Annotated in this window: 51 protein-coding genes (2 of these 51 cut by a window edge); 35 read left to right on the forward strand and 16 right to left on the reverse strand. The window is 36.2% G+C overall.

All coding sequences use genetic code 11. The features are described from left to right. Positions 1 to 924, forward strand: the 3' portion of a protein-coding gene (abc-f, locus tag NSA47_RS08200) for a ribosomal protection-like ABC-F family protein (protein ID WP_257530817.1). The gene continues 723 nt to the left of window position 1, outside the view; only the last 924 of its 1,647 coding nucleotides appear in the window; the start codon falls outside the window, past its left edge; the stop codon is at positions 922 to 924. A 114-nt stretch (positions 925 to 1,038) separates the two neighbouring features. Then, positions 1,039 to 2,214, forward strand: coding sequence for an MFS transporter (locus tag NSA47_RS08205; protein ID WP_257530819.1), 1,176 nt, complete (start codon positions 1,039 to 1,041; stop codon positions 2,212 to 2,214). A gap of 451 nt (positions 2,215 to 2,665) precedes the next feature. On the opposite strand, the gene NSA47_RS08210 is transcribed toward NSA47_RS08205, so the two are convergent. Beyond that, positions 2,666 to 4,600 carry an oxidoreductase gene (locus tag NSA47_RS08210; protein ID WP_257530821.1) on the reverse strand — a complete coding sequence of 645 codons (1,935 nt, stop codon included), beginning with the start codon at positions 4,598 to 4,600 and terminating at the stop codon, positions 2,666 to 2,668. Positions 4,601 to 4,880: 280 nt separating this feature from the next. Between NSA47_RS08210 and NSA47_RS08215 the strand changes: the two genes are divergently transcribed. Continuing rightward, positions 4,881 to 6,113: a PucR family transcriptional regulator gene (locus tag NSA47_RS08215; protein ID WP_257530823.1), complete on the forward strand. Its 1,233-nt coding sequence runs from the start codon at positions 4,881 to 4,883 to the stop codon at positions 6,111 to 6,113. A gap of 185 nt (positions 6,114 to 6,298) precedes the next feature. After that, positions 6,299 to 6,697, forward strand: coding sequence for a hypothetical protein (locus tag NSA47_RS08220; RefSeq protein WP_257530824.1), 399 nt, complete (start codon positions 6,299 to 6,301; stop codon positions 6,695 to 6,697). A 127-nt stretch (positions 6,698 to 6,824) separates the two neighbouring features. On the opposite strand, the gene NSA47_RS08225 is transcribed toward NSA47_RS08220, so the two are convergent. After that, positions 6,825 to 7,223, reverse strand: a complete 399-nt coding sequence (locus NSA47_RS08225; protein ID WP_257530826.1) for a hypothetical protein — start codon at positions 7,221 to 7,223, stop codon at positions 6,825 to 6,827. 239 nt (positions 7,224 to 7,462) lie between these two features. Beyond that, positions 7,463 to 8,692, reverse strand: coding sequence for a tyrosine--tRNA ligase (gene tyrS / locus NSA47_RS08230; RefSeq protein ID WP_257530828.1), 1,230 nt, complete (start codon positions 8,690 to 8,692; stop codon positions 7,463 to 7,465). Positions 8,693 to 9,009: 317 nt separating this feature from the next. Here tyrS and malQ point away from each other — a divergent pair, with 317 nt between their 5' ends. From malQ to tkt, 10 genes are all read left to right on the forward strand, one after another. Then, on the forward strand, positions 9,010 to 10,488 hold the full coding sequence (malQ, locus tag NSA47_RS08235; RefSeq protein ID WP_257530830.1) for a 4-alpha-glucanotransferase: 1,479 nt from the start codon (positions 9,010 to 9,012) through the stop codon (positions 10,486 to 10,488). A gap of 9 nt (positions 10,489 to 10,497) precedes the next feature. Next, positions 10,498 to 12,870, forward strand: a complete 2,373-nt coding sequence (locus tag NSA47_RS08240) for a glycogen/starch/alpha-glucan phosphorylase (protein WP_257530832.1) — start codon at positions 10,498 to 10,500, stop codon at positions 12,868 to 12,870. A 244-nt stretch (positions 12,871 to 13,114) separates the two neighbouring features. Continuing rightward, positions 13,115 to 15,079 carry a 1,4-alpha-glucan branching protein GlgB gene (gene glgB / locus NSA47_RS08245; RefSeq protein ID WP_257530834.1) on the forward strand — a complete coding sequence of 655 codons (1,965 nt, stop codon included), beginning with the start codon at positions 13,115 to 13,117 and terminating at the stop codon, positions 15,077 to 15,079. Next, positions 15,021 to 16,139, forward strand: a complete 1,119-nt coding sequence (locus tag NSA47_RS08250) for a glucose-1-phosphate adenylyltransferase (RefSeq protein ID WP_257530836.1) — start codon at positions 15,021 to 15,023, stop codon at positions 16,137 to 16,139. Before glgB ends, NSA47_RS08250 begins: the two co-directional genes overlap by 59 nt. A 39-nt stretch (positions 16,140 to 16,178) precedes the next feature. After that, positions 16,179 to 17,306, forward strand: coding sequence for a glucose-1-phosphate adenylyltransferase subunit GlgD (gene glgD / locus NSA47_RS08255; RefSeq protein ID WP_257530838.1), 1,128 nt, complete (start codon positions 16,179 to 16,181; stop codon positions 17,304 to 17,306). A gap of 15 nt (positions 17,307 to 17,321) precedes the next feature. After that, the gene (gene glgA / locus NSA47_RS08260) at positions 17,322 to 18,770 is read left to right on the forward strand and encodes a glycogen synthase GlgA (protein WP_257530840.1); all 1,449 of its coding nucleotides are present in this window, start codon (positions 17,322 to 17,324) and stop codon (positions 18,768 to 18,770) included. A gap of 24 nt (positions 18,771 to 18,794) precedes the next feature. Then, entirely contained in the window at positions 18,795 to 20,684 is a 1,890-nt protein-coding gene (gene pulA / locus NSA47_RS08265) for a type I pullulanase (protein WP_257530842.1), read from the forward strand. Positions 20,685 to 20,779: 95 nt separating this feature from the next. Beyond that, positions 20,780 to 21,940: a THUMP domain-containing class I SAM-dependent RNA methyltransferase gene (locus tag NSA47_RS08270; RefSeq protein ID WP_257530844.1), complete on the forward strand. Its 1,161-nt coding sequence runs from the start codon at positions 20,780 to 20,782 to the stop codon at positions 21,938 to 21,940. Between the two features lie 82 nt (positions 21,941 to 22,022). Beyond that, complete coding sequence (locus tag NSA47_RS08275) at positions 22,023 to 23,453, forward strand: L,D-transpeptidase family protein (protein ID WP_257530846.1); 1,431 nt, start codon at positions 22,023 to 22,025, stop codon at positions 23,451 to 23,453. A gap of 311 nt (positions 23,454 to 23,764) precedes the next feature. Beyond that, a complete protein-coding gene (tkt, locus tag NSA47_RS08280) occupies positions 23,765 to 25,759 on the forward strand; it encodes a transketolase (RefSeq protein ID WP_257530848.1) in 1,995 nt (664 codons plus the stop codon). A 39-nt stretch (positions 25,760 to 25,798) separates the two neighbouring features. Here the strand turns inward: tkt and lspA are convergent, their stop codons facing one another. Then, positions 25,799 to 26,257: a signal peptidase II gene (gene lspA, locus NSA47_RS08285; protein WP_257530850.1), complete on the reverse strand. Its 459-nt coding sequence runs from the start codon at positions 26,255 to 26,257 to the stop codon at positions 25,799 to 25,801. Positions 26,258 to 26,455: 198 nt separating this feature from the next. On the opposite strand from lspA, the gene NSA47_RS08290 reads away from it, so the two are divergent. From NSA47_RS08290 to NSA47_RS08340, 11 genes are all read left to right on the forward strand, one after another. Further along, a complete protein-coding gene (locus NSA47_RS08290) occupies positions 26,456 to 27,406 on the forward strand; it encodes an ROK family protein (protein WP_257530852.1) in 951 nt (316 codons plus the stop codon). A 348-nt stretch (positions 27,407 to 27,754) separates the two neighbouring features. Next, positions 27,755 to 28,396: a beta/alpha barrel domain-containing protein gene (locus tag NSA47_RS08295; RefSeq protein WP_257530854.1), complete on the forward strand. Its 642-nt coding sequence runs from the start codon at positions 27,755 to 27,757 to the stop codon at positions 28,394 to 28,396. A gap of 214 nt (positions 28,397 to 28,610) precedes the next feature. After that, positions 28,611 to 29,093, forward strand: a complete 483-nt coding sequence (locus NSA47_RS08300; protein WP_257530856.1) for a PTS sugar transporter subunit IIB — start codon at positions 28,611 to 28,613, stop codon at positions 29,091 to 29,093. A 19-nt stretch (positions 29,094 to 29,112) separates the two neighbouring features. Further along, positions 29,113 to 29,859 carry a PTS mannose/fructose/sorbose/N-acetylgalactosamine transporter subunit IIC gene (locus NSA47_RS08305; protein WP_257530858.1) on the forward strand — a complete coding sequence of 249 codons (747 nt, stop codon included), beginning with the start codon at positions 29,113 to 29,115 and terminating at the stop codon, positions 29,857 to 29,859. Beyond that, positions 29,856 to 30,716: a PTS system mannose/fructose/sorbose family transporter subunit IID gene (locus NSA47_RS08310; protein WP_257530860.1), complete on the forward strand. Its 861-nt coding sequence runs from the start codon at positions 29,856 to 29,858 to the stop codon at positions 30,714 to 30,716. Before NSA47_RS08305 ends, NSA47_RS08310 begins: the two co-directional genes overlap by 4 nt. A 93-nt stretch (positions 30,717 to 30,809) precedes the next feature. Next, positions 30,810 to 31,739, forward strand: a complete 930-nt coding sequence (locus tag NSA47_RS08315; RefSeq protein WP_257530862.1) for a phosphoglycerate dehydrogenase — start codon at positions 30,810 to 30,812, stop codon at positions 31,737 to 31,739. 14 nt (positions 31,740 to 31,753) lie between these two features. Then, a complete protein-coding gene (locus NSA47_RS08320; protein WP_257530864.1) occupies positions 31,754 to 32,359 on the forward strand; it encodes an SIS domain-containing protein in 606 nt (201 codons plus the stop codon). 8 nt (positions 32,360 to 32,367) lie between these two features. Continuing rightward, a complete protein-coding gene (locus NSA47_RS08325; protein WP_257530866.1) occupies positions 32,368 to 32,772 on the forward strand; it encodes a PTS sugar transporter subunit IIA in 405 nt (134 codons plus the stop codon). A 99-nt stretch (positions 32,773 to 32,871) separates the two neighbouring features. Further along, positions 32,872 to 33,759 carry a 4-hydroxy-tetrahydrodipicolinate synthase gene (dapA, locus tag NSA47_RS08330; protein ID WP_257530868.1) on the forward strand — a complete coding sequence of 296 codons (888 nt, stop codon included), beginning with the start codon at positions 32,872 to 32,874 and terminating at the stop codon, positions 33,757 to 33,759. Between the two features lie 449 nt (positions 33,760 to 34,208). Continuing rightward, on the forward strand, positions 34,209 to 35,285 hold the full coding sequence (locus NSA47_RS08335; RefSeq protein WP_257530870.1) for a PucR family transcriptional regulator: 1,077 nt from the start codon (positions 34,209 to 34,211) through the stop codon (positions 35,283 to 35,285). Between the two features lies 1 nt (position 35,286). Further along, positions 35,287 to 35,766: a PTS sugar transporter subunit IIB gene (locus NSA47_RS08340; RefSeq protein ID WP_257530872.1), complete on the forward strand. Its 480-nt coding sequence runs from the start codon at positions 35,287 to 35,289 to the stop codon at positions 35,764 to 35,766. Positions 35,767 to 35,945: 179 nt separating this feature from the next. On the opposite strand, the gene NSA47_RS08345 is transcribed toward NSA47_RS08340, so the two are convergent. The 4 genes from NSA47_RS08345 to NSA47_RS08360 form a co-directional block, all read right to left on the reverse strand. After that, on the reverse strand, positions 35,946 to 36,437 hold the full coding sequence (locus NSA47_RS08345) for a MogA/MoaB family molybdenum cofactor biosynthesis protein (protein WP_257530873.1): 492 nt from the start codon (positions 36,435 to 36,437) through the stop codon (positions 35,946 to 35,948). Positions 36,438 to 36,576: 139 nt separating this feature from the next. Continuing rightward, positions 36,577 to 37,398 carry a GerMN domain-containing protein gene (locus NSA47_RS08350; RefSeq protein ID WP_257530875.1) on the reverse strand — a complete coding sequence of 274 codons (822 nt, stop codon included), beginning with the start codon at positions 37,396 to 37,398 and terminating at the stop codon, positions 36,577 to 36,579. A gap of 165 nt (positions 37,399 to 37,563) precedes the next feature. Next, the gene (locus NSA47_RS08355; RefSeq protein WP_257530877.1) at positions 37,564 to 38,955 is read right to left on the reverse strand and encodes a sensor histidine kinase; all 1,392 of its coding nucleotides are present in this window, start codon (positions 38,953 to 38,955) and stop codon (positions 37,564 to 37,566) included. 53 nt (positions 38,956 to 39,008) lie between these two features. After that, complete coding sequence (locus tag NSA47_RS08360) at positions 39,009 to 39,692, reverse strand: response regulator transcription factor (protein WP_257530879.1); 684 nt, start codon at positions 39,690 to 39,692, stop codon at positions 39,009 to 39,011. Between the two features lie 201 nt (positions 39,693 to 39,893). Between NSA47_RS08360 and NSA47_RS08365 the strand changes: the two genes are divergently transcribed. The 3 genes from NSA47_RS08365 (at position 39,894) to cls (ending at position 43,525) form a co-directional block, all read left to right on the forward strand. Continuing rightward, on the forward strand, positions 39,894 to 40,538 hold the full coding sequence (locus NSA47_RS08365; RefSeq protein ID WP_257530881.1) for a DedA family protein: 645 nt from the start codon (positions 39,894 to 39,896) through the stop codon (positions 40,536 to 40,538). 110 nt (positions 40,539 to 40,648) lie between these two features. Continuing rightward, positions 40,649 to 41,839: an AI-2E family transporter gene (locus NSA47_RS08370; RefSeq protein WP_257530883.1), complete on the forward strand. Its 1,191-nt coding sequence runs from the start codon at positions 40,649 to 40,651 to the stop codon at positions 41,837 to 41,839. 135 nt (positions 41,840 to 41,974) lie between these two features. Continuing rightward, entirely contained in the window at positions 41,975 to 43,525 is a 1,551-nt protein-coding gene (gene cls, locus NSA47_RS08375) for a cardiolipin synthase (protein ID WP_257531038.1), read from the forward strand. Between the two features lie 143 nt (positions 43,526 to 43,668). Here cls and NSA47_RS08380 read toward each other — a convergent pair whose 3' ends face one another. From NSA47_RS08380 to NSA47_RS08390, 3 genes are all read right to left on the reverse strand, one after another. Then, on the reverse strand, positions 43,669 to 45,036 hold the full coding sequence (locus tag NSA47_RS08380; RefSeq protein ID WP_257530884.1) for an IS1182 family transposase: 1,368 nt from the start codon (positions 45,034 to 45,036) through the stop codon (positions 43,669 to 43,671). A 106-nt stretch (positions 45,037 to 45,142) separates the two neighbouring features. Continuing rightward, a complete protein-coding gene (locus NSA47_RS08385; RefSeq protein ID WP_257530886.1) occupies positions 45,143 to 46,006 on the reverse strand; it encodes a DMT family transporter in 864 nt (287 codons plus the stop codon). A 79-nt stretch (positions 46,007 to 46,085) separates the two neighbouring features. After that, a complete protein-coding gene (locus NSA47_RS08390) occupies positions 46,086 to 46,511 on the reverse strand; it encodes a YaaR family protein (protein ID WP_257530888.1) in 426 nt (141 codons plus the stop codon). 162 nt (positions 46,512 to 46,673) lie between these two features. Between NSA47_RS08390 and tpx the strand changes: the two genes are divergently transcribed. The 3 genes from tpx (at position 46,674) to NSA47_RS08405 (ending at position 48,535) form a co-directional block, all read left to right on the forward strand. After that, positions 46,674 to 47,183, forward strand: a complete 510-nt coding sequence (gene tpx / locus NSA47_RS08395) for a thiol peroxidase (protein WP_257530890.1) — start codon at positions 46,674 to 46,676, stop codon at positions 47,181 to 47,183. 170 nt (positions 47,184 to 47,353) lie between these two features. Further along, the gene (locus NSA47_RS08400) at positions 47,354 to 47,818 is read left to right on the forward strand and encodes a QueT transporter family protein (RefSeq protein ID WP_257530892.1); all 465 of its coding nucleotides are present in this window, start codon (positions 47,354 to 47,356) and stop codon (positions 47,816 to 47,818) included. Between the two features lie 213 nt (positions 47,819 to 48,031). Beyond that, complete coding sequence (locus tag NSA47_RS08405; RefSeq protein WP_257530893.1) at positions 48,032 to 48,535, forward strand: hypothetical protein; 504 nt, start codon at positions 48,032 to 48,034, stop codon at positions 48,533 to 48,535. Positions 48,536 to 48,725: 190 nt separating this feature from the next. On the opposite strand, the gene NSA47_RS08410 is transcribed toward NSA47_RS08405, so the two are convergent. The 5 genes from NSA47_RS08410 to murC all read right to left on the reverse strand — a co-directional run bounded on the left by NSA47_RS08410 (position 48,726) and on the right by murC (position 54,343). Continuing rightward, a complete protein-coding gene (locus NSA47_RS08410) occupies positions 48,726 to 48,911 on the reverse strand; it encodes a hypothetical protein (protein WP_257530896.1) in 186 nt (61 codons plus the stop codon). Between the two features lie 181 nt (positions 48,912 to 49,092). Further along, the gene (locus tag NSA47_RS08415; protein ID WP_257530898.1) at positions 49,093 to 49,575 is read right to left on the reverse strand and encodes a (2Fe-2S)-binding protein; all 483 of its coding nucleotides are present in this window, start codon (positions 49,573 to 49,575) and stop codon (positions 49,093 to 49,095) included. After that, positions 49,572 to 50,411 carry an FAD binding domain-containing protein gene (locus NSA47_RS08420; protein ID WP_257530900.1) on the reverse strand — a complete coding sequence of 280 codons (840 nt, stop codon included), beginning with the start codon at positions 50,409 to 50,411 and terminating at the stop codon, positions 49,572 to 49,574. The genes NSA47_RS08415 and NSA47_RS08420 overlap by 4 nt, the downstream gene beginning before the upstream one ends. Beyond that, the gene (locus NSA47_RS08425; protein WP_257530902.1) at positions 50,411 to 52,738 is read right to left on the reverse strand and encodes a xanthine dehydrogenase family protein molybdopterin-binding subunit; all 2,328 of its coding nucleotides are present in this window, start codon (positions 52,736 to 52,738) and stop codon (positions 50,411 to 50,413) included. Before NSA47_RS08425 ends, NSA47_RS08420 begins: the two co-directional genes overlap by 1 nt. 213 nt (positions 52,739 to 52,951) lie before the next feature. Next, a complete protein-coding gene (gene murC, locus NSA47_RS08430) occupies positions 52,952 to 54,343 on the reverse strand; it encodes a UDP-N-acetylmuramate--L-alanine ligase (RefSeq protein WP_257530904.1) in 1,392 nt (463 codons plus the stop codon). A gap of 260 nt (positions 54,344 to 54,603) precedes the next feature. Between murC and purR the strand changes: the two genes are divergently transcribed. The 4 genes from purR to NSA47_RS08450 all read left to right on the forward strand — a co-directional run. After that, on the forward strand, positions 54,604 to 55,431 hold the full coding sequence (gene purR, locus NSA47_RS08435; protein ID WP_257530906.1) for a pur operon repressor: 828 nt from the start codon (positions 54,604 to 54,606) through the stop codon (positions 55,429 to 55,431). Between the two features lie 171 nt (positions 55,432 to 55,602). Continuing rightward, entirely contained in the window at positions 55,603 to 55,884 is a 282-nt protein-coding gene (gene spoVG, locus NSA47_RS08440) for a septation regulator SpoVG (protein WP_257530908.1), read from the forward strand. A 245-nt stretch (positions 55,885 to 56,129) separates the two neighbouring features. Beyond that, positions 56,130 to 57,515: a bifunctional UDP-N-acetylglucosamine diphosphorylase/glucosamine-1-phosphate N-acetyltransferase GlmU gene (gene glmU / locus NSA47_RS08445; RefSeq protein ID WP_257530910.1), complete on the forward strand. Its 1,386-nt coding sequence runs from the start codon at positions 56,130 to 56,132 to the stop codon at positions 57,513 to 57,515. Between the two features lie 14 nt (positions 57,516 to 57,529). Next, positions 57,530 to 57,671: the 5' end (the start) of a ribose-phosphate diphosphokinase gene (locus tag NSA47_RS08450; protein WP_257530912.1), read on the forward strand. 806 nt of this gene lie beyond the right edge of the window; only the first 142 of its 948 coding nucleotides appear in the window; it begins with the start codon at positions 57,530 to 57,532; the stop codon falls past the right edge of the window.

The following is a 57,671-nucleotide window of genomic DNA, read 5'->3' on the forward strand; positions in this document are numbered from 1 at the left end:
AAGGCTAAGGCGACCTTGGATAGAGCAGCTAAAAATATTGAAAAACGAATAGAGCATTTAGAAAGCAAAGAAAAACCTAAAGAATTAGAGGCAATCAAGCTAGACATAGTCAATCAAGATAGGCTTTATAGCAAAATCCTTATAGAGGGAAAAAATATTCATAAAACCTTTGGAGAAAAAACCATCTTGAAAGATAGCGATTTTAAAATAAATAATGGTGCCAAAGTGGCTTTTATCGGTCCCAATGGATGCGGAAAAAGTACCCTAGTCAAAATGATCATAAACGGAGAGGAGTCCATAAAAATAGCTAAAAGAGCCAAGATAGGCTACTTTGATCAAAATATGAATATTTTAAAGGAAAATCTAAGCATCATAGAAAATGTTATGGAAAGTAGCATCTATGATGAAACCTTTGCAAGAATACTATTGGCCCGTCTATTATTTAAGGGAGAAGATGTCTACAAAAAAGTAGAGGTACTAAGTGGAGGAGAACGGGTGAAGGTTTCCTTTGCCAAAATATTATTACAGGATATGAATTTATTGATATTAGATGAGCCTACCAATTATATGGACATCAACTCTATAGAGGTCATGGAAGAAGTTCTTAAGGAATATCAAGGGACATTGTTACTGGTTTCCCATGATAGAAGCTTTGTAAGTACTATTGCAGATCATATTATGACCATAAACAACCATAAAATAGAAATGTTTAGGGGCACTTATCAGGAATATTTAGAGAAAAGGAATACCCCATTGGATGATACGAAGGAAGAAGTAGAGAAGAGAATATTTGTCTTGCAAAATCGTATGGCAGAAGTGATAGGAAAATTATCTATGCCTTCAAAAGATGATGATATAGAAGCATTGGATGAAGAATATCATGAGATATTAAAGGAGATAAAAAAACTGAAATCCATACATTAACTATAATAAAAGGAGAGCTATCTATGAATTGTCCAATTTAAAAACCATATCATATTTTCTTAGCCTATTCCAATAGGTTATTTATTGTGCAAAAAATGATATGGAGGTTTTAAATTGGAAGATAATAAAAAGAATATCTATTTGCTCTATGGTATTGCTTTATTACAGGGTATGGTGTTTTATGGACCCATAGCGACCCTTTATCGTCAGTCCCAGGGAATTTCTGTTTTTGAGATCACTCTTATAGAAAGCATTTCTCTAGTGGTGATGATTGCCTGTGAAATCCCTTGGGGATATATAGCGGATAGGATAGGGTATAAAAAAACGATTCTTATATGTAATATTCTCTACTTTATATCCAAGATTATATTTTGGAAAGCCGATAGTTTTATATGGTTTCTGGCGGAAAGACTTATATTATCTATAGTTCTATCAGGATTATCGGGTTGTGATTCGGCTTATTTATACCTGTCCGCGGGAAAAAAAGATAATCAAAAGATCTTCGGCATCTATAATGCTATGAGTAATGGGGGATTGGTGATTGCCTCTATGATATTTTCTCTAGTGATCAAAGATAATTATAGACAGGCAGCTTTTTTTACTATGCTGTCCTACGGGCTAGCCATGATCCTTTCCTTCATGCTCAGTGGGGTTCACCATAAGTCAGATGTAAGGATCCCATTGGGTAAACCATTAAAAACACTTGCAGTTTCTATTGGAGAAAATAAGAAATTTATTCTCTTTTTGATTTCCTCAGCTTTACTTATGGAAAGTCATCAGACCATTACGGTTTTTCTTAGCCAAATACAATATGTACGTTCAGGGATATTAACGCAATATATGGGATACATTTATATTGCTGTTACTTTATCTGGTATGCTATCTGCTTATTCTTCCAAACTTACCACTTGGCTAGGTGAAAGTATGGTCATAAAGTTTTTGTTTTGTATAGCAGCAGTATCTTGCATCCTCATGGCAGTACTACCTCATTTCATGATTTCTATATTGGGAATAGTCATTTTAAGGGTGGCAACCTCTTTGTTCATCCCTGTAAGCATGGATATTCAAAATCGTCAAATAAAAGCATCTAACCGTGCCACCATTTTATCTATTTATTCATCTATGATGAACATGATCGCTGTTTGTACAAATTTAATCTTTGGGAAAATAGCCGATGTTGGGATTGAGTATGCTATGATTACTGGAGGAGTGTTTTGTTTCGTGGGATTAATCCTTTATACACTTTGGCAAGGAGAGGCTTTAAATCCTAAGTACCATCCCAGAGTCTAGTTAATAGGGGAAAATCCTAGAGTTTTATTTTAAATATACTATATATGAAAAAATTAGGTTAAATCATAGTTGTATAAAACCATTCTCTAACATAGGAGGAATTTAAGTTTGTTTTACTTTAAATATTTCATGGTATTTGTAATGATTATTGAGTTAATGATGGGTTATACGATAATAAGTGCAGCTTATGAGGGATATAAACAAAAACGAGTTAATTTTAGTAAGGTTATTTTATGCTCTATTTTAATGATTGTAATTCTTATAATTACTTTCGCTATAACAGTTTTTGTTTAGATAAATTAATACACAATTTTTGTAAATTTCATAGAATAATTTAGAGCAACATAACTTAAAAGGAATCAGGCTTAGGTTATTTTGGAGTTTATGGGACAGTTCATTAATAAAAGTAAAGGGCTGAAATCTGGTGAACAGATCAGCCCTTTTTATTTTCTTAGTGGAGACTCCATCCAGCAAAGAAACCATTTCTTACCGCACCACCGATTTGTGCTACTTCATTACAGTCACCAATAATGGCTGTAGTTGGATACTTATAAGCAATTTCTTCTGCAAGCTTGTGACGAGCCTTCATGCCGAAAGCGCTAATAACAGTATCGGCAGGAAAGAATACTTCTTTTCCATCGCCATCAATAGCTTTTACTTCTTTAGAAGTGATTTCGGTAATTTTATGTCCAGCATATTGTTTTACATTGTGATCTTCTAATCGGAAAAGTAGGGGATTTCTATTATCTAAAAGCATATTTGGTGCAATCTCAGGTGCCATTTCTACAATAGAAACTTCTTTACCTTCCATAGCGAGTTCAAGGGCACAATCACAACCAGAGGCCCCACCACCAGCTACCACGATTTTGTTTCCTTTGACTTTTTCAGGATTTAAATGAGCTTCTAGCACATTGACTGTATTTTCTATGCCGGATATAGGTGGGTTAAAGACTTCAGCTCCAATAGCAACAATAATGCGATCAGCATCTTCAAGTTCAGGCGAGTCTGCATGGATTTCTTTGTTTAGTACTATGACTACACCAGCTTTTTGGATTTGAAGTTTTTGCCAGTCTACAAATAAACGTAGTCTTCTTTTAAAGGGGGGTTGGAAAGCTGCAATTAATTGACCACCTAAGGCATCACTTTTTTCGTATAAAGTAACTTGGTGTCCTTGGAGGGCGGCTACCCGTGCTGCTTCCATTCCTCCAGGTCCTCCACCTACCACGACAACTTTTCTTGGACGATTGGTTTTTACTAGAGGATATTCTTTTTCAAATACCGCCTGTGGATTTATAGCACAGGAGATAACTCTATTTTCATAAAGTCTTCCAACACATACCTCATTACAATACAGGCATGGTCTTACATCTTCTTCCATACCATCAAGCAGCTTATTAGGCATATCTGGATCGGCAATTAATTGACGTCCAAACATGACCACATCACATTTTCCATCTGTTAAAGCTTCTTCGGCAGTTTCTGGAGTAAATGTACCAGCTGCTAGCACTGGAACACTTACAGCCTCTTTTATTTTAGCAGCATAATCAACCATACATGCATCACCAGAATAAATAGAAGGGACTATCCATTGTTTTCGTTCGTAGCATCCCATATCAATATCAAAGGCATCAATACCTAATTCTTCTAAATATTTGGCAATTTCGATACTTTCTTCTAAGGTTCTTCCACCAGGGAAATCATGATCAGCCGCCATACGTATTAGAATAGGATAATCAGGACCTACTTCATCACGGATTGCTTCATAGATTTCTTTGACAATTCGCATACGATTTTCAAAGCTACCGCCATACTCATCAGTACGTTTATTCCAAGCTGGAGTCATGAATTGATCTAACATATATCCAGCATGGGCGTGAATCTGTACTGCATCTGCTTCAGCCGTACTAGCATTTCTAGCAGCAATTCGATAATGTTCTACGATATCATGAATTTCTTCGATGGTCAGTGCACGACAATTTTGCTCTGGATGATAAAAGGAGGGGACTTCTGAAGCGGAAACCATTTGCTCATCACTAAAAGGAAAAGCATTTCTTCCTAAACCACAACTTAATTGTAGACAAATTTTAGCACCTTCTGCATGGCATGCTTCTGCAAGAAGAGCCCATCCCTTCATTTGCTCATCTGTTCCAGCGGTAGTGACATAATCAATCCAAGGATCAGTTTTATTTGTAACATACTGTCCTTCTAATAAAATCATTCCAACTCCGCCACGAGCTCTAGCTCTATAGTATTCAATTTGCTTTTCATTTGGAAAACCATTACGAGCTTCTGAGAAAGTTCCCATTGGAGCCATTACAATACGATTTTTAAGATCCATACCGTTGATCCTAAATCTTGAAAAAAGATGTGGATAGTTTTTATTCATAATACTGTTTTCCTCCTTTAATTGAATGTAAATGGGTTTATTTCAAAAATCAAAATCCTATCTACATTCAGTATATTTGTTTGTTAATTAACACACAATGTGCAGATGCCTAAACTTTGAAATGGATTTTGGAGGTTTTGTACAAATCGATTGATTAACTTCTTGGGACATAAAGGTCCTTAGTGAGCATTGACAAGTGATCATCCTCAAAAGTATACTTAGTGCAACGAAGTAAATTATTTTAGATTTTTAATGCTAATCTTAATGGAGGTTATGTATTATGGATTTAAAAGAAATATATGTTAGAATGTTTAACGGGATTAAATCAGGAGGAGTTGAATCTGTATTGCAAGCAGCTTATGAAGTATTTAATATGCCTGTAGCTGTGTGTGATGCCTCTTTTGAAATGTTGGCTAAAAATTACCCACCTACCCCTCAGGATGATGCTTGCTGGGATATCCCTTTAGAAGAGCAAAAGGTACCATTGGAAATTGTGCAGATCTTTCAACAACATAACCTTATAGATATTGTGAATAAATCTCCTGGCAAGTCTATTCATTTGAATTGGGGATGGTTTAAGGATCATCCACGTCTAACAACCTCTATCCTTATTGACAATAATATAATAGGATATCTGGCGGTTTTATGTCCAATGGAAAAATATGAGTCTTGGCATGATGATGCGCTGCAGATTGTTGCTGATTCCATGGGAATTGTTCTAGAAAAGCAAGGGATTCTTAACAAAGGATCCAATATTATACTGCAATCCTTTGCCCGGGATTTAATCATGGGCAATATAAAAACTCAATTGGATTTTAAAAAATGGTTGACCCTTGCAGAATTAAACATAAAAGAAAGCTATGTCATACTGGCCATAGCTCCCTCTAGTATGGATAGGGAAGATTCATTTGCTTATTTTGAAAGGCAGTTGAAGTACAAAGAATCCTCCCTTTTGACCTATGCATCTAATGGTATTTTATATGTTTTTTTATATAACTTAAGTAATCATGGAGTTTCAGAGAGCACTTTGAAGAATATTTCAGAATTGATAAAATCCTTAGATCTCATTTGCGGAATGAGTTACACTTTTTCCGATATAAAGAATATTTTCTTATATCGGGAACAAGCATTGGCTGCCCTTCAAACAGGGAGAAAGATTGACCCTCAAAAGAATATTTATCATTATAGCTATTACGCCTTAAAAGCTATTTTACTTTCCTCATTTGACAAAATCCAACCACAAAATTGTATTCATCCAGCATTATATTTGTTGAAAGACTATGACAAAGAAAATAATACTACCTATTTTGAAACCCTAAGAATTTATATGATTAATCAACAAAGTGCCAGTATTGTTTGTGATAAATTGCATATTCATCGCAATACACTTAGGTATAGACTAAAAAAAGTAGAAGAGATCACTAATATTAATATTCAGGATAATTCTATTTACTCATACTTGCTTGTAAGCTTTCAGGTATTGGATCTTATAGAAAAATTGGAACAAAATTAATAAGAGTAAGTTATAGAGTTGTAGGTAAAAATGTCTTAACAAACGGCTAATACAGAGATGTAGAACTTTACCATATGACATGAAACAACCGACCCCATGTGTTCTCTTGGCAAAAGTAAGTTTAGTTTAAGTCATAGTTATAGAACTATATGACTATTGAATAGTTAATTATGGGGGAATGAATAATGAGAAAACTTAGGAAGAAAATATTAGTTATATCAGCGTTATTCATAGTGTTATTACTCACAGGCTGTAATAATGAAGTTGCCTACTCTGAAAATTTTGAAGGAATTCCAATTTATCCTGGAATGCAGTTATTAGAGATGTTGGATTCAGAAGAAATGGTAAGCGAGAAATATATAGATTTTGATTTTAAGGGTAATCTTGACAAAGTCAAAACATATTTTCATAAGAATATCAACCAAGAAATATGGGAGATTGTTGAAGCAAAGGAAGTTGTCCATAATTCTACAATCGACAAACAATACAACTATCAATTAGAAAATGACAATGAAAAGGCAAGTGTTATGTTCATTAAGGGAAAAGATAAAACGCTTATTATAGACTTAATAAAAGGTAAATAACATTTATCAATATCTAAGCCTCCAACTTATATAAGTTGGAGGCTTAAATGTTTTTGCTTTAGCTTTAGGTAGGGGAGAGTTTTCATCTAAAGTCTTAATGTTCAATTTTAACTGGAGGAGTTCATTATTATATCTTCTTTAACCTTGCAATTTCATTCCAGTTACTACTGGTTATAATCTCAACATTGGTTAAATTTTTTCTTAGGTCCTCAATAGATTCTTTTAACTCTAAATGTCTATTGGCATTTTTGGGATCCATATCCTCAACTAAAGCTTTTATCTGCCTTTGTCCAGATTCTAGATGGTCAAAACGATTATTGGCTTCTTTTCTAAAAATTTTCAACTCATTTTCTGTACCCTGGAACCTATCCTCCAATCTTTGGAACTTATTGTCCAATCCTTGGAACCTATTCTCCAAACCTTGGAACTTATCCTCCAATCCCTGGAAACTATCTTCCATTTTGTCGAATTTAGAATTCATTTGATTCATCAAGTTTTCTAAAAACTCTTTTGTTTCTTTATCCATTTTCCAACCCCCCATAAAATGATTATTCCCCATGTATCTCATTTCTTTACAATAAAATTCTAGATTTAGTCTCTATATATTATCTTAAATCAATAGTAAATCATTTGAAATAGCCATTTTTATATATCATTTAACTTAGCTTTATTATATATCAACAGATATATTAACTCAATGCTAAAGGAATAATTGCACCCCTTCCATACTTATTCCTATGCCCTCTGGCTTATCTCTATATTTATCTATCCCAATTTTATTTGATGATACACTTTTTTCCCCTTACGGATCATGAGGGTGTCTTCTGAAAAGTCCTCTAGGGTGATATTCTGGTCAATATCCTTTACCCTTTCGTCATTGACATATACTCCACCCTGTTGGATGAGTCTTCGGGCTTCTCCTCTGGAGGAAACTAAACTTGCTCTTTGAAGAAGAGAGATAATATCTAATCCTTCTACAAAGTCATCTTTTGAAATTTCGGTGGAGGGAAGGTCGGTAGCATTTGCTTCATGGCCGAATAAGGATTTGGCAGCTTGGTCAGCTTTCCTGGCTTCCTCTTCTCCATGAACTAATTTGGTCACTTCAAAGGCCAATACTTCCTTGGCTTTATTAATTTCTGCTCCTTCTAAGGAACCTAAACGCTTTACCTCTTCCATAGGCAAGAAGGTTAGAAGAGCCAAACATTTTTCTACATCTGCATCATCTACATTTCTCCAGTATTGGTAGAACTCATAGGGAGTGGTTTTATTGGCATCCAACCAAATAGCCCCAGATTGGGTTTTACCCATTTTTTTGCCTTCGCTGGTGGTCAGTAGGGAGAAAGTCATTCCATAGACTTGGGCAGATTCGACCCGTCTCACTAAATCCACTCCACTGATGATGTTGGACCACTGGTCATTACCGCCTAATTGTAATTTGCAATTTTCCCTTCTATATAACTCCAAAAAATCATAGGATTGCATAAGCATATAGTTAAATTCAATAAAGGATAGGCCCTTTTCCATTCTACTTTTGAAGCATTCTGCAGTCAGCATTCTATTGACAGAGAAATGCACCCCGACGTCCCTTAAAAAGGGAATGTAGGTTAAATCCATTAACCAGTCAGCGTTGTTGACCATAATAGCCTTATCTTCAGAGGAGAAGTCTACTAATCGAGAAAATTGATCTTTAAAAGCATCTCCATTTTTCTTGATTTGCTCGGGAGTGAGCATTTGTCTCATATCAGTACGGCCAGAGGGATCTCCTACCATGGCTGTACCTCCGCCGATTAATGCGATAGGACGATGCCCTGCTTTTTGCATATGGGCCATGACCATGAGTTGTACAAAGTGACCGACATGTAGGCTATCTCCGGTAGGGTCAAAACCCACATAGAAAGTGATAGATTCCTTTCCTAATAGTTCTCTTATCTCTTCTTCATGGGTTGATTGTTCTATATAACCCCTTTCAGAAAGAGTATCGAATACATTTTTCATAATCAAATACCTCCTAAATTTATTCAAATAAAAAGGCCACCTCTATCCATAAGGACGAGATCGCCGTGGTACCACCTTAATTTACATCTAAAATATCTAGATGTCTTTATCCATGTAACGAATGGGGGTCGGGAAAAATCCATACTCCAGAGGCGTAATTGGCTATTTATGTGCTGCAGCTCTTTCACCAGCCGAACTGCTCTCTACATTGTAACCATAAATAACTACTAAAACTCCTTCATCATACATATCAATATTTAATATTAATCTTTACAGAATTGTATCAGAATATACTATTTTTGACAAGGGGGAGAAAGATGTTTCAAAGAAGTAGCGGAATTTTAATGCCGATTACCGCCTTGCCTAGCCTCTATGGCATTGGGACCCTAGGAAAGGAGGCCTATGAATTTATAGATTTTCTTAATCGAGGAGGGCAGAGCTATTGGCAGATACTTCCCCTAGGTCCTACAGCCTTTGGGGACTCTCCATATCAATCCTTTTCTAGTTTTGCAGGCAATCCCTATTTGCTTGATCTAGATTTATTACGTAAAGAGGATCTTTTAAAAAAGGAGGAGTTTCAGGAGATAGACTTTGGAAGGAACAGAGAAAGGGTAGATTATCAAAAAATATTTTTGAATAAGATTCCCCTATTTAAAAAGGCATTCCAAAGGGGGAAGGCAATTTATTCAAGGGAAATAAAACAATTTGTAGAGGAAAATAGTTACTGGGTGAAGGATTATGCCCTTTATATGACATTAAAATTTCAATATGAACTAAAGCCGTGGAAAGACTGGCCCAAAGATATAGCCAAAAGAAACCCTCGGGTTGTGAAATACCTCGAAAAAGAATTAAAAGAAGAAATAGATTATTGGATATTTTTGCAATATATCTTTTTAAAACAATGGGGAGATATCAAGAAATACGCCAGTGAAAAGGACATAAAGATTATCGGAGATATTCCCATATATGTGGCAGAGGATAGTGTAGATACTTGGATAAACCCAGAAATATTCTTATTGGATGATGACAATCTACCCCTTAAAGTAGCCGGTTGTCCCCCGGATGCTTTTTCCTCTACCGGTCAGTTATGGGGCAATCCCCTATATCGTTGGGATGTATTAGAGAAAAGCAATTTCCATTGGTGGATAAATAGAATAAAGAGACATTTTTTCCTTTATGATGTTCTTCGTATTGACCATTTTAGAGGCTTTGAAAGCTATTGGGCAATTCCCTATGGAGAAAAAACAGCTCAAAGAGGGCAATGGCAAAAGGGCCCGGACCTTAAACTGTTTCACGCCATTGAGCAGTCTTTAGGGCAGGTAAAGATTATTGCCGAGGACTTAGGAGACTTATCTCCAGAGGTCATTGAAATGAGAGAATCTTTGGGCTACCCAGGTATGAAGGTCTTACAATTTGCCTTTGATGGCAATCAGCAAAATCCATACTTACCCCATCATTATGATAAAAACTCTGTGGTCTATACAGGCACCCATGATAATGACACCATCATAGGATGGTTAGAAAAAGGAACGCCCAAAGAAATAAAGATGGCCAAGAAATATTTAAATTTAAATAACCAAGAAAGATATCACTGGGATTTTATCCGAGGGGCATGGAGTTCGGTAGCTGATCTTGCCATCGCCCCCATGCAAGACTTTTTAGGTTTAGACAGTGGAGGGAGAATGAATATCCCTTCCACCACTCAAGGGAATTGGCAGTGGAGGGCAAAAAAAGAGGACTTAGGACCAGAGTTGGCAGAAAGCATAAGAAAGCTAACAAGACTTTATGGAAGGTAAGGTGAAAAAATGTTTAACAAAGAGGAATTTATAAAAAGCATGGAAATTATACTCAGAGCAGAAAAAGCAAAAACCTTAGATGAAGCCGAGGAGCAGGAAAGGTGGAATGCCCTTTCCAAGACGATTATCCACATGATTACCCCAAGGTGGAAGGAGACTACAGAAAACTACCACAGGTCAAAACAAGCCTACTATTTTTCTGCTGAGTTTCTCATGGGTAGAGCATTGAGCAATAACCTAATGAATTTGGGCATTGATGACAAAGTCAGAAAAAGCCTAAGGGAATTAAATATAGATCTAAATAAACTTGAGAGGATAGAGGAGGATGCTGGTTTAGGAAATGGAGGCCTGGGGAGATTAGCCGCCTGCTTTATGGACTCTAGTGCTACCTTAAATCTTCCAGTTACAGGCTATGGAATACGATATCGCTATGGGATATTCAAGCAAAGATTTGAAGAAGGATTTCAAGTAGAAGAAGGGGATAATTGGATGAGATATGGAGATCCCTGGTCTATTAGACGGGAAGAAGAGAGTGTTATGGTCAGTTTCCATGGACAACAGGTAAAGGCTATCCCCTACGATACTCCTATTATAGGCTATCAAACGAAGAGCATAAATACCCTCCGTCTATGGCAGGCAGAGGCCACAGAAGAATTTAATTATCCCTTATTTAATCAGCAGCAATATGATGAGGCAGTAAGGAAAAAAAACAGGGCAGAGGATATATCCAAAGTATTGTATCCCAATGATTCCAACACAGAGGGAAAAAAGTTGCGACTCAAACAGCAATACTTTTTTGTATCGGCTTCTCTGCAGGATTTAGTCAGTAAATATCGGGAAAAGTTCGGGGAAAACTTTGAACACTTCTCTAGGGATCATGCCATTCAACTGAATGATACCCATCCGGTTGTGGCTATTCCAGAACTCATGCGAATTCTTCTAGATGAGTTGCATATGCCCTGGAAAAAAGCATGGAAAATAGTTGTAGAGACCTTTTCTTATACCAATCATACTACCCTAGCGGAGGCTTTAGAAAAATGGGATATCGGATTATTTAGCCAAATTCTTCCGAGAATATATGAAATTGTAGTGGAAATTCATAGACGTTTTGAAGAAGAACTGATCTCTTTAGGCTATTCCCAGGAAGGGGTACAACCTATGAGAATTATTTGTCATGGGCAAATCCACATGGCCTGGTTAGCTATAGTAGGCAGTCACACCGTCAATGGAGTAGCTCAGATTCATACAGAAATACTTAAAAATCGTGAGTTAAGGCATTGGTATAAATTATATCCCCAGAAGTTTCAAAACAAAACCAATGGGATTACTCCAAGACGTTGGTTGGCCCTATGTAATAGGGAATTGGCCAGCCTAATTACAGAACTTTTGGGAGATGAGGGATGGATTGTTGATCTCAAGAGAATAAAGAAGCTAGAAAAATATGCTCAAGATCCAAGGGTGCTCAAGAGATTTTTGGAGATTAAACAATGGAAGAAAAAGCAGTTGGCAGAGTATATTGAAAAAAGAGAGGGAATAGTCCTAGACACCCAATCTATTTTTGATATCCAGATAAAAAGATTGCATGAATATAAAAGACAATTATTAAAGGCTTTTCATATTTTAGATTTGTATTTTCAACTTAAAGAAAACCCTGAAAAGGAGATTCCCCCTATCACCTTTATCTTTGGAGCCAAAGCCGCTCCAGGCTATTATATTGCCAAGGGAATTATTAAATACATGAATGAAATAGCGAAACTCATTAATGGAGATGAAGAGATTGAAGGCAAGTTAAAGGTAGTATTTGTGGAAAATTATAATGTTTCCTATGGGGAATACCTATTTCCTGGGGCAGACCTGTCAGAGCAAATTTCTACGGCAGGAAAGGAGGCTTCAGGAACAGGAAATATGAAGTTTATGCTCAATGGAGCTCCTACCCTAGGCACCTATGATGGGGCCAATGTAGAAATCATCCAAGAAGCGGGAAAAGAAAACAACTATATTTTTGGAGCCACAGTAGAGGAGTTAGAGATCTTAGGGCACCACTATAACCCAAAAGAATATTATAAGACTGTACCAGGATTAAAAAGAGTGATGGACACCCTTATTGATGGCACCTTTGATGACGGAGGAACGGGAATGTTCCAAGAAATATATAAATCTTTGTTGGAGGGAGCCCATTGGCAAATAGCAGATCAGTATTTTATCTTAAAGGATTTTGAAGACTATCGGCAGGTTTATCAAAGAGTCTTGGAAGAGTATCAAGATAGGATATTGTGGGCAAAAAAATGCTGGATGAATATTTGTAATGCAGGAAAATTTAGTAGCGATCGTACTGTCCAAGAATATGCTAAAGAAATATGGCATATAAAAAAACAAAATTAAAGTCATAAAAAAACAGAAATGCCCATAGAATGAAAGATAGAAAAAAATAGTGTATACAAGACCAGGGATAAGGGAAAGGCAAAAGCTAAATCTCAAGATAGGAAAAAAGGAGTAAATAGAAGAAACAAATGGATAATGAGTGCAGGAAGAAACTCCTATATGGTTTTGCTCTATGATGTACAAATAAAAGGAAATCTTTGAGAAGATTTCTAAAAATTGATTTATAAGTAAGGAGATACCTACCATGACAAACCAAAGAGTAATAGCCTATATTCCACCCTCACAAGGGGAGATAAGCCTTTTTAATCAGGGAAAACATTTTACAAGCTATAATTTTTTAGGCGCTCATCGGGTCAAATATCTAGATAGAGAAGGGATAAATTTTACCCTATGGGCGCCTAATGCCAAAGAGGTAAGGATAATTGGAGATTTCAATGCTTGGCAAGGGAAAGGATTTGAAATGCAGAATGTTCAATCTTCTGGGATATGGACGATATTCATTTCAGAGCTTAAAGAAGAGGATTTATACAAATATGAATTGATAACCCAACAGGGAGAGATAAAAAGAAAGGCTGATCCCTATGGCTTTTATAGCGAAGTAAGGCCGAATACTGCTTCTAAAATATTTTCTCTAAATTCCTATCCTTGGCAGGATGGGGAATATATGAAAAACAAGCAACCGCCTTATGACCAACCTTTAAATATCTATGAATTGCATTTAGGCTCTTGGAAAAGGAAGGATAAGGGAGAGTTTATCACCTATAGGGAAGCTGCAGAGGAAGTCATTCCCTATGTGGTACAAATGGGTTATACCCATATTGAATTATTACCCCTTATGGAACATCCCTTTGATGGGTCCTGGGGCTATCAAATTACGGGGTACTTTTCGGTGACAAGCAGATATGGCCATCCCAATGATTTTAAATATTTTGTAGAGCAATGTCATCTGCAGGGCATAGGAGTAATCTTAGACTGGGTGCCAGGACATTTTTGCAAGGATGAGCACGGATTGTACCAATTGGATGGAAGCCCTCTATATGAACACCATGATCTAGGACTTTCTCAAAATCATCAATGGGGAACAGCTGTTTTTGATTTTGAAAAACCCCAAGTGCGGAGTTTTTTAATATCAAATGCTGTATTTTGGTTTGAAAGATATCATATTGATGGTCTTAGAGTGGATGCGGTATCCTATATGCTCTATCTAGACCAAGGGAGGGAAGGGAAAAATTTAGCGGCTATTGATTTTTTAAAAACCCTAAATAAAGTTATTTTCCATCATTATCCCGAGGCTTTAATGATTGCAGAGGATTCAAGTGCCTGGCCTTTGGTCACAGCCCCTGTTCATTTTGGGGGATTGGGCTTTAATTATAAGTGGAATATGGGTTGGATGAACGATATTTTAAAGTATATGCAAAAGCGGCCTGAAAGTCGCAAAGAATATCATCAATTGATTACTTTTTCCATCACCTACACTTTTTCAGAAAACTTTCTCCTTCCTCTATCTCATGATGAGGTAGTCCATGGGAAAAAATCTCTTTTGGACAAAATGCCCGGGGACTATTGGCAAAAGTTTGCCGGTCTTCGTTTGTTGTATTCCTATATGTATGCCCACCCAGGCAAAAAACTTTTATTTATGGGGGGAGAATTTGGGCAATTTATCGAGTGGGATCATGATAAAGAATTAGATTGGTTTTTATTAGACTATGACATGCATAAAAAAATGCAATCTTTTGTCAAGACCCTAAACCATTTTTATAAAGCAGAAAAAACATTGTATCAATGGGACCATAAAGCAGAAGGCTTTCAATGGATAAACCACCAAGATCATGAACAAAGCGTATTTTCTTTTATTCGTAGGAATAAGGAGGGGGATTTTCTTTTGGGCATATTTAACTTTACGCCCACTCCTTATAGGCAATATAAGATGGGAATTCCTGAGAGGGGAATATACAAAGAAGTACTTAATAGTGATGATGAAAAATTTGGAGGTAGCCATTGGATAAACAAAGGAGAGATAAAATCTATTGAAGGAGAGTGGCATAATTGCCCTCACTATATTGAATTAAGTATTCCTCCTCTGGGAGCAATATACATGAAAAAACATAAATTTTTAGACAAGGACAGCAATTACGAAGGAGTGATCTATAATGAGAAAACAAAAAAAAGAAATTGTAGCGATGCTATTAGCAGGGGGACAGGGAACTAGGTTAAGCCCTTTAACCACCCAACTAGCTAAACCAGCAGTACCCTTTGGGGGCAAATATAGAATCATTGATTTTACTTTAAGTAATTGTACCAATTCTGATATTGATACCATTGGCATACTCACTCAGTACCAACCCTTAGAGCTTAATGCCCACATAGGGAATGGAAGTCATTGGGATTTAGACAGAAAAAATGGAGGATTACATATTTTATCTCCCTATGTAGGGGCAAAGGGAGGACGATGGTTTAAAGGTACAGCCAATGCCATTTACGAAAACATGCACTTTATAGATTCCTATGATGCGGAGTATGTTTTGATTCTGTCAGGGGATCACATCTATAAAATGGATTATTCCCTGATGTTAAAAGAACATAAAGAAAAAAAGGCTCATGCTACCATTGCTGTTATTGAGGTACCCTGGCAAGAAGCTCAACGTTTTGGCACCATGCATGTAGATGAGGACAACAAAATCTATGATTTTCAGGAAAAATCACCTGATTCTAAGAGTAATTTAGCATCTATGGGAATATACATTTTTAATTGGAAGAAGTTAAAAAAGGTGCTTTCAGAAGATGAAAGAGACAAAAATTCCAACCATGACTTTGGAAAGGATATTATCCCAAAAATGATTGCTCAAGACTTGAATTTATATGCCTATACCTTCAGAGGATATTGGCGGGATGTGGGTACAGTGGAAAGTTTATGGCAAACCAATATGGATCTACTAAGGGATGATAATGAACTGAATTTATATGATAGCAATTGGAAGATTTATTCTGTAAACCCCAATACCCAACCCCACTATATTGGGAAAGAAGGAAAGGTAAAGGGCTCTCTGCTTAATGAAGGTTGCATCATAGAAGGGGAGGTAGTCAATTCGGTATTATTTCCTGGAGTTTATGTAGGTCATCATGCTAGGGTAGAGGATTCAGTAATTTTACCCAATGCAATCATAGAAGATCACGCTCTTGTGAAAAAGGCTATTGTCATGGAGGACAGAGTAGTAAAGGCAGGGCTTCAAATAGGTAAGAACAATAAAGAAAAGATAGCAGTGGTTTAGTCGAAAGGAAATTGAATAATGAAGCAAAGGGGGAAAACCATGAAAGAGATCATGGGTGTGATCAATCTTAGCGAAAAAGAGGATCTTTTAAGAGAATTGACTTATCATAGGCCCATAGCCAGCATACCCTTTGGAGGACGGTATAGAATTATTGATTTTGTACTTTCCAATATGGTCAATGCAGGAATTAATAATATAGCAATCTTTTCCCAAGGGAAAAGTCGCTCTCTTATGGATCACTTAGGTTCAGGAAAGGACTGGGATTTGCACCAGACCACCAATGGGATTTTTGTTCTTAATCCTGTGATAGATTTAAAGGATCTACGTGTCCATAGAGGGGATATTGAAAATTTCAAAAATCATCTAGACTATATAAAATATAGCAAACAAAAATATATCTTGCTTACGAAAAGCTATATGATTTGCAATATAGACTATTCTAAAGTATTGGATTATCATAAAAGAAATCAGGCAGATGTTACCATAATCTACAAAAAAATCAAGGATCAACAGGGTCAATTTAGTAACTGTGATAGCCTAAACATAGGTCCTGGAAATAAGGTTCTCAGTATTGGAAAAAATATTGAAGACGGACAAACCAATAATGTTTCTATGGAAATGTATCTCATGTCCAAGGAATTGCTTATAGATATTATTCAAGGCGGGATCAGAACAGGAGAGGTGGAGTATTTAAAGCAGGCCGTTATAAAAAGTATAAAAACCCTTAAAAATCTTAAAGTTCAAGCCTATCAATTTGACGGATATTTATCCTGTATAAACTCTACCCAAAGATATTATCAAGCTAGTCAAGATTTATTGAATGTTGACATTTCTAGAGAACTCTTTCACCAAAATGGGAGCATTCTAACCAAGGTTAAAAATGAAGCCTCTACCAAGTATACTTCCAATGCCCAAGTGACAAACTCTTTGGTGGCCAATGGCTGTATTATAGAGGGTAAGGTAGAAAACAGCATTATCAGCAGGGGAGTTCATATACAAAAAGGAGCCATTGTAAAAAATAGCATTTTAATGAGTAAAGTTATTGTGGAAGAAAATACCTTTCTTAACCATACTATTTTGGATAAATATGTTCATATTACCAAGGACAATGTTTTAAGTGGAAGCCCTAAAAATCCCCTTGGGATTAAAAAGGGATTAAGGTTATAAAAGGGGGAAGGGATAATGAAAATACTATATGCTGCGGCGGAGGTTGTACCCTTTGTCAAAACAGGGGGATTAGCGGATGTAGCTTTTTCCCTACCAAAGGCTTTGAAAAAATTGGGAATGGATATTCGAGTCATTCTTCCTAAATACAAGGATATTCCCAAAAAATTTTTAGATCAAATGTCTCTCATAAAAGAATTTGAAGTATCCCTAGGGGACAATAAAAAATATTGTGGCATTTATTCTTTGGAATATCAAGAAATTCCCTTTTATTTTATAGATAATGAAGAGTATTTCAAGAGAGAGGGTCTTTATGGCTATTGGGATGACGGAGAAAGATACTCCTATTTTTCAAAGGCCATTATAGAATTTATGGGACAAATAGACTTTATTCCCGATGTCCTTCATTGTAACGACTGGCACACAGGAATGGTCATGGCCTTATTGGATAGCTATTATAGAAAAGAGGCTCCCTTCAACAAAATAAAAAAGGTTTTTACCATTCATAATCTTCGCTATCAAGGGATCTTTCCCAAGGAAATTCTCAGGGATCTTTTATCCTTAGGAGAGGAATATTTTCATCTAAATGCTTTAGAATTCTATGGGAAAGTCAACTTTATGAAGGCGGGCATTGGGTTTTCTGATATCATTACCACTGTAAGTGAAACCTATGCTAAGGAAATACAGTTTTCTTATTATGGAGAGAATTTAGATGGATTTTTAAGACATCATCGTCATCAATTAGTGGGCATAGTCAATGGTATTGATTATGATATATATAATCCTATGACCGATAAAAATATCTATGTACCCTATCAAACCTCTTTAAAAAAGAAACAAGAAAATAAAATATCCTTACAAAAGCAGCTAGGATTGTCTCCCCAAAAACATATTCCTCTCCTGGCCATGGTAACTCGATTGGATAGCATGAAGGGAATTGACTTAGTTTTACATATTTTAGAAGAATTATTGCAGCTGGATGTGCAAATGATTGTTTTGGGCACTGGCGATAAGAAATATGAAGATCTTTTAAAGAATTTAGGAAAAAAATATCCGGAAAAATTATCAGTAAATACTTTTTTTAGTGAGGAACTTGCCCATAAAATCTATGCTGGAGCCGATCTATTTTTAATGCCTTCCAAATTTGAACCCTGTGGATTAAGTCAACTCATTGCTCTACGATATGGGACCCTTCCCATTGTAAGGGAAACAGGGGGACTTAAAGATACAGTAAAGCCCTATAATGAATATACCGGAGAGGGAAATGGATTTAGTTTTGCCAACTACAATGCCCATGATATGCTTCATGTCATAAAAAATGCTTTGAATATTTACCAGGACAAAGAAAAATGGGCCAAATTAGTAAAATGTGCTCTAAAATCAGACTATAGCTGGAAAAAGTCTGCTCAAAAATACCAAGAGCTATATCATACCCTAGTAAAAGGGGAAAATTTTGAAAGCCAATGAAGGACACCAAGGGATAAGAGAAGAGTGGAACATCCTTTAGATAGTTTTTTTTATCCAGGTAATGACCTAGGAGCCACCTACAGAAAATCCCATACCCTATTTAAGGTATGGGCACCTACTCAAAGAAATATATCTCTTATTCTATATCAAGAACATGATCGTGAGCGGGGAACTATCTACCCTATGAAGCGAGGAGAAAAAGGAATTTGGGAATTAAAACTAAAGGGAGAATATAAAAATAAATATTATAATTATATTATAGACTCGGGGGATAAAAGTATTGAAGTGACCGATCCCTATGCCAAGGGAGCAACCATTAATGGAGAAAAAGGAATGATCGTGGATTTTAAATCATTAAACCCTATGGATTGGAAACATCACCCAAGACCTCAGATGGCAAGTCCTACCCAAGCGATTATCTATGAAATGCATATTAGAGACTTTTCCATGGACAAAAGTTCAGGGATGAAAAATAGGGGGAAATTTATCTCCTTTACAGAGACCAATACCACCAATACAAAGGGAGATGATACAGGTGTAGATTACTTAAAAGAACTAGGAATTACCCATATTCATCTCTTGCCTATTTTTGACTTTGGAAGTGTGAAGGAAGAAAAACACCATGAATACAACTGGGGCTATGACCCAGTGCTCTACAATGTTCCTGAAGGATCCTATAGCACTGACCCCTACCATGGGGAGATCAGAATTAGGGAATTAAAGGACACCATTTACTGCCTGCACCAGCAGGACATAGGGGTAATCATGGATGTAGTATACAACCATACCTATATTGCGGAAAACCATCCCTTGGAACTTTTAGTGCCAGGATATTATCATAGGACGGATAAAAAGGGCAATTTTACCAATGGATCAGGTTGTGGCAATGAATTAGCTTCAGAAAGACAGATGGTGAGAAAATATATCTTAGACTCTCTATGCTTTTGGGCTAGGGAATATCAGATAGATGGCTTTCGCTTTGATTTAATGGCCCTACATGATCAAGACACCATGAACATTATTGAAAGAGAATTAAAAAAGATAAACCCTAATATCATTCTTTATGGAGAACCATGGATAGGGGGGCCTTCTAGCCTTCCACCCCCACTCCAATTTACTAAGGGCAGCCAAAGAGGGAAAAACATTGCCCTGTTTAACGATGAATTTAGAGAGGCCATTAAGGGGGATAATGATGGAAGAGGACTAGGCTTTGTCACGGGTGCTAAAGGCCTAGAAGAGGAGATAAAAAGAGGGATTGTAGGGAGCATATACTACAATGAACATATCCAGGGATTTGCCCAGGAGCCCATAGAAAGTGTAAACTATGTCTCAGCCCATGACAATCTTACCCTCTACGATAAGATTGAAAAATCTTGTCCCTATGCTACCGCGGAAGAAAAAATAAAAATGAACAAATTAGCTCTATCCATCATACTGACTTCCCAGGGTATAGCTTTTATCCATGGGGGGGCAGAGATTTTAAGATCAAAAAAAGGATATCCTAATAGCTATAATATGGGAGATGATATTAATCAGGTCAATTGGGACGACAGATATCGATATAAGGACAACGTAGACTATATTAAGGGACTCATTGCCCTGAGAAAAACCCAAAGGGTCATGACCCTATCCCGGGCCGAAGAGGTGAAAAAACACCTAAAGTTTATAAAATCACCACCCAATGTGGTGGCCTATAGATTAACCTCTCCCTATCAAGGGGACTATGCAAAAATATTGATTATCCACAATGCCAATAGAGAGAAAGTTGAGATATATCTTCCAGATGAAGAAAAATGGAAGGTAATCGCCAACGCCCAGGAAGTAAATATTTATGGAGTAACGAAAGAGGAAAAGTATTTTAGGGGGAAAATTAAGCTAGAGCCCCTATCTACGCATATATTGGTAAGGGATTAATATAAATCAAAACCTTTATTTCCACATATTTTATTGATGGCTGTAAAACCAATAGGGTATACTAGAGAAAAAGAAGAATGAATTGGAGTGTTTTTATGTCAAAAATAGAACTGGTAGCTACGAGCACCTTTGGGTTAGAGTCTATCGTAGCTCAGGAAATAAAAGATTTAGGCTATGAGGATGTCCAAATAGAAAATGGAAGGGTAACTTTTGTAGCAGATGAAGCAGCCATTCCTAAGGCAAATTATTGGCTGCGTACGGCCGATCGAGTCTTTGTAAAAATGGGAGAATTTAAAGCTCTTTCCTTTGAAGAGCTTTTTGAAAAGACTAAATCCCTACCCTGGGAAGATTGGATTCCTGAAGATGGGAAATTTCCTATATACAAAGCAAAATCTGTTAAATCAAAATTATTTAGCTTATCCGACTGTCAATCCATTGTAAAAAAGGCTGTAGTAGAAAAACTAAAGGAAAAACATAAGATTCAATGGTTTGAAGAAAGCGGAGCAGAATATCCCATACAGGTAGCAATTTTAAAGGATGTAGTTACACTTCTAATCGATACTAGCGGAGAAGGATTACATAAAAGAGGGTATAGAGCCCATGGAAATGAAGCCCCTATTAAAGAGACCTTAGCAGCGGCCTTGATTTTGCTTTCAAGATGGAAACCCTCTAGAGAATTGGCAGACCCCCTCTGTGGCTCGGGAACCATTTTGATTGAGGCGGCAATGATAGGAAGAAACATTGCCCCTGGATTGCAACGACATTTTGTTTCAGAAAGTTGGAATAGAGTGCCCAAGGAACTATGGAAACAGGCCAAAGTGGAAGCCATGAAGGCCATTGATGTAGACAGTGACTTTAGATTATTAGGTTCGGATATTGATCCTAAGGCTTTAAGACAAGCCCGACAAAATGCCGAAATGGCAGGGGTAGATGATTGTGTATATTTTCAAAAATTATCTGTAGAGGAATTTAAGTCCCGGAAAAAGTATGGGGTAATCATCACCAACCCTCCCTATGGGGAAAGGTTAGGGGAGAAAAAGGAAGTAGAAGACTTATATCGAATGATGGGAAAGGCCTTTAGAGATTTAGATTCTTGGTCCTATTTTATTATTACCGCCCATCAAGATTTTGAAAAACTCTTTGGGAAAAAATCAGATAAAAATAGAAAACTTTATAATGGAAGACTGCTTACCTATCTCTACCAATACTTTGGCCCACTACCACCCCGAAGGGAGAAAGAAAATTATAATTTATAAATAATGATTATAGTTTTGTAGCCTAGAAATCTTTCAAGCATATTTTAGACCGAAGAGAGTTAAAATACATAAAAGGCAGAGTATGCCAGAAAGATTGCTAGGGGTGATTGTAATGGTTAAAAAAGGAAAAATGCTTTTGATGATAATACTCATGAGTTTATCTATAATTGGCTGTAATATTGTTAGGAGGCTGCCGGAAAATCCGCCAGCACAACAAGAAGAACAGGGAAAGGATAGCTCGGAGAAATCCAAGGGAAATCAACCGGAAAACCACCAAAATATAGAAGAAAATATTAATGATGAAAACATAGAAGAGGATAAGGAGTTAACCGAAAAAGCCCGAAGGGAAAAAAGGACAGAAGAAGATAATGTCATAAGCCCTGAGGATATCCAAAAAGATGGCAATCAGTCAAATCAAGGACAGGGTCAAATACAAGTTCTAGAAGAATTCAATACCACTATTCCGGATAGGGTGACTTTAAATTTAAAATATGATCAATACGCTATCCCCTTAGACTATTTTCTAGTGACGACAGAAACACTAAATATAAGAAAAGAACCCCATTCGAGTGCGCCAGTGGTTTATCAGGCAAACTATTTTGAAAAATTAAATGTATTACAGCGGGTAAAGGGAGAATTTCTGCCCAACTATCAATCGGATAACTGGTATAAGGTTGCCCTGAAAGAGGGAGATAAAATTCAATATGGTTATGTATTTGGTAGCCTAGGAGAAGCCAGAAGTTTTCATTTTGATAAAATGCTAAATGAGGTAAATAAACTTCAAGAGAGGGTACTAAACAACGATATGGCTTATATCTATAATTATCAAAATGTCAGGGGATTACCTCCCGCCCATAATGGGAATACCGCAGATGACTATAAAAGAAATCAAGACCAAAGTGCACCGGGATATATAGATGAGGCAAAAACAGATTTTCGTTATTTTTCAGATGGAATGTTGGTATCTATATTGGAAGATAATCATGAATTTTATAAAGTAAGCACTCCATCCTTTGAAGGGCAATATTGGATTCCTAAAAAATATGTCCATTTTGGTAATGCACCTAAAGAAATTACTAAAGTAATTGTCATAGACGATACCAATCAAAATGAAGCTGTCTTTGAACTCATAGAGGGAAAATGGAATATCATATCCTATACCTTTGCTACCACAGGAGTAGCGGATGAGTATAAATATGAAACACCTAAGGGACATTTTATGGCCATACAGAGGAGAGAACAATTTTTATATTTGAAAGATGGTACGAATCAAATTGCAGGGTATGCCCCTTATGCCATTCGTTTCTCCGGGGGAGGTTATGTCCATGGGGTACCTGTGGACTATCAATTTACCCCAGAAGGAGAAAAAATTGATCCAGGACATCAAGAGTATTTATTTACCATAGGCACCACTCCACGTTCCCATAAATGTGTACGTAACTATACAAGTCACGCTAAATTTTTATATGATTGGATGGAAATAGGTAAGGGAGCTGTGATTATCATAGATTAAATAAAAAAAGCGGGTATTCCGCTTTTTTTATTTTGGGTCTAATTAAGGAAGAAGTTTCAAATAAAAGACGGGGAAAGTCTTTTCATACATAATGATAACAGGTTGATAAAAAAGTGTCAATCCTAAAAGCTCTATGGATAATATTTATTGGTTTAATTAGGAAAATGTATTCTAAAATAATAGATTAAGCATACTAAAGAATAGGGAGAAGAACATTTTATTTACTCCTGATGGTTCCTGCTTCCCTAGTAGAGTTTTAATAGCTAGTTTGTAGGGTATAAATAAAAAAAGTTTGAAAGGAAGTGACGGCGTTGTCTACTATTGATCAATTATCCATTAATACCATCCGCTTTTTATCGGTGGATGCTGTAGAAAAAGCTAAGTCGGGACATCCGGGAATGCCCATGGGAGCAGCTCCTATGGCCTATATTCTTTGGAAAGATTTTATAAAATTCAATCCCAATAACCCCAACTGGACGGATAGGGATAGATTTGTATTATCCGCAGGACATGGTTCAGCGCTTTTATACAGTTTGCTGCATATGTTTGGCTATGATCTATCCATTGAGGATCTAAAAAAATTCAGGCAATGGGAAAGCAAGACTCCAGGTCATCCAGAGTATAGATATACACCAGGAGTGGAAACAACCACTGGTCCTTTGGGTCAGGGAATATCTACCGCAGTAGGCATGGCCATGGGAGAACAAATATTAGCAGCTAAGTTCAATCAAGAGGATATTGAGCTTGTGGATCACCATACTTACGTTATTGTTGGGGATGGAGACTTAATGGAGGGAGTAGCTTCAGAAGCCGCATCTCTAGCGGGTCATCTTAAATTAGGCAAACTAATATGTCTTTATGATGACAATGAGATATCCATTGAGGGCTCTACAGAACTGGCCTTTACTGAGGAAGTGGCAAAAAGATTTGAAGCCTATGGCTGGCAAGTATTAAATGTAGAAGACGGAAATGATATTGCAGAGATCAATCAAGCTATTCAGCAGGCAAAACAAGAGGAAGAAAAACCTACCTTAATCAAAGTGCGTACGGTCATTGGATTTGGAAGTCCTAATAAGGCAGGAAGTGCTGATGTCCATGGAGCACCTTTGGGTCTAGAAGAAGCAAAACTAGCCAAAGAGGGGCTGGGATGGTCCTATGAACCAAACTTTCATGTGCCCCAGGAAGTAGAAAAATATATACAAGGGATTGTAGAAGAAAAGAAAAAAGAAGAAGACAAATGGAAGAGAAAATGGCAAAAGTATCAACAAAAATATCCAGAACTAGCTAGAGAGTGGACCGTGTGGCACAATGAGGAAATTGATGCAGAGATATTGAATGATGAAAACCTATTGCGTTTTAAAAAAGATTCTATCGCTACTCGAGCTGCATCAGGAGAAATTTTAAATAAACTCGCCAGTAAAGTTCCAAATTTAGTAGGAGGTTCTGCAGACTTAGCACCTTCTAATAATACCTATTTAAAGGATATGGGGGACTTTTCCTGGGAAAATAGAAGGGGAAGAAATCTACGGTTTGGAGTACGAGAGCATGCCATGGGTGCTATTGTCAATGGATTGTATCTTCATGGAGGGCTAAGGTCCTATTGTGGCACCTTCTTGATTTTTTCGGATTATATGCGACCAGCGGTACGCCTATCCGCATTAATGGAAGTACCTGCTGTATATATATTTACCCATGATAGTATTGCTCTAGGGGAAGATGGTCCTACCCATCAACCTATAGAACAGATGATGAGCCTTAGACTTATTCCAGGACTTAGGGTGTTTAGACCTGCCGATGCTAAGGAAACAGCCTTTGCATGGATATCAGCCCTAAGGGAAAAAGAACATCCCACAGTTTTGGCCCTGTCTAGACAAAATCTACCGATTCTACCCCAAAGCAATAAAGACGCCCTTAGAGGGGCCTATATTATTCAAAAAGAAAGAGGAGAGAAACCAGACCTTATTATTATGGCTACCGGATCCGAAGTTCATTTGGCTATCCAGGCTTATGAACAATTACAGGAGAAGGGAGTGGATGCTCGAATAGTCAGTATGCCTTGTTGGGAAATATTTGAAGAACAAAGCCATAGCTACAAAGAGGAAGTTCTTCCATCAGATGTCTTAACCCGCCTAGCCGTGGAAGCAGGTCAAAAACTTGGATGGGAAAGATATACTGGGATCAAAGGAGACATCCTAGGCATTGAAACCTTTGGAGCGTCGGCGCCGGGAGAAATAGTATTAGAAAAGTATGGATTTACAGTAGAAAATCTAGTACAACATGCCTTAAAAATGCTAGATAAAGGATAGATAAAAAGTGCAGTCCCTAAAAGGGACTGCACTTTTTATCTATAAGATATCTTGGGTATCCCCAAAAAGCAAAATACCAGCTAAGAGGATGGTACCCACTACGACAAAACTATCTGCCGTATTAAAGATTGCAAAATTGATATACCTAAAATCAAAGAAATCAATGACATAATTTAGACGTATACGATCAATAAGATTACCTATAGCTCCTCCAATGATAAGAGTAAGAGAAATTTTAAACCAAAGAGTATTTTTATTTTTAGGAGTTTTGATAAGGTAATAGATTAAAAACAGGGTAAAAAGCATAGTCACCGTAATCAAAAAAGGCTGTTTATCCTGAAAGATACTAAAGGCTGCTCCTCTATTTTCCACATAGGTAAGATGAAACACATCCCTTATTAAAGGATAGGTAGGGATGGGTTTGATATGTAATACGGCTAGGTATTTAGCAACTTGATCTAGAACAACAATAAAAATAATGACGAGAAAAAAAGACATGACAAACCTCCTGAAGAAATAATTTCATTATCTTTGCTATTATAACATTTAAAACTAAAGGAGTATAGCTTAGCAAAGTGGAATATATATCTAAAAAGAGAAAAAAGGGAGAGGAGAAAGATACTGCCAATTGATGAATTTTGTTATATGATAAGAGGATAGGATAGCCATAAAATTTCTTATTTAGGGGGAATGAATATGAGGATTGGGGTGGATCTTGGGGGGACCAATATTAAGGCAGGGGCAGTGGATGATAAGGGACAAATTCTATTTCGAAATAGTCGGCCTACCCTTGTTCAAAGAGGAGTAGAGCCTATTATACAAGACATTATTGAGCAAATAGAAGAAATCCTAGACAAAACCAATGCTTCCTTGCAGGCAGTAAAATCAATTGGGATAGGTGTGCCGGGGTTGGTGGAGAGGAAGACAGGTAAAACCATTTATGTAACCAATCTCTTTTGGCACAACGTACCCTTAGGGGAAAAATTAAGCAATTATTTTCAAAGACCTATTTATGTAGAAAATGATGCCACTGTGGCAGGCTTGGCCGAGAAAATTGCTGGCTCTACCCAAGGGGCTAAAAACTCTGTTTTTATTACTTTGGGTACGGGGGTTGGTGGAGGCATTATTATTAATGATAGAGTCTTTAGTGGCAGCCATGGCTGGGGTTCAGAAATAGGTCATGCTATCGTAGGAGAAAACTTCTATACCTGCAACTGTGGTCAAAATGGTTGTCTAGAAACCTTTACCTCTGCTACAGCCCTTATACGATATACCCAAAAGAGAATAAGAGAAGGCAGGGAAGATACTTTAATCTTGCAAAAGGTGCATGGAAATATAGAAAATATCGAGGCAAAAACCATTTTTGACGCAGCAAAAAAAGGAGATGCTTTAGGACGGGAAGCTGTGGATAGATTGATTAAATACCTTGCTATAGGCATTGTAAACATATTCAATACCTTAGATCCTGAAATCATTGCTATTGGTGGTGGACTTTCCAAGGCAGGAGATTTTTTACTAACGCCCTTAAAGCAGGAGGTAGAAAAAAGATTGTTTTCTAAAGAGATATCCTATGGGGATATTGTACTGGCAGAGTTAGGAAATGACGCAGGTATAATAGGGGCAGCTTTCCTAGGGGAGAATATTTAGGTTAAAATCAGGGAATAGGGATAAAGGGAGACCAAAATCCCTATCCCTATTTTTTTTGCCCATTTACGGGCACAGTCATACGCTCTCCTATGGAGACCTTGTCACTTGCAATGGCAACTCTCAATGTAAACATACTAAACCCTTCTTATGTAGATAAATAGTAGACAGAGCAGAGGATGTTTTTACCTAAGACGCTAGGAATTCTAATAGAGAGGGAATTAGCCTTAAAGGAGTTAAGAGAAGTAAATACATTCGTTTATTCTTACAAAATAACAACCTATAATTAGTTTGCTATACCATTGTAAGTTTTGGCTAAAAAGATAGAATAGTGGGTAAGAGGTGAAAATGATGAAAAAGATGAATATTACAAAACAAATGTATGAAGTAGGTGCACTAGCAATTGTACGGGCTGAAACCCTTGAAAAAGCTAGTAAGATTGCTGAGGGCTGTATAAAAGGCGGGATTCCTATAATGGAAATGAGTTTTACCCTAAATAATGCAGGGGATGTTATTGAGGGGTTGACTAAAAGATATGGAGATAATCTATGTATAGGTGCAGGTACAGTCTTAGATGCTGAAACTGCTAGGCATGCCATATTAAAGGGTGCTAATTTTATTATTGCACCTAATTATTCTCCAGAGGTTGCAAAAATTTGTAACCGCTATCAAATTCCCTATGCACCTGGGTGTACTTCTATTACAGAAGCCGTTAATGCATTGAGTATGGGAGCTGCTTTTATAAAAGCTTTCCCTATTTCTGATTTTTATGGTCCTAAACTCATTAAAGTTTTCAAAACCCCTATTCCCGATATGCCTATTTTAGCTAGTGGCGGTATTAATTTAGATAATTTACTTATATGGTTAGAAAGTGGTGTTGATGTTTGTGGCTTTGGTGGTTTGTTAACTAAAGGTAGTTCGGAAGACATTGCAGAAAATGCTGCTAAAATTCGAAAGATAATTGCAGAATATCGTAATAAAAATAATAAATAACTCTATCTTAAAGATCCCTTCCAATACAGCTAGAGGCTTCTGGCTGTATTGGAAGGGATCTTTGTTTTGAATTCACCATAGATGATAAAAACAAGAATCTTAACTTAGTAGTTTGAATCAAAATAGGTTCCTTTTTTTGTGTTTGTAAGCCATTTATTTTTAGAAAACCATCGTATTATAATATTAATAGAATAAAAAAGCTAGGAGGAATACCATGAGCATTGTATTAACAAGGGTAGATTTTAGATTAATTCATGGACAGGTAATTACAAGATGGGTTACTCAGTGTCAAGCAAATGAAATCGTTACCGTAGATACGTCGTTAAGTAATGACGAATTTATGCAGGATGTATTCAAAATGGCTGCCCCTAAAGGTTTAAAGATTCGAATTTTATCTGTAGAGGAAGCAGTCAAGGCACAACAGAAGAATGAGTTTCAAAGGAACAGAGTAATGCTTTTATTTAAGAGTGTTCAGGAGTTGGATAATGCAGTAAGAGCTGGATTGAAACTTGAGGAAGTACAAATTGGGGGGTTAGGAGGAGGACCAGGTAGAAAAGCAGTTAATAATGCGATTACCCTAAATCGTGAGGATGCAGATACTTTGTTGGCTCTTGAAAAAATGGGAATTAATATTTATTTCCAAACAACTCCTGATTACCCATCAGAAATACTACAGAAAGCTGTTGCAAAGCTTTAAAAATAAGGGGGGATAATAAATGATCTTAAAAGCTGCGTTAGTAGGTATAATTTACTGGATTGCAATGGGAAGAGCCAACTATTTTTTCTCTTTTGCCTTCCGTAAACCAGTAGTTTTAGGTGTATTTATCGGATTAGTTTTTGGTGATGTTAAAACAGGTTTATTGTATGGAGCAACCATTCAATTGATGTACATGGGTGGTATTGAAGCTGGTGGGAATATTCCAAGTGATCAAGCCTTAGCTGCTTGTATTGCTATTCCTGTTGCTATTATCAATAATCTTGATCCAGCTGCATCGGTAGCAATAGCGGTTCCCTTTGGTGTATTAGGGGTTTTAATCAACAACGTTCGTCGTACGATTAATTCCTTTTACAACACAAAGGCAGATACATTTGTAGAAAATGGCGAATACGATAAATTAGCTACATTTTCATTCTTATTGCCTTGGTTGACAAATGGTATATTATATTTCACTCCTGTATTTATTGCTACCTTGTATGGGCCAAACGTGATACAAGCTTTTCTTGATATCATCCCAGAATGGTTTATGAACGGACTTGCAAATGCTGGAGGAATGTTACCAGCATTAGGATTTGCCTTAACTCTCGTGATTATGGGGAAGAAGCAATATATTCCATTCTTTGTTTTAGGATTCTTCCTGCATGCTGTTATGGGATTCTCCATGTTAACTGGTGCAGTGCTTGCTCTATGTATAGCCATGATTGTTTCCCTATTTAAACAAAATGAGGAAGGAGAATTAGCATGAGCCAAGTAATTGAAAATGATGGACAAGCAGTAGAGCAAAAGAAAAATATTGTCACTAAGAAAGATTTACTTAAAGCTTGGTGGAAATGGTGCTTAGCAGTTGAAGTTCCTGTAAGTTTTGATAGAATGCAGGCTTTGGCCTTCGGATATTCATTAAATAAAGTATTGAGAAAAATTTATAAGGATAATCCAGAGGAATTAAAGGAAGCCATGAGACGTCATACTTCCATGTTTAATACAAATTGTGACTGGGGAAGTTTGATTCATGGGATTGTAATTTCTCTTGAGGAACAAAGAGCTTTGGGGAATAAGAGTATTGGATCCGAGGTTATTCAATCCTTGAAAATCGGTCTTATGGGTCCATTAGCAGGTATTGGTGATAGTGTTGACCAGGGAATTGTAGCGACCATTCCTCTTGCGATTTTTGTACCTATGGCTCTTAATGGTTCGGTAATTGCTGCTTTTATGCCAGCCCTTATCTATATAGCCTGGTCCTATGGATACTCATGGTTTCTAATGAAAAAGGGCTACACTTTAGGGAAGAATGCTGTCTTAGAAATTTTACATTCCGGTAAAATCAAGAAGGTTATTGATATTGCTAGTATTGTAGGGTTATTTATGATTGGCTGCCTATCATCAGCTTATATTAAGTTTGAAACTATTTTGACCTTTGCCAGCGGTTCATCAGAGAGAGTAGCTTTGCAAAGTATTTTAGATGGTATGCTACCTAAATTGTTGCCCTTTGCCTTAGTTATGGGAATGTATTTATATATTATTAAAAAAGGTCCAAAATATCTGCGTATAATTGTTTATACAATGCTCATGGCCTTAGCTCTGACATTCATCAGCGTTATTTAAATCAATGCTGTTTATAAGGCGAATCTATGGGTGATCATGGATTTGCCTTGTTTTATATAGTAAAGGTCAATATTCAGAAAGGTAGGGAAAAAATTGAAGGTTTTAATCACACCAAGAGGATTTGCAAACTACGGATTAGATCAAGTGAAATATATGCAATCTAAAGGTTTATCTGTTCATTATAATAATACAGGAAAAGCATATACAAAAGAAGAATTTCATGAATTAGCCCGTGATGTAGACGCCATCATTGTGGGTGTAGATACCATTGATCGTGAGTTAATGGATAATTGTCCTAACTTAAAGGTGATCTGTAAATTTGGGGTAGGGATAGATAATATTGATTTGGATTATGCAAAAGAAAAGGGAATTTTTGTTGGAAGGACAGTAGGTTCCAACTCTAAGGCTGTTGCTGAACATGTTATGGCTTTAATGTTTGCAGATGCAAAGAACATCTATAATACGCTAAAAGAAGTTAAAGAACATAAATGGAATAAGCCTGCAGGGCGGGAAATTAGTGGAAAAGTATTAGGAATTATTGGTTTTGGGATGATTGGGAAAGATCTTGCTACTTTTGCAAATGGATTATCTATGAAAGTATATGCATATGATGCTTTTGAAATTACGGATAAAGCTGCAGAAGAATATAATGTAGAGGTAAAATCCTTTGAGGAGATTATTAGGACAAGTGACTATATTTCTTTACATTTACCCTTCTTAAATTCTACAAAAAATATGATCTCCATAGAAGAATTCAAAAAAATGAAAAAGGGAGCCTGCCTAATTAATGCAGCAAGAGGGGGAATTGTTGATAGAGAAGCTTTATATGAAGCTCTAGTAAACAAGGAAATTCGTTCAGCCTATTTTGATGTTTACAGTTCTGAGCCACCTAAAATGGGGGATAAACTTATTGCCTTAGATAATTTCTTTTTAACACCTCATACAGCTGCAAGAACAATGGAAGCAGAAAAAAGGACTTGTCAGATGTCTACAAAAATTATTACTGAACATTTGTTAGGTTAATTAGGAGGAGCATTATGGATAAGGAATTAAAAAAATTTCTAAATAATGTGCAAAAAGAATTGAACAAAAATATTGAAGGTGTCAATATAGAAAATCTTAAAAAAGCAGTGGAAATTATATTGGAAAGCGAAAAAAAAGGTGGACGTGTCCATGTAACTGGAATTGGTAAACCGGGTCATGTAGCAGGATATATTGCTTCTTTATTATCTAGTACAGGTACGAGTGCTTACGAACTACATGGGACAGAGGCAGTACATGGTTCAAGTGGCCAAGTTAAGCCGGGAGATGTTGTCATTGCCATATCCAATAGTGGTGAAACAGAAGAACTAAAACCTACCGTAAAAACGATATTAGCTAATGGCGCATGTCTCATTAGTTGCACGGGAAATGCAGAATCATGGTTGGCAAAACACTCTGAAGTATGTTTGTTGGCCCGTGTCGATAAGGAAGGGGATGGTCTTAATAAACCACCCCGTGCTTCAGTGTTGTCAGAGATTTTACTTCTTCAATGTTTAAGTGTTATGTTGCAAAATAAAAAAAAATTGAATTTAAACCAATATGTTCAATGGCATCCAGGGGGAAGCCTTGGTAAAAGCATAAAAGAAATGCAGAGAAAGTAGGAGATTATATGGCAAAGTTAAATATTGTAATTGGAACCCATGGAAGGTTTGGGGAAGAACTAATTAAATCCGCAGAAATGATCCTTGGACGTATGGAAAATGTTAAATCAGTATCTCTATTACCCTCTACATCCTTTGAGGAATTTATGCATGAGGTAGATTCTATATTAGGCAATTTGGAAGGTCAGATTTTATCTTTAGTAGATCTACACGGAGGTACACCTTGTAACGTTTTTACAGCTTTAACGAAAAGGTACCATCATGATGTAGTAACGGGTGTGAATTTACCCATGTTAATAGATTTATATCTTAATGTCATTAACAGTGAAGTCCTAGATATAGATCAGGTGATCCAAAACTGTATCAATACTATACAATCAAGTGCTATACATACCAATAAGACAGTGCAATAGTTTAAAAATGTCATTAGAAGGATTAAAAGTAAAGTAGCTAATCAAGAAGTGGAACAAATGATATATTTATTTTAAGTAGTTAAATGAAGGAGGCAGATTATGTTTGAAGGGATTATTACACCCATTGTTACACCATTTAATCGTGATGAGGAACAATCTATTAACTATGAAGCTGCTGAGCAATTAATTAACCATATAATTAAAAAAGGTGTTAATGGTATTTTTATTTTAGGCAGTAATGGGGAATTTCATGTTATTAATGAAGAGGAAAAGATGGCCTTTGCCAAAAAAGTAATTAAGATTGTTGATCATCGGGTTCCGGTTTTTGTAGGAACAGGTGCATGCTCTACCAAAGAGACTATATACCTATCTAAAAAAATGGAAGAGATAGGTGCAGATGCATTATCTGTAATTACTCCCTATTTTATTAAACCTACCGATAAAGAGCTTTATGAGCATTTTAAAGAAGTAGCTAATAACGTCAAAATTCCAATTGTTTTGTATAATATTCCAAAGTCAACGGGTTGTAATATTTCCAAGGAAGTGACAGCCCGTTTGGCTAGGATTGATAATATCCAAGCCATTAAGGATAGTAGTGGTGATGTCGAAAACCTAAAGGGGTATATTGAAGCCGCCAGTGGAAAGAATTTCAGTGTATTGGTAGGTTCAGATTCTAAAATTTCTATGGGGTATAATTTGGGGGCAACAGGAGCAATTGCAGGCACAAGCAATGTTATTACAGATATTTTAGTAAAACTAAATAAAGCTCTTAAAATAAATGACACTAAAACCGCAGAGGTTTTACAAGCAGATATTAATGTATTACGAGGGGTCTTAAAGTTAGGTACCGTTCCTTCAATCATAAAACGATCAATAGAACTAGCTAATATTGCTCCTGTAGGACCTGCTAGAAAACCAGTTAGAGAAACTATGCCTGTGGTTGATGAAAAGATTAGGGAAATGCTTAAACATTATCAATTGATTTAATTTTACTAAGGCTCGATTATTCAAGACAAGATACCATCCCATTGAGACAAATAAGAAATATTTATAGAAAAGGGTGGTATCTTCTTTGTATTAATGAGGTATTGTCAATTAAAGGCGAAGATTAACAGAGATTCGCCTTATACAAGGGGTGATATTATATTTCTTTTTCCTGTAGCTAGTTCTATTTCCATGTGACAGCAAGTTTGTAAGTTTATTACAATACATGATAAGATAAATTGCCAGATAGCCACACATTGATGTATGAGTAAAGAATTATTTTTAGAAAAAAGTTATCTCACTAAAATTTGTGCATATTTGTATAGGTTAATTTAACCTTCTAAGCTGTACACTGTATAATTGGACTTAATTAGAGCTAATAGCTGGTATTATTTCAAATTTAAATATTTATGCTAGGACTTTATTTAGCCAGAACAGGAAGGGTAAAGAGTATGATACTAATAGACATTTTTAAGGAATTTATTAATGTTGTGCAAGAAAACAAAAAATATATTATCGGTTTATTGAAACAAGATGGAAGAGTTATTTCCTGTAGTAAAGAGGAATATATAGGACATTACTTTGATGTTGAAGATTCTAATTCTAGAAATATGTTTTATAAAATTAGAGTCAAGAATCAAGACTATGGTTATATTTGGATTAGGGGTGATGAGGGAAATCTTAAAATGATTAGTAGTTTACTCCTCGAGTCTTTAACAACACGTTTAATGTACGAGTTAAATATCAGCTCTTTGAAGCAGAAGATTACTAAGGATGATAAACTAGTTAGATATTTACTTAATGCCGAATATTTTGATTTGAATCATATTTTAGATTTAATTCAGGAATTAGGCATTGATGAAAACAAAACTAGAGCGGCTTTGTATATTATTAACAATAAAGGATTTAATAGAGAAGAAATTATGAACTTGAAATTGAAACCTGATAGCAAAGAGTTGATATATTCCTTATTAGACAATAATAGTTTATTGCTATTTAAGGATATACCTGATGATTTGGAAAATAATGAGGCAGTGGAATACTTTGGAAAGTATGTTAAGAGTTTAAAAAACTGGGGATTAGAAGGCTGTTGTTATCTTATAGGTTCCCTACAAAATAAATTAAAACAGTACATTTTCAGTTATCAGAATTGTTTATGGTTAAAAAACAATGTGGATTTTTCTATAGACGAGCCCGTATTTTTTATGGATTATCAATTTGAATATTTTCTTTCCAAAGTTCAACTTGATGATGTACGAAATATCTTTGATTTTTATATACAGATAAGTAAAGGGATTGATATTGATGAGATTACTACTATTACCGATAAATTGCTTATAAATGATTACAATATTACGCGAACTGCAGAGGATCTGTTCTTGCACAAAAATACTTTAATTTATAGAATCAAGAAGTATGAAGAAATTTTCAATATTGATATTAGGGGAAGCTTTCAAGGAAAAATTTTATTGGCCTTAATTGCCAGTGCCTTAAAGCAATATAAAAGACAGAAACAGGTTGGTGAGTAGTATGGGTATAACAATTAAGCTTGCACGTGTCGATCAAAGATTATTGCATGCAACCGTAGCTGTAAATTGGAATCAATTTGTAAATGCTAATTACGTAGCAATAGTAGATCCAAAACATAATAATGATCCTTTTATTAATAAAGTGATGCAATTATGTCTTCCTAAGCCTTTAAAGGTTAAAATTTTTTCTGTTGAAGAATTAGTAGCTTTTATAAATAAGGATAGCACCAAAAAATGTAATTTAATGGTTATATTTAAAGATTTGGCGACGGCTAAAAAGGCGGTAGAGAAAGGATTTAAAACAAAGGAGATCCAAATACCTTATCCAGCTAGTCGTATTGTAATTAGGAAACTTTCAGATTTCTTTAATGAAGAGGAGATTCAGTATATACGATTTATTCAGGGAAAGGGGATTAAACTTTTCTTTCAAACGTCACCATTGGATAATAAAGAATATTCGGTTTTTACAAGGGATTCTTAAACATACTTATTTTGTTTATAACATGGGCAAAATTATTTGATATTTTATAGCCTGATAAGAGTGAATTGATTTAGTGAAATTGAAAAGAGAAGAGAATTTTTAGAAGAGAATGTTTAGATAGAAGAGAGAAAAGGGATAGGAATTCTATATTGAATTTCTTATCCCTTATTATTTTGCTTTTATTTTCGGGCACAGTCTGAGGTCGTACCTTTTAATATTTCCAGTCCATGATGAACAGAAGGTACAATGTATTCCAATGTTTCCTTTATGGCTTTTGGGCTACCGGGCAAATTGATAATTAAGGTATTTTTTCTAATCCCTGCTACCGCTCGGGATAGCATGGCCCTAGGTGTAATTTGTAAGCTATAGTATCTAATGGCTTCGGCGATACCTGGGGTCTGTCTACTAATGACCTTCATGGTGGCTTCTGGAGTGACATCCCTCTTGGAAAAACCTGTTCCGCCAGAGGTAAGGATGAGATCTACCTTCAAAATATCGCTCATATATACCAACTCTTCTTCCAATAAATCCTGCTCATCAGGAAGGACAATATATTTTTTAACGTCATAACCATTTTCTTTCATTATATCTTGAATCAATTTACCGCTTTCATCTACACGCTCTCCTCTAGATCCTTTATCACTTGCAATAATAACTCCCAATGTAAACATACTCAATCCTCCTTATGTAGATAGATAGTAGACATATGAAAAATCCAACCCTATTTTTAGGTTACTTTATAATTATATAGGATATTATAACATTTATTCTTCTAAAAAATAAATGAAGACCCTCTAAAGGGCCCTTCATTTATTGGAGCATGGCTTTTGTCCAAGGCGCTTGGATATCATAGTGTCCAAAGAGGGATTCTCTTTTGGTACCATCCACTAAAAACTGTACTTTTTCAATGCCATTTTGTTCTGTAAGAGAATACACTATTTGGTAGATTAAACCTGTTTCCTGTAGGGAGCTGCCAAAAAGGTTCTGACTGGAAAGGTTGACGTAGGCTGTTTTATCAGCTACTTCTACGCTAATTACCTGTAGATCTTTTTTGAGCATGGTTGCTCCAAGATTAGAAGTAGGCCCAGCTTTAAGGGCTTCTATAATGACTTTTTCTAAAGGTTGGTCACTTACTTTTACTTTTCTTGTTTCTTTAATCATGTTACTATACTTTCCTTGACCGGTCTCGATAATTTTTTTGTCCATGAAGTAGAGAACAATTTCCCTTTCTTGAGCATTGGGTTTGGGGCTTATCACTTGATTTGAGTTCTTATTGCTTTCTTGTTTTTGTTCGAGTTTTGGCTCCTCTTTTTCTGGATTCTTTGGTTTAGGCTTTACTGCTTGATCCTTGCTTTTGCTATTTTCTTCTTTAGGTTTCTCCTTTTGCTCTTCTTTAGGTTGTTCTTTTGGCTCTTGATTTTGCTCTTCTTTTTGCTCTGCCTTTGGTTCTTCCTTCTGATTATCTTCCCCTTGCTTTTCTAGTACTGTCTCTTGTTGATTTTTATCTTCTTCTTGCTTTTCTCCCTGGCTTAGGGGAGTTTTGGCTTGATCATAGGATGTGCAGCCAGAAAGGGTAAAAATGAGGGTGATAGCCATAAGAAATACAAACAATATCAAAGGTTTTCTCTTCATAAAACCATCTCCTTTTTCTTCTGTTGTCTTTATTGTATGCAACAAATAATAAGAAAAAATCAACAAGGTGTTAAGTAATTGTTAAGAAATTATATCCTAGTGGAAGAGAAAGCTAAGCCTGCTGGCAAGAGAGCCAATTTCCCTGTTTCCCTAGAGGGAGGATAGTCACTTTTTCATGGGAATTTTAATAATAAATTGACTCCCTTCACCTAAAGCACTCTTCACTTCAATGGTCCAGTCATGAAGGGTAATAATCCTATGGGTAATAGATAGACCTAAACCATAGCCACCAGTAGAACGGGATCGGGAGTGATCTCCACGATAAAAATCTTTAAAAATATAGGGGGTGCTTTCAGCGCTCATGCCTATTCCATTATCCTGAAAAATAAGTTGAATAAAGTCTTTTTCCTCTTGGAGATAAACAAGGACATGACTTTCCTTTGAAGGGTCACGATATTTGATTCCATTTTCTATAATGTTTAAAAACACCATGGTAAGATGCTCTTTATCAAAGGAAAAGGCTAGGTTATCAGATACCTTATTGATCAAGGCTACATTATTTTCTTGGGCAATAGGCTGTAAAATACTCATTACTCTTTCTAGGACAGGATATAAGCTTTGTTTCGTCATTTTAAGTTTTAGTTCCTCCATCCTAGTGAGCGTTAAAAGGGAATGAATAAGCTTTGTCAACCTATCAATTTCTCCATCAATGTCCTCCAAAAACTCCCTGCGGGTTTCTCCATCGATATCTTCATGCAACAAGGGCTGAACAAGAGCTTTCATAGAGGAAAGGGGGGTTTTTAGCTCGTGGGAGGCACTACTAATAAAGTTTCTCCTATTTTGATCAATAAAAGCAATTTCTTGGCTCATTTCGTTGAAGGTTGTGGACAACTGAGCAATTTCATTCTTACCCCGGACATTCACCTGTGTGCCTAACTTACCCTGGGTAATCTTTTTAGCGGCTTGGGTAAGTCCAGCAATAGGCTTGGAGATGCTGTGGGCGGCCAGGATACATGCACCAATAGCAAGGATAACCCCCAAGAGGGAAAAGATAAGGACTTGCCACCGGAGAGATTGTAATGAGCTTTCAATATCATTTATGGAGACAGATAGCAATACTGTACCGAGAATATTATCACTGGTCTGATCTTCTATAGTCATGGGTACGGCCAATTGCATAATTTTTGAAGGAGTAGAATATAGATTCATTGAATCTTTATTCTTTAGGGCCTGCTCCACCTCTATGGCATCAATGACCTTACCTTCCAATTCATAAAAGGAATCCATAATGACTTCTTTTTTTCTATTTATAATCAAGACTCTACCATCTATTTCTCGAGTATGTTGATAAAGAATTGTTCTTAAAATATTGGCATTATCCAATTGATATTTACTTAAATCAGCAATAATATTAGCAGTGGCAAAGGTTTTACTCTTTCGCTCTGCAATATTTTTATTTGCATATTCTGTGAGAACTACATAATCGATCATACCAACGGTTAAAATAATAATAAGAGTAAAAGTAATAATAAGCCTACTTTTAAGACTTTTAAACATATTCTACACCCTTTGCTTTTGGATTAAAGAAAAGATTTAAAACACCAATGACCTTATTCCTCAATGTCTTTATTAAAGTAATATCCGACGCCCCATTTAGTCTTAATAAATTTTGGCTGACTAGAGTTTTCCTCAATTTTTTCTCTAAGATTTCGAATATGCACATCAATATTACGAGTATCTAGCATAGGTTCATTCCATATTAAATCAAAGAGTTCATCCCGGCTAAACACTTGTCCCTTATTTTTTATAAGAAGATACAATAAATCAAATTCCCTCATGGTAAGATATAATTCTTTCTCCTTTAAAAATACCCTTCTTTCTAAAGCATTTAATGTTAAAGGTCCTGTACTATAGATAGGGAAATTAGGACTTTGTTTTTCTAGCCTTCTTTGTATGACCTTTATACGAGTGATCAGTTCTCTAGTGTTGAAGGGTTTGGTCATATAATCATCGGCTCCTAATTCTAAACCCAGGATTTTATCAATATCATCATCCTTTGCCGTTAGCATAATAATGGGAATATCCATTTTTTCTCTTATTCTTTTGCATAGGGTCATACCATCGATTTTGGGCAGCATAATGTCCAATATGATGAATTCTATAGGTTCCTTTTCAAGGGTTACCAAAGCCTCTCGACCATCATAGGCTGTATAGACTTGATAACCTTCAAGTTCTAAACTTTTTTTTAGTCCCTTTACTAATAAAACTTCGTCATCTACTAATAAAACATTCATTTTCTCACCTCATATTTTTGTAATTATTAATTCTTAGTATATGATTATAGATACCTTTTATTTTTAGCATTTTAATAAAATCTTAATATATTTGCCTATATCTTCTTAAGAGTTGTCCCTTATAATAGAGGTAGCATCTTTTATAAAAAATATAAAAAAGTACAATATGCTATGGTAGCAATGTAAGATGGAGGACGTATGATGAGCATTAAAGAACTTACTACAGTTATTCCTATTATACAACAATATGGTTATCTTGCGATTATAGTTATATCTATGATTGAAGGAGCTTCTATTCCTTTTCCAGGTTCCATCGTATTGTTTTTAGTGGGATTTATTGTATCCTTGGGACAAATGAATATATGGATAGCTATTTTACTGGGAGCTGCTTGTTATACAGTGGCTTCTATTCTTCCCTACTATATAGGAAAAAACTTAAAGGAGAGCCTAATTATTTTTTTGGAAAAATATTTTAGGATATCCAAGGAGAAGTTTTATACTGTGGAGAAGGTATTTAATGAATATGGAGAGGTAAGTGTTTGTCTTTCTAGGCCATTTTTTATTGGCAATTATATATCTTTTTTGGCAGGAGTAGCCCATGTGAGAATGAAAAAATATCTTTTATTAACTTTTATAGGAATTTTACCCTGGGCAACCCTCCATATGGGTTTAGGCTATCTTTTTAGGGGGAATTATGATAAAGCCATAGGCCTTTTAAAAAAATACAATTTTGTTTTTATTATTGTGGTGATATTGATCGGCATAGTTATGGTGTTATGGAGAATAAAAGGTGAAGAAATTAGAAAGAATATCGAAAAGATTTTAAAGAAATTTTTAAAAAGGTAAAGACTTTATAATACAGTGATATCAATATTTACACCTGTTGTTTATTGTGATATGATAGGGCAAGAATATTTTTAAAAACAAATAAAAGAGGGAAAAAGAAAGGAACAAAAATGAAATTTGAATTTGATAAAAAATACCTTAAATTAAGTGTATATGTTTTTTTGGCCTTGGCGGCCTTGATATTGTTTTATAAAGTCATTGATAATTTTTCCAGTGCCTTTGATTCTTTTCGCATTATTATTGATTTTTTCTTTACTCTATTAAAGCCTTTTATTATGGCAATTGCTATTGCTTATTTTCTTTATCCTTTAATTAGATGGGTGGAAACAAGGTTTTTTAATTCTCCCCATAGACTATCTAAAAAGAACAAACGAGGTAGAATCCTTAGTATTCTAGTGATATATATTCTTATTATTATTTTGTTGGGCACCTTTTTATATCTTACCACCCCCAGGATCGTAAAAAATATTAGTGATTTAATTACAGTGCTTCCTAATTATGTGGAAGAAGCGGGAGACTTTTTCAAAGAGTTGAATATGAATAAAAAAATACAGGATTTTATTCGTGGACTGCCCATTGACAATCAAATGTTAACCCAGTACGATTTCTTTAAAAATATTGATCAATATGTCAACAATATTTTCAAAAATGCTCAAAATGCGGTTGAGGGAATATTGGGTTACTTAGTAAATAGTGCCGTCAGTCTCACCTCAGGATTATTGAATTTAGTGTTAGCCATTTTTATTGCCTTCTACATTCTCAAGGATAAAGAAGAATTATTCCGTAGTTTAAGAAGATTCTTTGAAGCATTCTTCCCCCATAAAACCGTAAAAAGATGGAGGGAAATCCTCTACTTGGCAGATGAAAAATTTGGGGAATACTTAATAGGTAATATTATAGATTCTACAATTATTGGATTAATGTGTTTCATTGGATTATTGGTATTAAAAATAAAATTTGCATTATTGATCAGTATTATTATAGGGGTAACCAATTTAATTCCCTATTTTGGACCGATCATAGGTGCCGTGCCCGGGATTATATTAACCCTTTTTGATAGCCCCATAAAGGCTCTTTGGCTGGCTATATTTATTCTTGTTTTACAGCAATTTGATGGCAACTATCTAAAGCCCAAGGTGCTAGGAGATAAGGTGGGGTTGAGTCCTCTGTGGGTAATTTTTGCCATTGTTATTGGTGGAGGACTTTTTGGAGTATGGGGAATGTTTTTAGGGGTACCTACCATAGCCGTGATAAGAGTTATTTTATTGCAAGCCATAGAAAAAAGAAATAACTCCATATAAATAGGTTAATTTATGCACATAGAGGAGATCCTATGTGCATGTTTTTCATAAACACTCGAGAAAATAAAAGGGGCTAAAAATTTTAGACCCTATTGTAAAAAGTAGTTATTGGAAGGAGGGAAAAGCTTGAAAACCATGATATTTAATGGGCCATTTTCCGACTATAGTAATGAGATTCAGACTGTTTATTTAAATTCTATAGGTATTTTAGGAGGTATTTTTGAAAAAATATCCTCAGGGAAACTTCTTTTTGGGGCCATTATTTCTGTTGTATTTCTAATGACCATTGTTTTAATCGGAGTGGTTATCTTCTTGGAAAACAGGTCACCTTCTACAACAGCCGCTTGGTTGCTTCTTCTTATTCTCCTTCCCATTGTAGGTTTTTTATTTTACATTTACTTTGGTCAGAATTTTAAAAAGAAAAAACTTTTCAATAAAAAAGAACCCATAGATGAAAGAAATTTAGATATTATGGTGGAAAGACAGTTTGAAAAGGTACAGGACAGTAATGTATTTTATGATGAGGATATTTATGAAAAGAAAAAACTAATTTCCCTATTATTACAAAATTCCAAATCTCCCTTTACCTTAAATAATCAATCAGAGGTCTTAACCAATGGAAGAGAAACCTTTAAGGCAATTTTTAAGGCCATCCATAGTGCTAAGGAACATATACATGTGGAATATTATATTTTGAAAGACGATAAAATCGGCAATATTTTGCGTAAGTTACTGATTTTAAAAGCACACCAAGGAGTGGAGATAAGACTGATTTATGACGGTTTAGGCAGCCGAAACCTATCTAAATATTATATAAACTCCCTAAAAGAGGCAGGAGTAAAGGTAGCCCCCTTTCTTCCAGTAAAAATACCCCTATTAAATAGCAAATTAAACTATAGAAACCATAGGAAAATCGTAGTGGTGGACGGAAAAATTGGTTTTATAGGGGGGTTAAACGTAGGGGATGAATATTGGGTAGGTAGTCCAAAGTTGGGATTTTGGAGAGATACCCATTTTCAAATGAAGGGAGAAGCGGTATATCTTCTCCAATATATATTTTTAATGGACTGGTATTTTTCATCAGATAGCAAGATTACTCAGTATCAGCGATATTTTCCTGAGCATAGGGAATATGGAAAGGAATTAATTCAAATTGCCGTAAGTGGACCGGATTCCCCTTGGGAGACTATACAACAGGCCTATTTTACCAGCATTGCCACAGCACAAGAGAAGATCTATATCACTTCTCCCTATTTTGTACCTGATGAAAGCTTGCTTATGGCCTTAAAAACCTCGGCTTTAAGCGGAGTAGATGTAAGAATCATACTCCCAGACAAGCCCGACCATCATACAGTATTTTGGGCCTCAAGGTCCTACATTGAAGACTTACTAAGTGCGGGTGTGAGGGTATATTTATATAAAAAAGGATTTGTTCATGCCAAGATACTTTTAGTAGATGGAATTATTGCCTCTGTGGGTACAGCCAATATGGATATTCGAAGTTTCCAGCTAAATTTTGAAATAAATGCCCTGATATACAATAAACATACGGTAGAACGTTTGGAAATAGATTTCTATGAGGATTTGGGGGATAGTGAACAGTTGTTTTTAGAAGAGTTTAAAAAACGCCCCATATCCCATAAGATAAAGGAATCCTTTGCTCGATTGTTTTCACCTATATTATAGAAAAAGATAAAGCCAATTTTATAAAATTGGCTGAGGTTGTTGAAAAAAGGGTGTTTTTTTGAAAGAGAAAACATCCCTTTTTTTCGATTATTATAAAATATGGACATTTTCATAAAAAATAGAAAAAGATAACAACACCTCCCTTATTTTGAGAGGATTGTTGCTATCTTTTTTATGTTTAATGCTGTAGCTGTGATCAAAGCCTGTGCCTTAACTCCTTCTGAGCCCCGATAATGGGCATAACGAATACCACAGAGCTCTTTCATATCTGCAAAGATTCGCTCTATGGTTTCTTTTCGTCTTTTATAGAGACTTTTCCCCTTTTCCGTTTTCATGAAGGCTCTTACTTCATCTGCATAGTACTCTTTTACATGCCGTCTTATGATTTTTGTTTTGCAATCACTTATTGTCATGGTTTCTTTGTTTTCATATAGGCATTTTTCTCTTTGCGGGCAATTTATGCAAATCTTAGGATCGCTTTCGTATTCTACATAACCTTGTCTTGTTGTTGTTTTATAGGTTAATATCTGGCCTTCGAAGCATTTGTAAAAGTCTTCTTCGGGGAAATACTCAAACCAGTACTTTGATTTTTTCCCTTTCTTACCACCATATCTCTTAGGACCAATCACAGGGATTAGGTTTCTTTCGCTTAATTCTTCTAATACATTAAGATTAAAATATCCTGCATCTGCTCCTACATACTTGGGGATGATTTCATAGCTTTCAAAGATATGATCTAAGTTATCTACATAAACCGTAGCATCATGGACATTTCCAGGGGTTACATGAATACCCAACATAATATTATGCATACTATCTACTGTACCATGAAGTAGATGATAGAAGCCCACGGGTTTTCGATCTCGATGCATATAGCCACTATCAGGGTCTGTTTTGCTTACCTTTTTAGACTTTGTAATGAGCTTTTCTTCTGCTGGTTTTAAAGGCTTTTGACCTTTGGATTCTCTTTTCTCATTGATTAGAGTTAAGAGGGACTCATCTTCTGTAATGATTTCTTCATCTTCTTTATTCTCATACTTTGAATTACTAGCATTTGCCCGAATATGGGTGGAATCTGTATAAAATATTTTCCCCTTTACTAAGCCTTTACCAATAGCCATAAGCACGATTTCATTAAAGATTTCTTCATATACACTGCTCTCTTCAAAACGCTGTTTTCGATTATAGCTAAAGACACTATGATCTGGAATAACCTCAGTTAGTCCATAACCTAAAAACCATCTGTAGGCCATGTTGTGATGTACCTCATCTACGAGTCTTCTCTCGGAAGAAATGCCATAAAGGGCTTGCAAGAGAGACATTTTGAATAATACTACTGGATCTATAGATGGCCTGCCCATGTCCTCAGAATAAAACTCTCTTACTAGGTCATATATAAAATCAAAGTTAATATGCTTTTTAATTTTCCTTAGTAAATGATCAGGTTTTACCAACTGTTCTAACATAACCAACTCTAACTTTTGTTGTTCTCCTATTCTTCTTGTCATCATTGTAATCACCCCTTATATAATATAATTCGACATAAAAAAAGAAATCCCTTTTTGAAAGGAACTTCTTTTTAAAGTTTTTGTACTTTTTCAACAGTCTGAGCCAATTTTATAAAATTGGCTTTGTCTTTTCTCTAGGGCTAAAGCGATAATTGATATAGCCTGCCAGAACAATCAATGCTCCTCCTAAAATACTTAGTAGATCGGGAACCTCACTCCAAAAGGCAAGACCCAACAACAAAGTAAATAGGATTTGCATATAATTATAAATGGACAACTCCCCAGCCGGTGCATATCTATAGGCATAAGTAATGAGAAATTGGGCAAAAGTAGCAAAAAATCCTACGCCTATTAAGCCCAGCCACTGCATTGGGGTGGGGGAAACATAGTGCCCCATTAATAGAAAGGGCAAGGATATCAGGATGGACATTAGGGAAAAATAAAATACAACGGTTTGAGGACTATCCGTTTTACGCAAATATCGTACAACGACATAAGCACCCCCTGCAAACATCCCAGAAGCTAAACCTAAAATAGAGGGGATTATCGTATAATTAAATTGGGGCTTTATTACCAATATAGCGCCTAAAAAGGCTAATAATAAAGTAGGTACTTGAATCTTTTTTATAGGTTCCTTTAAAAAGAAAAAAGAAAAAAGAATTACAAAAAATGGGGAGGTATTGTTTAATATTGAAGCATCTGCTAGAACTAGGTTGGAGATGGCGAAGAAGTATAAAATAACTCCTAACAATCCAAGTACAGCACGCAATCCAAGAAAGGGCAGACTGTTCCCTTTAAAAGATTCGCCTTTTTTGATCATCATAAATAGGGCTACAAAAAAGGCAAAGAGGTTTCTAAAAAAAACCTTTTGCATAAGAGGCATATCTCCAGAAAATTTTACTGCGGAAGCCATAAGGGCAAAAAATAGTGAAGCTAAAATCATAAAAATTGTGCCTTTAGTTTGATCTGTCATGCTAAATCTCCTTTCACATTCTCACACTATAGGACAAGGGGACAGGGGAATGTTCAAGTTCCACCCTGTCCCTTCGTACTTATTGGTAGGCATCGATTAAGAGACCTTGGATACAATCAATTTTATTGATGATTTTCAGGGTATCTTTATGTTCAGTGAGCACCAATTGGCTAAGTTCCTCTAATTCTTCATCAATGATGGTAACAATAGACATATGTTGGCCATCCCAGGGGTGTTGTAGTTTTTTTATTTCATAGCCAGACTGAAGAATAAGGGTAAGATATTCCTGGATCATTTTTTTATATTCTGTTATGGTTCTAATATTTTGGGTGGTTACGATATGTTTGCCTTTTTTATCAATTTTATTTAAGAGGTTTTTTAAATATTTCTTTTTTTCTTGCTGATTAGAAAATTGAAATTCTGAGGAAAAGTTTTTGGTTTTTCTTTTTACCCTATTGGGAGAAGAAAAAGTATCCTTTATGGAGTTTGTACGGGTGATTTTCATAGACATATCCTCCTTAGAACTATCTATATATATCATATATAAAAAGAGAGAAAAATTCCATTGTTTTCAAGCATTATCATCATTCCATTGGAATAAGATTAGTTCAGAGGAGAAAGGGTAACAGTATATATAAGTCTAAAAGATAATAGAGGAGGAAAATATATGGAAAAGAGAAAAGATATCGTGACCATGAAAGGGAATCCTATGACTCTATTAGGTCCTGAGATAAAGCCAGGTATGAGGGCACCGGATTTTACCCTTGTAGATAGAGATCTAAATGAGGTAACCCTAGATGATGGTAAGGGGAAGGTGCGTATTTTTAGTGTTGTGCCTTCTATTGATACAGGCGTTTGTGACGCCCAAACCAGAAGATTTAACGAAGAAGCAGCAAAACTAAAGGAAGTAGAAATATGGACCATCAGTGTAGATTTACCCTTTGCTCAAAAACGTTATTGTGATGCTCAAGGCATAGATCAAGTAAAGCTACTTTCCGATCATAAATATCTTTCCTTTGGAGAAAATTATGGTTTTGCAATGGAGGAAGTCAGACTTCTTGCCCGAGGAATTGTAGTGGTAGATAGGGACAACAAAGTGCGATATGTAGAACATGTCAAAGAGGTATCCACGCATCCTGATTATGAAAGAGCTTTGGAAGAAGTCAGGAAGTTGTGATAAAGAATTTATGAAAAAGGGGTAGGTATATGGTGCCAGCATAGGACCATATATCTACCCCTTTGTGTCCCCTTGAAAAAGGTTATAAATCGTGTTACCATAAGAAAGTTGTTTCTATAAGACAGTTCGCAATATCCTGTCTATAAATAAAACTACGAGGAGATGAAAAAATGAATAGAAACATTAGATTATTGACCACTGGTGCTATTATTGCAGCTATTTATGTTGTAGTGACGATAGCCTTAGCACCATTAAGTTATGGACCTTTGCAGATAAGGATATCCGAGGCCTTAACAGTTTTACCCTATTTTACGCCAGCGGCTATCCCGGGATTATTTATTGGCTGTATTATTGCTAATTTCAATAGCCCTCTAGGTATGCTGGATGTTATTGTAGGGAGCCTAGCAACATTATTAGCAGCCTTCATTACATGGAAGATCAAGGATAAAAGACTAGTCCCCCTTCCATCCATTGTGGTTAATGCCATTGTAGTGCCCTTTGTATTGAAGTATACCTTAGGTGCTCCCTATTTACCCAGTATGTTATGGGTAGCTCTAGGTCAAGCTATTGCCTGTTATGGGCTAGGTTATCCCCTTTTACTTGTTTTTAAAAACAAAAGTATATTTAGCAAATAAAGATATTTCAGGAGGTCGGAGAGCTGTTTCATTTACTCTACCTCCTATTTCATTACAGAGGCAATAGCCGCTTTTTTTGTGGAGAATTTGCAATAAAAAAGTAAAAGATTTTTCTGTAAATTCACAAAGTTGTAACAAAATAAAAACAACTTCTCTGCATTCTTTCCATATAATCGGCTTGGAAACTTATAGATATTTTAAGGAGGAAGAGACGTGAAAAAATTTACATTAGGCATTGTACTTATAGTTTTATTGGTAAGCTTAGCAGCTGTAGGCTGTCAATCTGCACAGCCAACAACTGACAATGGATATTCTGTTGAAATGGATAACTTCGAAAAACACATATCCCATGGAAAAACAAAAATGATGGAATATAATTCAACTCAAAATCCATCTATTTTAGCAGACTTACAAATGCATCTATCTAGAGCGGCTAAAAGTGCTGATGTTTTAAATACCCTTCAAGGAGAAGAGGGTGCCATTGAGTGGGCCAATGCAGAGAAAGTACTAAGTGCTATGGAGGTTGAAAATAAGAGAGTTATTGAAAACTCCATCGCCAGCGAAGAACCTTATGATTATGCAGCTTATGGAGAGGAAATAAAGAATAATACAGAAAAATTCCAAAATATATTAAATGCATTAAAAGAAGTAAAAAAAGACGCCCAAGCGGGTTCACTAACAAAAGAAAATGCACAAAAATTAAACCAACAATTTTAAAGCAATGGCCTGTCTCTTAGAGACAGGCCATTGAAGTTATATGATGAAGATGAGAGAATAGCCTATTCAATGAGTGACCACTGAAAAAGTCAGTTTTCTTCATCCTGAACTTTAGGAAAGAATCTTAAACCTTGAATTCTTTCCTAGGTTTAGATGGATACCTATATCACAATGAGAAAAAAGGTATTTTTTAGTGGCTACTTTTGTGGGGGCTATTTTTGTTGTACTTTTCTTCTTTTTCTTTTTGATGTAAAGTATATTTTGTAGCAGGAGCAGTAACAGAATCAGTCCATGGAAGCATAATCGGTTCATTGTTTCCATCATCAAGATTGCCAGTGCCGCCAGCTCTTATAAAATTTTCTCTATTTTTTGACATGATATCCCTCCTCATAAAAATAGTATTCCAAAGAAAAAAGAAGCTATACAAGTTGAAAAATGGAAAATAAAAAATAGAAAATTATAGGGAAACAACGCCGATTTTTTATTCAGATTTTAACTTGTTTATCTATAAAAAATTTGCTAAGTTTTCATATGAAAACTTAGCAAATTTATAGTATTTAGGCTCTACGTTCTTTTATTTTTTGTTGAGCTGATTTTACAGATTTACTTATACCTTCATATCCGGTGCATCTACAAAGATTACTTTGTAACCAATCCTCAGCAATTTCATCATCAGCATCGGGATGGGTTTCTAGGAGTGCATAGGCATTTACTAAAAAGCCCGGGGTGCAATAACCACATTGGAAGCCGTTTTCTTCTAAAAAGGCCTCTTGTATTTCGGTATTGGATAATCCCTCTACAGTAGTTATCTCCTGTCCATCTACCTCTACAGCTAAGGCTATGCAGGACTTTATAGGTTTTCCATTTACTAAAACAGTGCAGGCACCACAATCTCCATTTTCGCAGCCTGGTTTTCCGCCGGTTAGACCCAACTTCTCCCTGAGAACTCTAAGAAGGGTATCAGCAGGGCGAACAACCATCTTTCTCTTTTCGCCATTTACCGTAAGTTCAATGGGGGCATATTCTTTATGGGCAATCATAGACTCACTCCTTCCAAAGATGCTAACATTTCAAATAAAGCTTTTTCCAGCAAAGCTCTTCTGTATTCTGCTGAGGACCATTGATCTGATTTTATAGGAAAGGGCAGTTTCGATAGACAACTAGAAATTCTATCTTCTAAAGAGCTTTCCTTATTATTTAATAAATCTTCCATTGCTTCGGAGCGGAAAGTCAGTGCTGTTGCTCCACTAATGGCTAGACGAATTTTTCCTTCTTTTTGCACTCCAGCAATGTGAAGAATGGGATAATCTATAGCCGTTTGTTTCTCCCTTCTTCTATTAAAGTGGGGGAGGGTTTTAGCTTCAACGGGAATTTTAATCTGTACCAAGAATTCCCCTTTTTTCAATACCAATCTATTATTATAGGCTTGAGATATGGGTACAGTACGAGTTCCTTCGCCACCTGCTATAACTATCTCCGCATCGGATAGCAATAGGGGAAGAACGGCTTCCCTGTAGGGTAACCTTCCACAGATATTCCCTCCTAAAGTCAGCTTGTTGCGCACAGTATGGTCTGCGATAGGACGACATACTTGGCTAAAGAAAGGAAAAAGATTTTCTTCGATGATATCGGTTAAAGGAAGACCAGCTCCAAAGATGAAATAGCCATCCTTTTCTTGATGTTCTACACATTCGGGGATGCCCTTTATATCGATAACCGCTCCTGTGGATAGATTTTGTTTTCTAGCATTGGTGATGATTTCAGTTCCTCCTCCATAAAATATGGGAGAAAGCCCTTCCTTATCTAATTCCTGAAAGGATGTAATGGCTTCATCAATGGATTCCGGACGGATATATTGAAAATCAAAAGGGATCATTATTTTACCTCCTTTACAGTTTTCCAGATAGATTCAGGAGTTAAGGGCAGGAAGTTTAATTGTTTTCCTGCGGCTCTCGAAAGAGCATTGGATAAAGCCCCAGGCATACCAACTACTCCTTGCTCTCCTAAACCTCTTGCATCAAAGGGACCATCTCCCTGAGGTGTGTGTAAAAACTCAACTTGATATTGAGGTTCTTCGCCATAACGAAGGATTTTATAGCTTCGCAGATCTTCGTTAACTACTTGACCACGATTATTAAAGATGAAACCTTCATTTCTGGCAAAGCTTAATCCCATACCTAAAGCACCTACAACCTGAGCATGGGCTAAATCAGGATTAATAACAGTGCCTACGTCCATACAGCAGACAGCATTTAATATGTCATAGCTACCATCTGCTAAGTCTAGCTCTACTTCTATGGCTTCAGCACCTAGAGTCCACTCTAAGGCTGGGTGACCTTCACCGGTTTCTGGATCAAGACCTGAAAGCCTTCTAGAGACATAGCGTCCTCTACCAATTACTTGTCCTTCTACAGCATTTCCATTGGGATAAACATAGCCCATGGCTACTTCCTGTACCAAAATACCTATTTCTGGTTCATCTTTTAAAAAGACTCTACCTCCAGCAACTTCTAAATCCTGAGGAGGGCAGCGTAGAGGAATGGAAGCTGTTCTCTTGAGTTGAGAGATTGCATCATCGGCGGCCTCTATAGCAGCACGACCTGCCATCATCAGTCCCCTACTGGCCGCTGTTGCCCAGTCATGGGGAGCCGTTTTAGTATTGACATCATGCACCACGTGGACCATATCTGTACTAACTTTGAATTTTTCAGCTATAATTTGGGCTAAACCAGTATGGGTGCCTTGGCCTATTTCCACTACTCCCGTTTGGAAGTTCATACTCCCATCTTCATTAAAGGTAAGAATAACACCGGCATCGGTATTGGTAGGCATTGCAGGAGCTTTCCATAAAAGTCCCATTCCCTTAGCTCGTACCTTGGTTGGGGAAACTTGTTTGTAGATGCCCTCCTTCCATCCAATCATATCCGCCGTCCTACGGATACACTCTCGTAAATCCCCTGTGTTTGCATCCATAATGCTTTGGGTAGGAGAGGTATCTCCCTGTTGGATAGCATTTTTTAGTCTAAAGTCCATAGAATCCATGCCCATTTCTTCTGCCAGTAAGTCAATAGAGCGTTCTATGGCATAGGCTAGTTCAATATGTCCAAAGCCTCGATAGGCCGTAGCAAAGGGATGATTGGTATATACACAAAGAGAGTCACACCATACATTAGGTATGCGGTAAGGCCCTGTACAGGAAATGGCAGCAGCTCTACTGATGTTTACCGCATAGTCGGCATAGGCTCCACCATCAAACAAATATGTAAGTTCTGCAGCAACCAATTCTCCTTCCTTTGTACAACCCAATTTTACATCAGCTTGTAAACCAATGTGACCGGGAGAAGTCAATAAATCCTGTTCTCGAGTATTGACAAGTTTTACGGGACGTCCATCCACTGAACGGGAAAGTAGATAAACTAAGCCCTCTAACTGTAAACCAGCTTTTCCTCCAAAGCCACCGCCAACAGGTGGAGAGGTGACATTGATTTTTCCAATAGGTACATTGAAGTTGTATCCAATTAGAGCCTTGGCTAAGAAGGGGGCTTGGGTGGCGGATTGTATTTTCACATCTCCATTGGATCCAATTTCTGCAATGGTTGCTCGAGTCTCCATTGCCACATGATCCCCAGGGGGGAACTCAAAGGAAGATTCGATAATAAAATCAGCCTTTTTAAAGCCTTCCTGAATGTCACCCTTACGAATTTTGGTCCTGTTGGAAATATTGGTACCGGGTTCAGGGAGAACAGCGGGAATATGTTTGTAGTCTTCCAATTCTTTATGAAGGATGGGGGCATCTTCCTTTAGGGCTTCCCTTGGAGAGGATACATAGGGAAGGGGTTGGTATTCTACATGAATTAATGGAAGTGCGGATTTAGCCTCTAATTCACTATTGGCAATAACTACAGCAACTGCTTCCCCATAATGCCTAACTTTGCTTCTGGCTATGGGGGGCTTATCTCCCATATAAAGTCCTATAGTAACCGGGAAATCTTCCCCTGTCAGTACAGCTTGAACACCTGGAGCCTCCAAAGCTTTAGAAATATCAATGGATTTGATCTCTGCATGGGCATGGGTGCTTGTTTTTAAGGCTGCGTGGAGAAGTCCTGGTATCTGTTTGTCATTGACATACCGTTGTCTACCAGCTACCTTGTCTTTTCCATCTAACCTAGGGACGGAAGTACCTAGTACTTGATAATTATCCAATAGATTTTACACTCCTTTCAAAATAATATAGGTAAATAACCTAATGGAATATATACCCTATAGTTTACTATTCAAAACATGGTCTATTCATGCTTTATAGCAGGATATACAGATAACCATATTATTCGATAGGAGGAAAATATTATGCAAAATTTGGATCAATAAAGAAGGAGTTCCTTTTAAGGAACTCCTTCTTTATTGATGGATAGAGTATTATTTTGCTAATTCCGTTAAAAACATGTTGCCCACTTGATCGATATTACCAGCGCCCATGGTAATGACTAAGTCACCAGGTTGAACATTTTCTAAAAGGTGATTAAGAATAGCTGGGAAATCACCTAAATAAAGTGCTGGAGTCCCGTTGTCCAGGATAGCATCAGCTAAATCTCTTGAATGGATTAAGCCTAAATCCTTTTCCCTAGCCGCATAAATATCTGCAATAATCACTTCATCTGCCAACTGAAAGGCAGTGGAAAAATCCTTTAGCAGGGTTAAGGTACGGGTATAGGTATGGGGTTGAAAAATACACCATGTTTTTTTATGAGGATATCTCTTAGCTGCAGCTAAAGTTGCCGTAACTTCAGTAGGATGATGGGCATAATCATCAATGACTGAAATATCATGAATCTTTCCTTTAAGCTCAAATCTGCGGTGGGTTCCCTTATAAAGGGTAAGACCTTTTTGTATGACAGATAGAGGAATATCCAAATAATAGGCACAGACGATAGCGGATAATGCGTTGACGACATTATGAAGACCAGGTACAGATAATTGAAAATGTCCTAAATTTTCACCTTCATAGACTACATCAAAACAACCCATTCCCATATCGTTAAAGGAGATATTTTTAGCTTGCCAGTCACAATCTTCAGAGGTACCAAAGGTTACGACATTACAATTCAGATCCTTTAAAATAGAAGACACATTTTCGCTGTCTCCATTAGCTATAAGATACCCGTCCTCTGGTATCAGTTGCGCATATTTATGAAAGGACTGTTTAATATGGTCTAGATCAGTAAAATAATCCAAATGATCTTCCTCGACATTTAAGATAACACCTATATAGGGATTGAAATGTAAAAAGCTCTCTACATATTCACAAGCTTCTGTCACAAAATAAGCACTATTTCCTACCTTCACATTCCCTCCTATAGCATCCAACTCTCCTCCTACTAAAATGGTAGGATCGTAGCTGGCTTCCTCAAGTATGATGGACATCATAGAAGTTGTAGTGGTTTTGCCATGAGTACCAGCTATACCAATACTTTTCTTATAATGTCTCATGATTTGACCTAAAAACTCTGCTCTTTCCATAGTAACAATGTTTAGTTCTCTGGCTCTTTTTAATTCTTCATTATCTGATTTTACCGCAGCAGTATATATGACTAAATCGGCATTATCAATATTGCTCGCTTTGTGTCCAATATAAATAGCCGCACCTTTACTTTCTAATTTTTTGGTTAGGGGGGAGGATTGAATATCAGACCCACTGACAATGTACTGATTATGTAACAATATTTTAGCTAGTCCACTCATGCTAATACCACCAATTCCAATAAAATGAATATGATGGTGTTTAGATAAGTCTAAATCTGGAGTTGTCATAGTAACCTTCCTTTCCTTTGGGAAAAATAACTTATTATTCCATTATATTGATAAGTATAACCTAATTTTAGCATTCCTATTTCAAAAGCCCGTGGGTTTTTATTTGAAATCCATACTTTTAATTTATTCATAAAAACCTATTTTATTATACCATAAAATGAAAAGTTATCATTTAATACATGAAATCTATTGCATAAAAGAAATAATATGAATAAAATGATAGGTAATAAAGTAAACATCCGGATTTTGGAGGGAATGTGATGGGAAAACGAAAAAGAAATGAAAGAATTGGTGCACTAATAAAAATATTAAGCCATCAACCTAATACAGTATTTACATTAAATTATTTCAGTGAAGCTTTTGAAGCAGCAAAATCAAGTATTAGTGAAGATATTGTTATTGCAAAGAAAATGTTGGAGGAGCTGCATTTAGGTACGATTGAAACAATTGCCGGTGCAGCTGGCGGGGTAAAATATGTTCCTCTAGTTACCCCGGAAAGAGCAGGTTTTTTTTTGGAAAAGGTATGTAAAAAGTTAGAAGATCCCCAAAGAATTATGCCTGGTGGTTTTATTTATATGACAGATATTATCTCTTCTCCTTCTATGGTGGAAACCATGGGGGAAATTTTAGCCAGCCAATTTTTAAACCAGGAGATTGATTATGTGATTACCATGGAAACTAAGGGAATTCCTATTGCCCTTATGACAGCCAAGGCCTTGAATGTTCCTTTGGTTATTGTTAGGAAAAATAGTAAGGTAACCGAAGGCTCTACAGTAAGTATTAATTATCTATCAGGATCTAGTAATAGAATACAAACCATGTCTTTATCTCGAAGAGCTCTAAAGGAAGGAGCCAAGGTATTAATTGTGGATGATTTTATGAAGGCAGGTGGAACGGCCAAGGGCATGATGGATTTAATCAATGAGTTTAAAGGAGAGGTGCAGGGAATAGGAGTATTGATTGCCACTAGGGAACCAGAGGACAAGGTCGTTGAGCATTATACTCCACTTTTATATCTAGAAGAAGTAGATGTCAAAAATAGAAGAATAATTATCGCACCCAATCCTAAAATAACCACTAAAATATAAGAGAAAAACAAGAAATAGATTTAAAGACAAAAAAATAGCCTATATTCAGAAAATTTTCTGATTTCTAGGAGGAAAATGCAAATAAATGAAGAATAGAGGATATAAGGAATATTTGTTTATTTTAATACCCCTAGGAAAGGGAATGGGAAAGATTTAGGAGGTGTGATAATCGTGCAAATAACAGATGTACGTATTCGAAAAATTAATGCTGAGGGGAAAATGAAGGCAATTGTATCCGTGACTTTTAATGACCAATTTGTTGTCCATGACATCAAAATTATAGAAGGTCAAAATGGCTTATTTATTGCCATGCCCAGCAGAAAGACACCTGAAGGAGAATTTAAGGATATCGCTCATCCTATAAATTCAGAGACTAGAACATTTATTCAAGAGGCTATACTAAGGGTATACCAGGAAAGTTTAGAACAAACAGCAGCTGCAGCAATGGAATAAAGGGGACAAGGCAAAAAGGAGAGAGAATCTCCTTTTTTATTTTGATATAGAAAAGTTTTTTTTGCCCGCAAGAGACCAAACTTTTCTAGGTCACATAATAAATTTTTACACCAAAGTAAAAACTAGTAAAATAAAGGAAAACACTCAAATGAAAAATTAAGATTTTTGGTGTATACAATCCTGTACAAAAGCTATATAATAGTGGATGAATAAATAAACTTTATGACTAAGGATTAGGTGATAGGATGGAAAATAATGTAGGAAGTATAGCTGTAATTCTTGCAGCGGGTGCAGGTACAAGAATGAAATCCCGTAAGCCTAAAGTACTCCACGAAATTTGTGGAAAACCTATGCTTCAACATGTTATTGATCAAGCAACTATATTAAAAACCGAAAAAACTGTAGTTGTCATTGGTTATCAGGGAGAAAGTGTTAAAGAAACAATAGGAAATACAGTGGAATACGTATATCAAAGGGAACAGCTAGGTACAGGACATGCTGTTATGCAAGCCCAGAGCTATTTTGAAAACTATAAGGGTAATGTTTTACTGCTCTATGGAGATACTCCTCTTATTTCAGCTGAAACCTTGAAAAAATTCATACAATACCATGAGGACAAAGAGCTTCATACTACGGTACTCACCGCCGAGGTAGAAGATGCCACAGGATATGGTAGAATTATACGAAATGCCCAGGGACAAGTAGAGGCTATTGTGGAACACAAAGATGCTACAGAAGAACAACTAAAGATTAAAGAAATCAACTCAGGAATGTATTATTTCAATGCAGAGTTATTAAACCATGCTCTAAGCAAAATCAATAATGATAACAACCAGGGTGAATATTACATCACAGATGTTATAGAAATCTTAAATAAAGAAGGCTATAAAATCGGTGGCTATGTAGTAGAGAATGATGCGGAAATCCAGGGAATCAATTCTAGGGTTCAATTGGCAGAAGCTGAAAATTATATGCGAAAAAAGATAAATGAACATTGGATGGATCAGGGAGTAACCATGTTGGATCCCCATAGCACATATATTCAAAAGGGAGTCTCCATAGGACAGGACACTCTTATTTATCCTGGGGTACATTTAGAAGGAGAGACTACCATTGGTACTGAATGTACTATTGGTGCCAATAGTAGAATAGTATCCTCCACTATAGCCGATGATGTAGAAATCCAGTATTCCACTATTTTAAATAGCACAGTGGATAGCCAGGCTAAGATAGGTCCTTATGCTTATATTAGGCCCAATAGCCATATAGGAGAAGGAGCAAAAATAGGAGACTTTGTAGAGATTAAAAACGCTACTATGGGCAAAGGTTCAAAAGCATCCCATCTTACTTATGTAGGAGATGCAGAGGTAGGAGCAGGCGTTAATTTAGGTTGTGGTACAGTTTTTGTAAATTATGATGGCTATAAAAAACACAAAACCGTTGTAGGAGATAATGTTTTTGTGGGTTGCAATACAAATCTAATAGCACCCGTAGAAGTAAAGGAAGGAGCCTATATTGCAGCAGGTTCTACCATTACTCAGGAAGTGCCTTCTAAATCTTTAGCCATTGCAAGGGCAAGGCAAGTGGTAAAAGAAGGATGGGTAGAAAAGAGAAATACAAAGGAAAAATAGGAGGCTTTATATCAATGAGTTTAAATTGTAAGGGAATGAAGATTATTACAGGGAGTTCAAGCCCAAAACTAGCCCAAGAGATTTCAGAAATCTTGGATTGTCCTATTACCAAGGCAGAAGTAGGTAGATTTAGTGATGGAGAAATCACTGTAAAAA

Origin of the sequence: Irregularibacter muris, from assembly GCF_024622505.1 — a bacterium.
Classification (GTDB): Bacteria; Bacillota; Clostridia; order Eubacteriales; family Garciellaceae; genus Irregularibacter; species Irregularibacter muris.

Coding starts and splice junctions, on each gene's coding strand:
- NSA47_RS08310 (WP_257530860.1), top strand. CDS start 29,856: ATGAGCCAAGTAATTGAAAATGATGGACAAGCAGTAGAGCAAAAGAAA.
- NSA47_RS08340 (WP_257530872.1), top strand. CDS start 35,287: ATGGGTATAACAATTAAGCTTGCACGTGTCGATCAAAGATTATTGCAT.
- NSA47_RS08275 (WP_257530846.1), top strand. CDS start 22,023: ATGCCAGAAAGATTGCTAGGGGTGATTGTAATGGTTAAAAAAGGAAAA.
- NSA47_RS08210 (WP_257530821.1), bottom strand. CDS start 4,600: ATGAATAAAAACTATCCACATCTTTTTTCAAGATTTAGGATCAACGGT.
- NSA47_RS08420 (WP_257530900.1), bottom strand. CDS start 50,411: ATGATCCCTTTTGATTTTCAATATATCCGTCCGGAATCCATTGATGAA.
- purR (WP_257530906.1), top strand. CDS start 54,604: ATGGGAAAACGAAAAAGAAATGAAAGAATTGGTGCACTAATAAAAATA.
- NSA47_RS08225 (WP_257530826.1), bottom strand. CDS start 7,223: ATGGATAAAGAAACAAAAGAGTTTTTAGAAAACTTGATGAATCAAATG.
- NSA47_RS08240 (WP_257530832.1), top strand. CDS start 10,498: ATGTTTAACAAAGAGGAATTTATAAAAAGCATGGAAATTATACTCAGA.
- cls (WP_257531038.1), top strand. CDS start 41,975: ATGATATTTAATGGGCCATTTTCCGACTATAGTAATGAGATTCAGACT.
- glgD (WP_257530838.1), top strand. CDS start 16,179: ATGAAAGAGATCATGGGTGTGATCAATCTTAGCGAAAAAGAGGATCTT.
- NSA47_RS08215 (WP_257530823.1), top strand. CDS start 4,881: ATGGATTTAAAAGAAATATATGTTAGAATGTTTAACGGGATTAAATCA.
- glgA (WP_257530840.1), top strand. CDS start 17,322: ATGAAAATACTATATGCTGCGGCGGAGGTTGTACCCTTTGTCAAAACA.
- NSA47_RS08365 (WP_257530881.1), top strand. CDS start 39,894: ATGAGCATTAAAGAACTTACTACAGTTATTCCTATTATACAACAATAT.
- NSA47_RS08270 (WP_257530844.1), top strand. CDS start 20,780: ATGTCAAAAATAGAACTGGTAGCTACGAGCACCTTTGGGTTAGAGTCT.
- glmU (WP_257530910.1), top strand. CDS start 56,130: ATGGAAAATAATGTAGGAAGTATAGCTGTAATTCTTGCAGCGGGTGCA.
- NSA47_RS08335 (WP_257530870.1), top strand. CDS start 34,209: ATGATACTAATAGACATTTTTAAGGAATTTATTAATGTTGTGCAAGAA.
- NSA47_RS08350 (WP_257530875.1), bottom strand. CDS start 37,398: ATGAAGAGAAAACCTTTGATATTGTTTGTATTTCTTATGGCTATCACC.
- NSA47_RS08380 (WP_257530884.1), bottom strand. CDS start 45,036: ATGATGACAAGAAGAATAGGAGAACAACAAAAGTTAGAGTTGGTTATG.
- malQ (WP_257530830.1), top strand. CDS start 9,010: ATGTTTCAAAGAAGTAGCGGAATTTTAATGCCGATTACCGCCTTGCCT.
- murC (WP_257530904.1), bottom strand. CDS start 54,343: ATGACAACTCCAGATTTAGACTTATCTAAACACCATCATATTCATTTT.
- NSA47_RS08295 (WP_257530854.1), top strand. CDS start 27,755: ATGAAAAAGATGAATATTACAAAACAAATGTATGAAGTAGGTGCACTA.
- tpx (WP_257530890.1), top strand. CDS start 46,674: ATGGAAAAGAGAAAAGATATCGTGACCATGAAAGGGAATCCTATGACT.
- dapA (WP_257530868.1), top strand. CDS start 32,872: ATGTTTGAAGGGATTATTACACCCATTGTTACACCATTTAATCGTGAT.
- NSA47_RS08400 (WP_257530892.1), top strand. CDS start 47,354: ATGAATAGAAACATTAGATTATTGACCACTGGTGCTATTATTGCAGCT.
- NSA47_RS08325 (WP_257530866.1), top strand. CDS start 32,368: ATGGCAAAGTTAAATATTGTAATTGGAACCCATGGAAGGTTTGGGGAA.
- NSA47_RS08220 (WP_257530824.1), top strand. CDS start 6,299: ATGAGAAAACTTAGGAAGAAAATATTAGTTATATCAGCGTTATTCATA.
- NSA47_RS08360 (WP_257530879.1), bottom strand. CDS start 39,692: ATGAATGTTTTATTAGTAGATGACGAAGTTTTATTAGTAAAGGGACTA.
- NSA47_RS08410 (WP_257530896.1), bottom strand. CDS start 48,911: ATGTCAAAAAATAGAGAAAATTTTATAAGAGCTGGCGGCACTGGCAAT.
- NSA47_RS08415 (WP_257530898.1), bottom strand. CDS start 49,575: ATGATTGCCCATAAAGAATATGCCCCCATTGAACTTACGGTAAATGGC.
- NSA47_RS08250 (WP_257530836.1), top strand. CDS start 15,021: ATGAGAAAACAAAAAAAAGAAATTGTAGCGATGCTATTAGCAGGGGGA.
- NSA47_RS08320 (WP_257530864.1), top strand. CDS start 31,754: ATGGATAAGGAATTAAAAAAATTTCTAAATAATGTGCAAAAAGAATTG.
- glgB (WP_257530834.1), top strand. CDS start 13,115: ATGACAAACCAAAGAGTAATAGCCTATATTCCACCCTCACAAGGGGAG.
- NSA47_RS08370 (WP_257530883.1), top strand. CDS start 40,649: ATGAAATTTGAATTTGATAAAAAATACCTTAAATTAAGTGTATATGTT.
- NSA47_RS08385 (WP_257530886.1), bottom strand. CDS start 46,006: ATGACAGATCAAACTAAAGGCACAATTTTTATGATTTTAGCTTCACTA.
- NSA47_RS08355 (WP_257530877.1), bottom strand. CDS start 38,955: ATGTTTAAAAGTCTTAAAAGTAGGCTTATTATTACTTTTACTCTTATT.
- NSA47_RS08345 (WP_257530873.1), bottom strand. CDS start 36,437: ATGTTTACATTGGGAGTTATTATTGCAAGTGATAAAGGATCTAGAGGA.
- lspA (WP_257530850.1), bottom strand. CDS start 26,257: ATGTCTTTTTTTCTCGTCATTATTTTTATTGTTGTTCTAGATCAAGTT.
- NSA47_RS08290 (WP_257530852.1), top strand. CDS start 26,456: ATGAGGATTGGGGTGGATCTTGGGGGGACCAATATTAAGGCAGGGGCA.
- NSA47_RS08390 (WP_257530888.1), bottom strand. CDS start 46,511: ATGAAAATCACCCGTACAAACTCCATAAAGGATACTTTTTCTTCTCCC.
- NSA47_RS08305 (WP_257530858.1), top strand. CDS start 29,113: ATGATCTTAAAAGCTGCGTTAGTAGGTATAATTTACTGGATTGCAATG.
- NSA47_RS08300 (WP_257530856.1), top strand. CDS start 28,611: ATGAGCATTGTATTAACAAGGGTAGATTTTAGATTAATTCATGGACAG.
- tyrS (WP_257530828.1), bottom strand. CDS start 8,692: ATGAAAAATGTATTCGATACTCTTTCTGAAAGGGGTTATATAGAACAA.